This is a genomic window from Verrucomicrobiota bacterium (assembly GCA_016871495.1).
In the GTDB taxonomy this organism is placed as follows: Bacteria; Verrucomicrobiota; Verrucomicrobiia; order Limisphaerales; family VHDF01; genus VHDF01.
This window is the reverse complement of sequence record VHDF01000012.1, coordinates 1-57,671: the sequence shown is the minus strand read 5'-3', so window position 1 is coordinate 57,671 and position 57,671 is coordinate 1. Positions and strand designations below refer to the sequence as shown.

Below are 57,671 nucleotides of genomic sequence, written 5' to 3'. Positions count from 1 at the left end.
CTGGGAAGCGTCCCAACACTCTCCCGCCAATCGGGGGCCATAGTGCCCGTAATTTCGGGTGAGAAAGGCGCGCACTTTGGCACCATCATCCGCCAGGGCACGCATCACGCCGTGCGTGAAAGCGCCGACGCCCAAAACGATCACATCGAGAGGGTCAGACATCGAACGAGCGCCGGGAACGTCCCCCAACGAAAAGTTTTTGCCGCACGGGACTCAGTGGTATTCCTGCACCGTTCGCACTTCGTACCCGGACCGCTTTAATGCCGCGATGCCCAAGGCCGCCGCGCGCGCCCCGCTCAAGGTCGTCATGATCGGGGTGCCCGTATAAACCGCCGTGGTGCGAATCTTCACTTCGTCGGCCCGCGGACTCGCGCCGCTGGGCGTGTTGATCACGAGCTGGATTTCCTTGTTCTTGAGCAAATCCACCGCATTGGGACGGCCCTCTGAAAGCTTGTGAATCTGTCTCACGGCCAGCCCCGCCGCGGCCAGAATGCGGGCCGTGCCGCCGGTGGCCACGAGCTGAAATCCCAGCTCGGTGAACAGCCGCGCCACCTCCACCACACCCGCCTTGTGATGATCACTGACACTCAGAAAGACATTGCCTGACAGCGGGAGCGGCGCGTTGGCCGCCATCTGGGATTTGGCATAGGCCACGCCCAAATCGGCATCCAGACCCATGACTTCACCGGTGGAACGCATCTCCGGAGAGAGCAGGATGTCCTGTCCGTGAAACCGGTTGAAGGGAAACACCGACTCCTTGACGGCCCAATAGGTTGGCCAGATTTCCTCGGTGAAGCCCAGTTCTTCGAGCGTCTTGCCGGCCATGATCTGCGCCGCGAGCTTGGCCAGAGGAACCCCGATGGCTTTGCTCACAAAAGGCACCGTGCGAGAAGCTCTCGGGTTCACTTCCAGCACATAAACGACGTCGTCCTTGACGGCGTACTGCACGTTCATCAGCCCCACCACCTTCAGTTCACGAGCCATCGCGTGGGTGTGTTCCCGGATTTTGTCGATCACCGCGGGAGTGAGCGTGTGGGGCGGCAAAACCATCGCCGCGTCCCCGGAATGCACGCCGGCAAACTCAATGTGCTCGAGCATCCCGCCAATCACGATGCGTCCGGATCGTCCGTCCTGGCCCACATCCGCGATGCAATCCACGTCCACCTCGGTGGCATCCTCGAGAAACTTGTCCACCAGCACCGGACGCTCCGGCGAAGCCTCCACCGCGAAGCGCATGTAGTGTTGCAGCTCGGCTTCGGAATAGACGATTTGCATCGCCCGACCGCCGAGCACAAACGAGGGCCGGACCAGAATCGGATAACCGAGAGCGCGGGCCGCCTCAAGCGCCTCCTGTTCGTTGGTGGCGATGCCGTTTGGCGGCTGGGGGATATCGAGCTTGCGCAGCATGGCGGCGAAGAGCTTGCGGTCTTCCGCGATCTCGATGCTTTGCGGACTGGTGCCAAGGATACGCACGCCGTTCTTTTGCAATCCCAGGGCAAGGTTCAAGGGCGTTTGGCCGCCGAATTGGGCAATGGCCCCCCAGCATTTCTCCCGCTCGTAAATGTGCAGAACATCCTCCAGCGTGAGCGGTTCAAAAAAGAGTTTGTCGCTGGTGTCGTAATCGGTGGAAACGGTCTCCGGATTCGAATTCACCATCAGCGTCTCGAATCCGTCCGCCTTCAGTGCGAACGCGGCGTGCACGCAGCAATAGTCGAATTCGATGCCCTGGCCGATGCGGTTCGGGCCTCCGCCGAGAATCATGATCTTTCGGGCCTCGTTGCCGCGCACTTCGTCGTCGCCGCGATCGTAAGTGGAGTAATAATACGGCGTGTAAGCCTCGAATTCGGCGGCGCAGGTATCGACCAGACGGTAGCTCGGCACCAAACCCATGCCATAGCGGAGTGCTCGGATCTCCTCCTCCGTCTGGCCCGTCAGATGGGCGATTTGGCGGTCGGAGAATCCGAGCGACTTGGCGCGAACCAGCAGGTCTTGCTTCATGGGCGGTGTGTCACGATCGATGCGAAGTCGCGGAAGGTTTTATGACGAGGCACACGCGCGCCCCGCCCCCGCGGAAAAACGCGTGAAGTAAGACGGAAAGCCCCGGAGCTGTCCAGTGTGTTGTCGGCCCCTCAATCCGCGCGTAAGAAATCCGACGGGATTGCGAAAGGTGGTTCGTGCGGCTGAAAGAGGCGCGGATTCAAGGCGTGTCTTCCAAGGGGCAAGGCGACTCCAACAGACAAGGGTGCTGCCAGATCGAAGGCATTCACCCGGGGCGGGCCAGGAACGGGAGGAGATCGCCGCGTCCGATGGGCACGAGCGGAAGCGCCGTGAACGGCGCGCCCCGACCACTTGCGGATGCACCGCAGCAATTGAGCAATTCTTATTCTCAGGGAGCGCGGCGGGTCGAAGGACGACCCAGCCGCGCTCCGGGGCAAAAGGAAAACGACGGCGACCTCCCCATCCACGGATAAGCATGATGCCCGCCCGCCATGGCTGGATCCAGTTACCCGCGGAGTCGAGGGTTCCCGGTGTCCAATTGACGCCGCCCGGCATCGCGAGCAGACTCCACATGTTCAAACATGCGCCCCGGACGGAAAGAAGAAATCGCCTCCAGATTCTGGAATTACCCCGCTCTGTACATGGTGGTGAAGCTCTGGCTCTATTCCGGAGCGTTCCGCGCCATGGTGCTGATGGTGATCTCCGTCGGCATCACCATCGCGCTCGCTCTCCCGAAGATTTGGAGATCCACTCCGGAGGGCTTCACCCCCGAGATCCGCATCAGCTTCCTGGATGTTTTGCAAGCCCGAGCCCTGGAACGTTCAGGCCGTGAAGCCCTCGAACAGGGCAAGGTGGGCGAGGCCTTGATCAGCTACCAACTCGCCATCGAGAATACGCCGGCAAATCAGGACCTCTTGCGAAGAAGCCTCCGCATCGTGGCCAAACACGCGGTCACCGAGGAGTCCCGTTCCTACACCGTGGCCCGCCTGTTTTGGCTGCTGCGACTTTCCCAGACCAACGCCGCCGACTTGGAAATGGCGTCCGACATTCTCAATTCCAGCGGACGCTTTGGACTCGCGATTCACTTCCTTAAGGATTCGCCCAAGCCGCTCCCTCCAACGGTTCACTTGCAGTGGCTCAAATCCCTCGTGCTCGCAGGCGAGTTCGGCGAGTTTTCCCGCGCGCTGTCGGCCGGCCCGCCCGGCTTGCTGGACGCCGGGGACGGAAAGCTCCTCGCGTTGACACACGAAGCCCTTCGAGACCCCGCCGCCACAACCTATCCGGTCGAGATCACCCAGGCCGCTCAAGACGATTCCCGTGAACGGTCCGTCTTTGCCCATCGTCTGCTCATGCAAATCGCTCTGGCCCGCGGCGATAGCTCCGCTTATGAGAAGTCCCTCCAGCGGCTCGGAGAGCACCAACGCGCGCTCGCCGCGGATCACGCTCGCTTCTGGATGCTGCTGGCCCAGCGCGGGCAGCGCTCACGGGCGCAAGAACTCGCCGTCTCATCGTCGCTGCGGCCCGCGAGTGAAGCCGAAGTGGAGATCCTGTCCAAGGCCAGGCTCGAACTGGGACTCGACGCGCAAACCCTGGAACTCCTGGCCCAATACATCCCGACCTTCCCCGCCTCCGTGTCCTTGTGGTTGCTGAAAGGATTCATCCTGCAAAAACAAGGGGACTGGAGCGGCATGCTTCAGACCGCCATCGCGATTCGTGATACGAAGGAGCTTGGAGGTTCGCTCGATGGATTCGCCCACTATCTCGAAGGCCGGGCCTTGCTGGCCCAGGATCGCCCGGAATCCGGAGCATCCAGTTTCGCCAAGGCGGTGGCGTCTCCCTTTGTGGCCAGCGCGGCGGGGTCCATGGCTCAGGGCATGATTGACGCACGACACCCCGCGATGGCTCTTCAATTGCTGCGATCCGCGCCCACGAATTCCATTCCCGCGCCGTCGCTCCATCGACTGCCGCTCCAAATCGCCGAATCCCAAAAGGACGAATCGATGCTGCTGACGTCGGCCAGATTCCTTCACCAATCCTCGGAAAATGACCTCGCTGAGATGTCGAACCTCGCCGCAGCCCTCCTCATCAATCGCAAGGATCCAGCTCAAGCCTTGGCCCTCACGCTCAGGATCACTCAACTACGCCCTGATCTTCCCGCATTCCGGATCAATCACGCCCAGGCCCTCACCCAGAACTACCGGCCGGCCGAAGCCATCCGGCTCCTTCAATCCATGGGAACGAACCGGTTCTCCGAATCGGAACGAACCGCCTACCACTTCGCCGTGGCCGATGCCCGGCTGGCGCTGGGCGAAACCAACGCTGCCCGCCTCCATGCCGCTCTCCTGCGGCAGGAATCACTCTTCCCGTCCCAGCTCGACCGGATCAAGGAGATCCTTCCCCTCAACGCGCGGCCAGTTTCTTCTCGACCTTGAACTTCTCGAGAACCACGTATCTCGGCAGGCCGCCTTCATGAAACGGACGGGTCTCCCCCGCAACCAGCGGAGCAGCGTACTCCACAAACTTCTCGTTCGGCATGAATCCGTCTTCGGATATCCAGTCGCGCGGAATCGTTCGCTCCACGTTCGCAATGTCCCCCAGGGGCTGCAGCCCCGTGGTCCAGCGATAAGGCTGCTGGCTCGTGCGGACAATCTTGGCCATCAAACCGCTCTGGCCTTCCACCGCCGCCCTGACCGCCGCCTCGCCACAGGCGACCGCCTCCAGCATATCGGTTTCGCTGGCATAATGCGCCGCTGCCCTTTGGGCGTATCCCAATTTCACGGTGCGGGTCTTTAAATCCAGTTTTCCCTGCACGATCTCCGCCAAGTGATCCGCCGCCCCGGAAAGCACCGCGTGACCAAAAGCGTCGAGACGCGACTTGTCGACTCCCATTTCCTCGCCATTCGCGTTCTTCAATCCTTCACCCACCACCACGATGCAATAGTGATGCGCGGCCACGGTTTCCTTGATCTTCTCGAGAAACGCCGGTTCATTGAACCGAATCTCGGGTAAAAGAATGATGTGAGGCGCGTCGGAAGGCCTCCGCTTCGCCAGCACCGTGCCCGCCGCGATCCACCCAGCGGCCCGGCCCATGACTTCGATGATGCAGCAGGATCCATCGTCCGTAGCCATGCTCCCCACGTCTAAACCAATTTCCATGACCGACACCGCGTTGTACTTGATCACCGAGCCATAGCCTGGAGAATGGTCCGTGTGGGGCAGGTCATTGTCGATCGTCTTGGGAACCCCCATCACCCGCATTTCATATCCCCTCTTGAGCGCTTCCAGATGGATCTTGTGCGCGGTATCTTGAGAATCGTTGCCTCCCGCGTAACAAAAATACCTGATGTTGTGCGCCTGAAAAACTTCGAACAACCGGTTCATGTCCTTCGCCGCCTGATCCGGCTTTTTGATGAAGTCGAGCTTGTAGCGGCAGGTTCCCAAGGCGGCGGCGGGCGTGTGCTTCAAACCTTCGATCGACTGCCTCTTCTCCTCCTGCAAATCGATGAGCTCCTCATTCAGAATCCCCAAAATCCCATTCAGACCACCGTAAATCTCCTCGATCTGGTCCGGATGACGCCCGGCCTCCAGAATGACACCGACAACGCTGGCATTGATCACGGCCGTGGGCCCTCCCGATTGGGCCACCAATAGATTTCCCACAAGTTCAGGCATAATATTGATGTTCAACCGGTTGCATTAGGCATCAAGTAAGGAAAGAGCCCGACCTGGCCGGCAAAACGCCGCGAACCTTGCCCGCCGGTCCTCCAGGTGTCAAAGCGGAATATCCCATCGCGATCACACGAAGTGCAGGCCAAGCTTGGCTTTTCTCATTTGAGAAGCCAAGGCAGGCGCAGACCGATTTCTTTGCACCTCGGTTCCGGGAGGGCGGCGTTCCACCGCCGTCCCACTTTTTCAGAGGGTGATCAGGATGGGCTGCGGTGGAACGCAGCCCTCCCGGCGCGATTCATCGTCCCAAGGCGCGTCCATGTGACGATTCTTCAAGGACAGTCATCTTGAAAGATCCGTGACCTCCACTCCACCCCAAACGTCTGAAAGCGTCACTTCAAACATGCCGGCGGAATTCCACCTTATCCCCGCGCGATCTCCTGATTCTCCATGAACGCGTAGCAGAGCATATGGCAAATGCCCATCTGGGCGTCCTCGGCTCGGCCATAATGTTCGCTATCGATGACCAGAACCCGCTTGGCGAGTGCCGCCAATTTCCCGCGCTTGCCTCCCACCAAAGCCACGGTCTCCAGCCCGTGGTCGTTGGCCCACGACACCGCCTTCACCAAATTGGGCGAGCTTCCGCTCACGCTCATGACCAGAAGCACGTCACCGGCGCGTCCGTAATTCTCGAGCTGGCGCGAAAATACATCCTCATACGCGTAGTCATTGCCGATCGCCGTCATCCAACTCACGTTGTCGTTCAACGAAAGAACACGAAACCGCTTTCCCAACTTGTCCGAGGCGCCCTTGCCCAGATCCGTCGCAAAGTGCGACGCGTTCGCCGCGCTCCCGCCGTTGCCGCACACAAAGATCTGCCGGTCCTCCCGATGAACTTTGGACAGCAGTTCGACCAAACCCGCCACCTCATCCACGGCAATCGAATCCAACGCCGCCTTCTGAGCCTCGATATACCCCCGCAGCCAGGTCTTCATAAACTTATTCGTTGTCGCCATCCAACAATCCGCCCAAACCGCCGAGCACCGAACCTTCCTCGCGTCCCCGTCCGCCCACCAATTTCGACGAGGACACGATGCGATCAGCCAGGCGGCTCAGGGGCAAGGACTGCAACCAAATCCTTCCAGGACCCCGCAGTCGGGCAAAGAAAAGCCCTTCGCCGCCAAACAAGGCCGATTTGATCTTTCCGACGTATTCGATGTCGAAATCGACGGTTGGCTGATAACCCACGACGCAGCCGGTATCGACCCGCAACACTTCCCCGACGGCGAGTTCACGGGCGATGATGGTGCCGCCCGCGTGCAGAAACGCCCAGCCGTCTCCTTGCAAGCGTTGCATGATGAATCCTTCGCCCCCGAACAATCCGGCCCCGATCTTGCGCTGCAAAGCAATGCCCACCGTCACACCTTTGGCTGCGCAGAGGAACGAATCCTTTTGGGCGATCAACTCGCCCCCAATCTCGCTCAAATGCACGGGCACAATCTTGCCTGGATACGGCGCGCCAAAGGAAGCCTTCCGCTTGCGGCTCGATTGGTTCTGAAACACCGTCATGAACAGCGATTCCCCCGTCAGCAACCGCTTCCCTGCTCCCACCAACGAGCTCAAAAAACCCTTCTTCTCCTGGGAGCCATCCCCGAAAATCGTCTCCATCTGGATGCCGTCTTCCATGAACATCATGGCGCCCGCCTCGGCCACCACCGCTTCCATGGGATCCAGCTCAATTTCGACAAATTGCAAATCGTCGCCATGCACGACGTAATCCACCACATCCATTGTTGCCATAACTCGAGTCTCCAGTTGGTTGTTCTCAATTGCCGCCAGTCCGCGCCCGGCAAAGCCCTCGCTTCGCAAACGCGCGGCTACTCCTACCCGACACCAATCCCAAACCACAAGTTTCGAGAAAAGTCGCGCCGACGACCAGCGGGAGGGCCGGGCGAAAAACGAGGCCGTTCCACGCTTTGAACCCGTTTCCCGTGTATCCCGATGTTGTTGGTAGGGCGGGCCTGTCCCAGCCCGCCGCCCACGGGATGCAAAACATCATGCTCCGGCGGCGCGCCGGGACGGACGCGCCCTACCTGCATCACCGGCAACATCGGGATGCACCGACCCGTTTCGTTCGCCTCGCCACCTCGCAGGCTGGGCAGCCGGCGCGACAGCAGACAAGGCTGTCTGCGTTACAGAACGACCCGGTCATCGGCATTCCGGGAATGCTCTGCCCCGCTCTGAACCCAATCCCGCCTCAATCCACCCGGCGCAGCCGGTAAAACAACCGATCCTGCGCAGGGCGCGTATCACGAAAGAGGGATCCACCCGCCGTCAAGATCATCTGCTCCAGCCGCGTCCAGGTCACCAGATCCGACGAAACTTCGAGAACCACCGCCCGCCCCGCCGGACCCGACAGTCCAAGCTCGACGCCAAGCCCAGCCACCCGGCTGACGCTCCGAATCCGCAGCGGCTCCTCCACCGCCGCCGGTGCGCGACCCGTATGGGCTGCATCCCGATGAAACATGGCCCACGGCGTGTCCGCCAGTCCCGTCGTGCCGCGAATGGCATAAACTTTCCCATCATAGCTGCCGAGGTAAAGCACACCCCCCCGATCCAGCGCCGGGGCCGCGTAAAGGGGCCCTCCCGTCGCGAATTCCCAGCGCCGCGTCCCATTCGCATTCATCGCATACAACTTCGAATCGAACGCCGCCACGTAAACCGTCCCGTCGTTCCCCAACACCGGCGCTCCATAAATCGGACCTCCAGTCACAAACTCCCAACGACGCGTCCCTTCCGACGTCAGCGCCACCAACCGTCCGTCCTCCGTGCCGAAATACACGCCACCATCCGCCCCCACCACCGGAGACCCGCTGATCGCCGCGCTCGAAACATATTGCCAGCGGCGCGTTCCATCCGGGCGCACGGCGTACAAGCGCTTGTCCGCCGACCCCACATAAACGGTGCCATCAGATCCAATCGCCGGAGAGGAAGCCACCACGCCGCCAGTTTGAAATTGCCAGAGCACGTTCCCCTCCGCGTCCACGGCATAAAGTCGATGATCGTACGCACCAAAATACACCCGTCCGTCAGCACCCACCGCGGGAGACGAATAAATCAATCCGCCCACGGCCACCGACCAGCGCGCCGTCCCGTCACTCTTCACCGCATGCAACCGGTTGTTGTTGTCTCCCACATAAACGGTCCCGTCCCGCCCAATCGCAGGGGAGCTGTCAATCGCGGAGCCCGCCTCGAACCTCCACCGCAGCACCCCGTTGGTTTGCAATGCATACAACCCGCCATCCTGGCTGCCCACATAGAGCACACCCTCCCCAACCGCGGGAGAGGAGACGACCGCGGCGCCCGTGGCAAATTCCCACCGCTTCTGCCCAAACGGACTCAACGCATAAACTTTCCCGTCATTCGATCCCACATAGACCGTGCCGTCATTCCCCAGCGCCGCGGAAGACCTGACCTCGCCCCCGGTGGCCACGTCCCAGAGTTTCGAACCCAATTGCCCGACAATCAGCACCGCTTCTTCGCTGGCCACGCTGCCTGCCGAGTTCCGCACGCTCACGGCGTAACGTCCCGTCGCGCTGGTCGCAACCGCCGACAACGTCAGAACCGCGTTGGTCGCCTGCGGCAGATGGGTGCCGTTCAAAGTCCACTGATAACTCAAAGGCGCCGTGCCGGCCGCGCTCACATTGAAGAGGACCGTCGTCCCCACCAGCACCGTCCGGCTTTGCGGTTGGGACAATATCGAAGGGGGCGTGTTGGGTGCGCTCACTACCACGCGAAAACTCCGTTCCACCGTGGTCCCCGCGTCCGACACCCTCACGGTCACCTCCGATGGCCCGCTCCTCCCCCGGGCCGGGATCAGGGTCAACGTGCGCCGCTCCGGAGTCCCGCCCACCACGAGCCCGGATTCCGGCAGCAAACCCGCATCCGTAGCCGCCACTCGAATCCGCAAGTCCGCCCGGGGCGTGTCGAGGTCCTCCAGGTTCAAAACGATCGGGGCGCTGGTCGTGTCTTGGTTCAGAGCTTGATCGAGAATCTCCGCCAACAGGGGCGGATCGTCCACCGGTCGCACCACAAGCTTGATCTCATGGGTTGAACTCAATCGCCCGTCTCTCGCCACCAGCCGGAGCGTCGCCGTTCCATACGCATTGGAATTCGGAACGATTCTCAAGGAACGGTCCGCGCCCAAGCCGTTCAAGACAATGTTCGTCGGCGAAACGAGCTGCGGATCGGAAATCTCGAAGGCCAGTTGAACCGCGTCGTTTTCGCGGTCTGTCACGGTCACGGGCACGACCACCGGCGTGTCCTCGTCCGTCACCACCTCCGCCGGCGCCACAATCTTCGGCGCTTCATTGATGGACACCACGGTCAACAGAAACGCTTGGCTCGCGGAAAGCGATCCGTCATTCACGGAAACGGTCAGGGTCGCCGTCCCCGTTCTTCCCGGCGCCGGTGTGACCACGAGCAGGCGGCTGTCCCCCTCGCCGGTGATGACCATGCCGGGGGCGGGAACCAATGCTGGATCACTGCTCGTCACCCCGACCTTCAACTGATCCAAGGGCGTATCGATATCGCCCAGCGTCAACGCGATGGGTCCCGTCGAGCCGTTCTCGGGCGCGCTGCGAGCGGCCAGAGGCGCGAGAGTTGGCGCGTCATTGACGGGCTCGATCGTCAAATCAAAGAATTGAGTCACCGTATCGCTCCCGCCCGCGTCCACCCCTCCGTCGTCCCGCACTGTCACGGTCACCCGGGTTTTTCCGAAAGCATTCGGCAACGGCGTAAGAATCAACCGACCGTTCACCGCGGGACTGGTGTAAGTCACCGCGGGATCCGCTAGAATACCCGGCACGCTCGATGCCGCCGTGACGGTGAGACGCTGCGTTTCGTTGGCCGCTCCCGAAGTAATTCCCGACAAGACCAGCGTGAAGACCCCCGAATCCTCCTCGCGGGTGATATTGTTCAACGGATTCAACGTGGGCGCGTCGTTGACCGGTCGAATCGACACCCGGAACTCAATCGCCTCGGAACGATCGACGCCCTCGTGGTCCCGGCCCCCGTCGTCCACCAAAACCACCCGGACCAACGCTTCACCGAACGCCTGGGCCGCCCCGGCAAACCGAAGTTCCCCGTCCGCGGATATCGCGGGCAGTTCGGAAAACAACGCCGGGCTCGTCGTGGAAACCTCGAAGCGCAACCGCTGACCCGCTTCATCCGCAGGCCCCGCCGAAAGACGGCTCGCCCATCCCGGCAAGCGCGTCAATCCAGCGTCCTCCCGCACCACCACGTTGGTGCCGGAAGTGAATCCGGGCGCATCATTCACGGGGGTCACCTTGACCATGAAACCGTTGGTCACACTCGCCCTTCCGTCGTCCACAATAACCGTCAACCGCCCCTCGCCGCTGGCGTTGGTGGCCGGCTGAACCCGGAGCAAACGGTTGGTCCCGGTGCCGGACACGCCCAAATTCGCCAACGGAAACAGAATGGGATTGGAGCTTTCCACCCGCACACGCGGCTCGGACGTCTCACGATCACTGACCAAAAGGGGCACGGTCAACGGAACGTCTTCAGGCGTGGTCTGATCGCCCGGCACTCCAAGCACCGGCGCCTGATTGACCGCGCTCACGACCAGCACAAAACGGTTGGTCGTGCTCGCCTCCCCGTCGCCGGCCACCACCGAAATCGTCGTTTCGCCGGTTCGATCCCGCGACGGTAGCACTCGCAAAGTCCAGTTCGTCCCCCCTCCGCCCAGGGTCAGATTCGCGTTCGGAACGAGTTCCAAATTGGAACTGGTCACCGTCACACGGAGCCGTTCCGCGGGCGTGTCGATGTCGCTCACCATGATCGCGATGGGCGCGGTAGACGTGTTCTCCGCCGTGGATTGCGGCAACAACGCGCCCAACACCGGCGGATCATTCACCGGCAGAAAATCAACCGTGAACGAGCGTGTGGTCGAGTCTTGTCCGCCTCCCGCCGTTCCGCCGTCATCTCGCACCATCACGGTCACCGTCACTTTCCCAAATGCGTTCGTCACGGGAGCAAGCACCAGACGGCCGGTCGCCGCGGGCGATACATAATTCACCTCCGGATGAGGCATGAGAGCGGGATTACTCGAGAGGGCAGTCACCGTCAACTGCTGCGCCTCATTCGGCGCTCCCGAACTCAGTCCGGAAAGGGTCAGCGTGAACGGCCCCGAATCCTCGTCCCGGGTCAGGTTGTTGACCGTATTCAGCGTCGGAGCATCATTCACCGGATCGACGCGAATCGTAAAAGTGCGCGCCAGCGAACGCTCCGCCCCGCCATCCGCCGTCCCCCCGTCATCGACCAACACGACCGACACCGTCGCCACTCCAAAAGCATTCGCGGTCGGCGCAAAGGCCAGGGTTCCGTCGGCATTCACAGTCGGTGCTGTCTCGAACAAAGCCGGCGACGTGTTCGAAACTTCAAATCTCAAGGTCTGTCCTGCTTCATCCCCGGGCCCCTTGGACAAACCGCGAGCCCAGCCCGCCAGTCGGGCGGCGCCGGAATCCTCCGACACCGCCACGTCCGGACCGGCCACAAAAGAGGGCGCGTCGTTCACGGGCTTCACCTCGACCGCCACGTCGCGGGATACACTGGAAATGCCATCGGACACCGTCACCGTCAGCCTCGCCCGGCCGGACCGGTCGGGGGACGGCGTCAAACGCAACACCCAATTGGTTTCAGCCGCGCTCCCGGTGGCGCGCGTTACCAGCACGCCCGCCCGAGGCAAAAGGAGTTCGTCCGAGGAAACGGCGGTCACAGCCAAACCCGATGCCGGCGTGTCGGGGTCAGCAACTGAAAAACGAAATTCCGCGGCGACCTGGTCCTCGATCAACGTCAGATCACCCAGTCCTGACAGCGCAGGCACCCGGTTGACCGCAGTCACGGTCAACTTGAACGAGGTCTGGTTCGTGGAAGATCCGTCGGAAACGAACAGCGTCAACACCGCGCTCCCCGACTGCGTCGGCACAGGCGTCACGGTCAAGAATTGAAACGGAACTCTTCCGGCCACGGTGATCGCCGTGGCGGGCACGAGGACCGGATTGTCCGAAACCACCGTGACGACCAAATTCGTGATGGCCGTATCGGGATCGGACACCGCAACGGGAAGAGGACCCGCCGCCTTCCCCTGTTCGATCGTGGTGCCTGGAATGGGCTCGATGAAAGGCGCGTCGTCCACGTCCAGGACCCTCAACACAAACGTGCGCGTGACCGAGTCCTGGCCGCCATCCGCCACGCCTCCACTGTCGCGCACGGTCACCGTGACCACGCTGCTTCCCACCGCGTTGGTGCGGGGCAGCAACAAGAGCACCGAAGATCCGAACACCGAAGTTCGAATACGCGGATGAGGAAGGAGGTCCTGGTTGCCCGACTCCGCCGTCACCGTGAGGGTCTGGCCTTCATTGGGCGCGCCGATGCCGAGGTTGCTAAGTTCAATCCCGGTCTCCCCGGAGTCTTCATCGATGGTCAGACCGGGAATCGGATCCAAGGTTGGAGCGTCGTTCACCGGCTTGATCTCGATCCGGGCGACCTGCTCCACCGAGGTGTCCTGGCCCCCGTTCGCCGTGCCTCCGTCGTCCCGCAGCCGTAGGGACAGCGTCGCGACTCCAAAAGCATTCGGAGCCGGCTTGAAAGTCAGCGTGCCCTCCGCATCCAACGCCGGCGCGTCCTCGAACCATTCCGGATTCGAGTTCGAAAGCAGAAATATTCCCCGCTGGCCCGACTCCGAGGCAGGTCCCATCCTGAGATACGTCGCCCAGCGAACCAGCCGGCTCGAACCTGAATCCTCCAAAACCGACACGTCCGGACCCTTGACGAAGGATGGTGCTTGATTCACACCCAGCACCGAGATTTCCAGCAACACGGGATCGCTCGCGTTCACCCCGCCATTCGCCGTGCCCGCGTCATCGATTAATCGAATCAACACCGTCGTGCTGCCGGAACGCCCCTCCGCCACCGCAAACCGCAAGGTCCCATCGCGATCGATCGCCGGCAAGGTGGCGAAAAAAGCCGGTTCCGACGGGGCCACCGCAAAACTCAATCCCTGAACAGACTCGTTGGCCGGACCCGCTTTGATCTCCTTGGCCCACGCCGCAATCGCCTGTGGACCCGCGTCCTGCCGAATCGAAACATCCGCGCCCCGCACAAAACTTGGAGCGTCGTTCACCGGCAGTATCTCGACGGCGATCCGATGCTCCACCGTGTCCTGGCCATCCGAGATCAACACCCGAACCGTGGCGTTGCCAAACGTGTCCGGACGCGGCGCGACCTCCACGCTGCCCGTGCTCTCGCCCGCCACATACCGGACAACCGGTGGGAACAAAAGATCCGCGCGATCCACTTCGGCGGTCACGGTCAATGTTTGTCCCTCGTTCGCCGGCCCCGGCGAGAGTTCCGATAATGGCATCACGAGGGCAGTTCCATCCTCGCGGGTGGACGCCGTCGCAGCCGCCACAACACGCGGCAAGTCATTGCTCGGTGCAACCTCGAACCGAAGGGAGTTCGTCACCGCCAAAGCACCGTCCGACAACACCACGGACACCACAGTGGTTCCGAACTCGTCCGGCCGGGGTGTCAGGGTCAAAGTCCGATTGGTGCCGCTTCCACCCAACACAATGCCACCGGCCGCCAACAAACGGGTGTCGGCACTCGTTACCGTGAGCGACAACGAAGCGATGGAAGTATCCGGATCGTCCGCCAAAAATGGAATGGGTCCGGAACCTCCCGGCGCATCTTCACCCGTTCGAATGACTGCGGGCAAACCCAGGAGCGGAGGCCGGTTCAACGATTCGACCACAACGTTGAACCGTGCAACGGCTGTGGCACCCTCCGCGTCCGTCACGGTTACCTCAAGCGTGGCCGTGCCCGTGCGGTCACGCACGGGGATCAATAGCAACGACCGCGAGGCCGCGTCCCCCAGCAATTCGATCCTCGACGTGGGCAGCAGGGCTGGATTGGAACTGGACAACGTCACCCCGAGCAACTCCGGCGCTGTTTCCGCGTCACCCACGGTGAACGCGATCGGTGCGGAACTCTTGTTCACGTCAATGCGCACTTTGGCGATGGTTGAGATCGTGGGAGGACGATTCCCCGCCGCGACTCTCAAGGATACCCCCGCCGTGCCCGAACGGCTTACCCCCGAACCCGTATTCCCCTGATCCGTGAGAATCATCGAAATCGAAGCGGGTCCAGAAAAACCCGCCGGAGGAGTATAACGAATGGCGCGCATGGCGGCGTTCAAATCGGCCAGTGTTCCAATCGCCTGGAAAGACCCGCTTCCAGGCAAGCCATTCTCGAACGTCAACCCCGTCGTCCCGGCCAGATCCAACAAGCCCGGCACCGCCGCCAAGGTCCAGCGCAGCACCCCGGATCCGGCGTCCACATCCGCCCCGGTGACCGCGGGCAGCGTGAAGGTCTGGTTCTCGGTCACGGTGAGGGTTCCGCCAGGTGCGGCGATGGTCGGAGCATCATTCACCGGCCGCACGGTCAGCAAGAAACTCGTGCTGGCCGATGCTTCTCCGTCCTGAACCGTCAGGGTCACCGTCGCGGTGCCGTTGGCGTCGGCAGCGGGCCGCAACGTCACCGTGCGCTGTCCCTTCCCCGCCGAAGCCACCGTGATCCCGCCATTGGAAATGAGTCCGGGATTCGAGGAACTCGCCGTCACCGTCAAAGCCTCCGCGGCGGTTTCAAGGTCCGAAACCGTAAACCCGGCAGCGGGCGACACCGAATCTTCATCCATCACCACGGGGAGAACGGGACTGATCTGGGGAAGATCATTGAGCGGGGTCACCACCAATTGAAAAAACACGCGATTACTCGCGCCCTGAGGGTCGGTCACGGTCACCACGATCAAGTTGGTTCCGAACAAGTTCGTCGCGGGAAACAGCGACAAAGTGCGATTCGTGCCCGTGCCCTCGATGCGGATATGGCTCATCGGCACCAAAACCTCATTGGTGGCAACCGCCGTCACGGTCAAACTCGTGGCAGGCGACTCGAGGTCAGAAATCGTGATCGGCACGGGAACAATCGGCGTGTCTTCAAACGTCGTCATCTGCGGAATGGGCTGAATCGTCGGCGGCGTGTTCGCACGATTCACCGTCACTGTGAAAGTGGACAGCGCGCTTCCGATGGGGGGAATGGATGAAGTGTCCGTTGCCACCAAGCTAATGGACGCCACTCCCGTCTGCCCTGTGGCTGGCCGCAACGTGACACTGCGGGACTCCCCGGTGCCGTCGAACGTGATGTTCGAGACCGGCAATAATGCGGGGTTCGAGGAAATCGCTCGCACCGTTACCAGGGTCGACGGGGTATCCACGTCTCGCACGGAAAAGAACACTCGTCTCGACGCCTCGTTCTCGTTGAATGTGAAGCTCTCGATCGGGGAAACGACCGGAGCGTCGTTCACCGGAGCGATGCTCACCACCAAGTTGGTGGTGGCCGTTTCCCCCGAGGTATCACGAACGGTCAGTGCAATGCGCGCCAAACCACTTTGATTGGGAGCCGGAGTGAACCGAATGGATCGATCGAATCCCGATCCGCCCAGCGAAACACTTAAAGGCGGGATCAAGTCAGGGTCCAGGCTCATAAAGGTCAGCACCAGTTCGTTGAAATCGTCCTCTTCGTCCGCCACGTTCACCACCACCGGCCCCGAACCTCCCACTTGGTCCTCTAGCATCACCAACCGGTTTGATCCGGGCGGGACCGGCGAGCCAAGGAGAATCACGGGCGGCGTGGTCGGCGGGAGCACTTTTACGTTGAACGTGCGCTTGGCGTTCCGCGTCGCGGCATCCCCAATATCGCCGTCGTAAACCGTCAAACTCAACGGCACAACCACCCCCTCGGGCGGCACTGCCGCGCTCAGGACCGGCGTGATGATCAGAATCCGGTTCGTCGAAGTGCCTTGAATCTGCACGTTCTCCACCGGAATCACCGAGGATTGCGATTCCACCACGAAGAGCAGCTCCTCGGGCGGTGTCTCCGCGTCGCTGGCCGAGAACGGCACCTGCGCCTGCTTGCTCGTCTCGACGTCCGGAATCACGGAGAGCACGGGTCCATTCCGATTCTGAATCACCAGAATCGAGATCGGCGCGCTGGCGACTACGTCCTGGGTGCCGTCCAGATTCCTCACGCTTGCCCGCACCTGCAAGGTATGCCGGTTGATCTCCGAGATCGTTACGGCAGGGAAAGTCACCAAACCTCCCGGGCGCACAAAGGTTTGGCGGCCGACAAGACCCGCGCCTGAATACAACTCCAGACTCAGTACCATGCCTCCAGGAGCGGTGGTGATCGTTGTGTCCACCACCACGTTGGCCGGCGAAGTCATCACTCGGCCCGCCCTCGGACTCGTGATCGTGACTTGCGCGTTCACCCGCCCCGGACGCGCCACCGTTCTCGCCACCATCGGCCAGGAACTGACCGCCGGACCCGAACTGCCCGGAATCGCGAAAATATGATCGTCGAAGGATCCAATGTAGACTGTGCCGTCAGGCCCAATCAGCGGTGAAGCATGAAACTGCTCGCCGCTGTTGAATTCCCACCTGTAAGTCCCCTGGGAGCTCAGGGCCAACAGCCGCCCGGCGCTCCCAACGTCCGTCGGGACATAGATGGTGCCGTCCGCCGCCAGCGCCGCGCTCCCATGCACCAAACCCTCCGCCGTATAGGACCACTTCAAAGTCCCGTTCGGATTCACGGCGTAAAACTTGTTGTCCCAGGAGCCGACATACACGGTCCCGTCCAAACCCACCACCGGCGACGCAAAAATAGCGTCCCCCGTCTCGAAGGCCCACAACCTCGACCCGCCCGAACCAAAAGCGTAAAGCCGGTTATCGGCCGAACCGGTGTAGATCGTCCCGTCCGGGCCAATCGCCGGTCCGCCGCTGATTCCCAGTGTAGTTTTCCCCACCCAGCGGTTCCCCAGCGCAGACGTCAACGCGTAGAGGTTGCCATCCAGCCCGCCGATGAAAATCGAGTTGTCCACCCCAATCGCCGCCGAAGAAATGAAGTTGGCCGGAAAACTGTTGGAACGAATCAATCCCCCGCTGCGAAGGTCGAACACGAAGAGGCGCCGGTTCTCAGCTCCCGCCACAATGACCTGCCCTTCGGTCGTGATCGCCGGCGAGGAATAGACCGTTCCGGAAATGTTGATCCCGAAGCCATACGTCGTGTTCGTCCACTTCAACGACCCGTTCGGATTCAACGCGTAAAGCCAGTCTCCCGAGCCGAATAAAATCGTGCCGTCCGGCGCCACCGCCGGGGAGGAACGAATGCTGTTGTCGGTCGATAACCGGGCGGCGTAGCTCCAGTTCAAGCGCCCGCTGGCCGCGTCCAGAGCGTACAAGCTTCCATCCAAGGAACCCGCGTACAATGTCAACCCGTCCGGGGATAGCGCGGGAGCGCCGAAGATATCCCCGCCGGTCTTGAATCGCCATTTCTCGCCCCTTTGCACTCCCTGGCCCCAACCGGAAACCACGGTCAGAACGAGAACCAAGATGGCGATTACAGCACGAATCGCTCGCCGCGTCGACGGCCAGCAGTTAGAGAATTGCATGAAGATAGAATCCGGGAATCAGCGGTAATACGTCATCCGCCGAGCCATTCCACAGGGCTCTCGTCCGCCTCTCTTCCAACCCTTCCGACAAGGATCCAACCGCCGCACCTTGGGTGCGCATCGCGAAGAACCCTTGTCGTGTGGGTTAAGCAAGATCGGCAAACCTGGATGTTGGCTATGGGAATCAGATCCAACTGCGCCATTATGCGCAATTCCCCACAATTCGCAAGCCGCCCTTCCGAATGTGCCTGCAAAAGTTCAGCGGACTTGAATTGCCCCCGCCGGACCGCAGCGTTCACGCCGCTTCAAGGCCTGAGTCGTGTGTTGGTGATGATTCGCGATTCGAAAAGCACGAGTTGGATTTACACACCCGCCACCAACCCCGCCGCGTTGGCGTGCTTCAACGCCTCCAACGATTTCCCCTCCAACCCCGATTCCTTGAGCTTGAGAATCGCTGACTCGAAGTAAAGGAACGGCGCATGGGACCCAAACAACACCCGTCCAGACGGCACCTCCGCCAGCAAAGATTCAATCCCGCCCATGCCCTCCAGGCTCGAGATCTCAAGAAACACATCGCCCGCAGCCAACACTTGCAACAAAGGCTTCGCCCTCAAAACCCTGAAGGAATTGAGCAACACCAGCTTCAATCCACGCACCCCGGCCACACTCTCGGCCAACGGACCCGCTTCCAACATCGGAATCTGGACACGCGGATGGACCATCCGCTCGTCTTCCATCTGCAGGGCCAATTGCACGACGGCTCCCGAAGCGGCCGCCATCCGAAGCAATTCCCGGAATCGAGCATCGTCCAGAGCGTAGCCATGGTAACCTGGGAACAGCCTGATCCCGAGCATGCCCCGCTCGAAGCGGCACCGGCGCCATTCCTCCCGCCAATCCGGAGCCGCTGGATTCACCGTTCCAAAAGGCTGTAAAATGCCCCGCCCGAAGGTCCGGCAATCCCGCGCCAAACGGTCGTTCACGGAATGAAGGTCCTTCTGGAACATCGCCTCAAAACTACCCGCCCAGGCTTGCGTCACCCCGGCCTTCCTCAACTTCCGCACCCAAGCTGCCGTTTCCCGCCCGCTTCCTGATCCGCGAAACGGCCAGGCACCCAAACTGACATTCACGTCGATCAACCCTCCAAACTTTTTCTGCTTCGGGATCTCCACACTTCCCGCCGCGAGAGGCCACGTCATGGCCATCCCGGCGAGGGCTTGCTCCAAAAACACCCTCCGAGTCCTCTTCATGCTTTCACACCCTTTCGTTCGAGGATGGGAGTCAGAAGCTCGCGCAAATTACGGCCCAAAATCGACTCCCGCTCGCGGTCCGTCAGATCCGCACCCATCACTTTGCCGAGTTGGGAGGCGAAACTCCGTCCCGGTGCGTCACTCCCAAACAAGACGCGCCTCACTCCCAGCTCACGAACCGCCATTTCCGTAAAACCCGCCACGGGATCGCCACCACCCAGCTCGACCCAAACGTTGCTTGAGGAACGCACCGCCCGCAAACCCCATTCCCAATCCCCTCCCGCATGCCCGCAAATGAATCGCACCGAAGGATGCCGGCCCGCCAGTTGCGCGAGGTCCATCGGCGTCGATTCTCCCGGCAGATTCCCCGTCACCTTGATCCACGTGTGCTGGAAAACGGGGGCTTTCAATTCCCCGGCCCGATGGACGATGGGATCCAACTCCGGCCCCGTGCATCGTCTCGCCACCCAAAGTTTGACCCCTACCATCGGCCCCTCTGCCACGTGACGTTCCAATTCCTCCAGGCTTTCCCGGACATAACCCGGATTCAGATAAACGAATCCAAACACCCGGTCTGGATGTGCCCGCACAGCCCGCAACACGTCGGCGTTGTCTTGGCGGAACTTCTCCGGCTTCGGATCGTATTCCCAAGTCATCCCCATGAAGACGCAAACCCTGGCGATGCCCATGCGATCCGCATAACGCAGCAAACGCCCCATCCTCTCCTCGGGCGAGTTCCCCGCCATGCCACCCAAATGACAGTGTAGATCCCAGATCTGCATGCTCGGCAGCGAGCTCCCAATGTCGTTGGATCGCGCTGTGCAGAACAGCTTCCAGCCCGGAACAAGATCACGCAAGCACGAGAGAGAGGTGGCTCAAGACAGGCTTCGAATGCTTTCTCTCCGTGTCCCTGTGCCTCCGTGAGAACCGCCCACCCAGAGCGACCTCGAACATCCCACGGTGTTTGCCCGGTGCCTCCAGAGGTTGTCGGTGACCGGGTTGTCGTGGTCAGGCAGACAGCCCTGTCTGCTGTTTCGCAGGCTGCCCGGCCTGCGGGGTGACGAAGGAAACTAGGCCGCATATTTCATGCACGGGACGCCCGGTGAGGACACCGGGCCTACAAACACAGAGGCAGGCGCGATTGTAGTTTGCCGCGTGCCCTCACGCGGCAAACTGTCGCGGATTCAAGCTCAGTATGAATTATCCGGGCCAGGCGCGTGGAGAGCATGGAAGGGCCTCGTTCTTCACCCGCCGGGCCGACGGGCCGTCGGTGATACGGCAGGCTGGGCAGCCTGCGCCACACGACAGACCACTTCGGGATGCACGACCTGCACCGCTACCTTCGGATTCAAGGTTGAAACGCTCCGGGCCGTCCCTACACTCCGCCGCGCATGTTCGATCCCGCGTCGCTCAATCCGCAACAGCGCCTTGCCGTCGAAACAACGGACGGGCCTGTCCTCATCCTCGCCGGCGCGGGCACCGGCAAGACCCGCGTCATCACCTGCCGCATCGCACGGCTGATCCAAAAGCGCGTGTCCCCCTCGAACATCCTCGGGGTCACTTTCACCAACAAAGCCGCCCGCGAAATGCAGGAACGCGTCGCCGGCATGATCGGAACCCCCGCCCGAACGCGTCGCGCTCCGGGACAGGAAGCGCCCGAACGCCCCACGCTTTGCACCTTCCACTCGCTGTGTGTGCGGATCCTCCGCCAGCACATCGACAAGCTCGGCTACAAACGCAACTTTGTCATCTATGACGAGTCGGAACAGCTCGGGGTCATCCGCAAGTTGATGAGCCATCTTTCCATCAGCCAGGACAAGGCTTCACCCGAGGAAATCCTCGCCGCCCTCGGCAAAATCCGCGCCGGCGGCCCGCGAGGAATCCGCTTTTCTGACGAGTCCTCCGCCGCGCTCGCCGAACACTTCCGCGCCAAGTACGAATCCGCCCTGCGCGCCTGCAACGCCGTCGATTTCGACGACCTCATCCTGCTCACCCTGCGCCTGTTCCGCGAGCATCCCGACGCGCTCGAGGCCTGCCGCGCCCGTTATCGCTACGTGATGGTGGACGAATACCAGGACACCAACGCGGCCCAGTTCGAGCTCATTCATGCCCTCACCAAGGAGCATCGCAATTGTTGCGTGGTCGGCGACGACGACCAAAGCATCTATGGCTGGCGCGGGGCCGAAATCGCCAACCTGCTCGACCTGGAAAAACACTATCCCGAAGTCAAAATCATCAAGCTCGAGCAGAACTACCGCTCGACCAGCGTCATCCTCGAAGCCGCCAACGCCCTCATTCGGAACAATCCGCGACGGCGCGGAAAATCCCTGTGGTCCGCCAAGGGCCGGGGCGCGCTCATCGGCCTCCAATGCTTCGAAAATGAGGAGGAAGAGGCACGGGTCATCGTTGAAACCATCGAGAACGCACGCCACCTCCGCCGGGTGCCCTGGGGTCATCAAGCGATTCTTTTTCGCACGAACATCCAGTCGCGTCCGCTCGAAACCGCGCTGCGCAAAGCGGGCGTGCGCTATCATTTGATCGGCGGACAAAGCTTTTTCGACCGGCGGGAGGTGCGCGATTTCACAGCCTACCTCAAGGTGCTCCTGAATCCCCACGACGACATCAGCCTGCTGCGCATCGCCAATGTCCCCGCGCGCGGATTGAGTGACGTGACCATGGAACGGTTGCTCGCCGCCAGCCAGGAACGCCAGGCGTCCGTGTTCAACACCATGCGCCACACGGACGTGCTCGGAACCCTCCCCGCGCGGGCCGGCGAAGCGGTCCGGACCTTTTCCCAAATGATCGAGTCTCGCCGCCAGCAGCTCGAATCGACCGTCGATCTCAAGCTGGGGCCGTGGTCTCAGGAATGGCTGAAGACCATGGGCTACCTCGACGAGCTTCGCCGCGCGGAGAAGGATCCGGAAACCTCCGAGAATCGCGTGCGTCATTTGCAAGACCTTGCCGCGACACTCGACGTGGCGGGCGATCCGGCGGATCCCGCCTTGAAACGGCTGGAGGCGTTTCTCGAGGACATCACCCTCGATCGTGAACGCGAGGAGGACAAGGAAGCCGGGGACGCCGTGACCCTGATCACGATTCACAGTTGCAAGGGCCTCGAGTTTCCCCACGTCTATGTGGCCGGTTTGGAGGAAGGATTGCTGCCGCACACCCGTTCCAAGGAGGAAGGCACGACCGACGAGGAACGGAGGTTGTTTTACGTCGCCATCACGCGCGCGATGGAATCGCTCATGCTCAGCCACTGTGCCACCCGCAAGAAATACGGACAGGCGTCCCCCTGCCATCCCAGCAGCTTTCTCCGCGAAGTTCCGACGGAATTGACGGAGGATCTTGAAGCACGCGGCAAGGCGCCGGTCCGAACCAGCGAAGGCAAGGCTCGTTTCGACGCCCTGCGCGCCGCGATCGGTTGACTTTTGACGACTTTGAACGAATCGCTCCCATGGACCGCATCCTGATCGAAGATCTCGAACTGATCGCCCGTGTGGGCGTTCCGGATACTGAACGGGCGCGTCCGCAGAAACTGCGGCTCTGCGTTGAACTGGAGCTTCCTCTGGAACCCGCCGCCGCCTCGGATGACCTGGCGAGGACCATCGATTACGGCAAACTTTCCCGGCGTCTCGTGGGATTTGCCGCGGAGGGAGAATGGAAGCTGATTGAAACGCTGGCGGAACGATTGGCGCGGGTGGTTCTGGAGGAGTTCAACCCCGCGGCGGTCACGCTGACCTTGAAGAAATACATCCTGCCCAACGCACGCTGGGTTGCTGTTCAGATTCGGCGCGAGCGATGAGATGGCTGCGGGCGGCCAGGCAACGTGCAAGTGCATCACTCATTTCGGATCGAGTGATGGTCACTTTACGTTCGCTATCAACAACTTGAATATCACAGAATCAAAGTTTGTGAAAAAAATCACAAATTCGGCTTGCTGGAGCTTTAGGGGGTCGGCATCTTCTCCGGTCATCTGAAAACGGTGCGCGGTTTTCGGTCGGTTTCCGGCCCTGTTTCCGTTCTTGAAGTGTCTGGCCGAGCCTCTTTGAGGTATCGATCCCGCCCCGGCCACGATCAACCATGCAGACGACGACCGAAATCGGTTATAATTCCAAGGTGGAGGGTGACGTCGTCGTCACCCGAGTGGACGCGGCCCTCAACTGGTTCCTCAAGAACTCCCTCTGGCCCATGCCCATGGGCTTGGCTTGCTGCGCCATCGAACTCATGGCCTCTGGCGCGAGCCGCTTCGATATCTCCCGATTCGGCTCCGAAGTCATGCGCTTCAGCCCGCGGCAGTCGGATGTCATGATCGTTTCCGGCACTGTCACCTATAAGATGGCCCTGGCTGTGCGCCGCATTTACGAGCAAATGGCCGAGCCCAAATGGGTCATCGCCATGGGCGCCTGCGCCTCCACGGGTGGCATGTATCGCAGTTACGCCGTCCTGCAAGGGGTGGACAACATTGTGCCCGTCGATGTGTATGTGGCCGGTTGCCCGCCGCGTCCGGAGGCTCTCTTCGACGCGCTGTTGCGTCTGCAAAAGAAGGTCTCCACTCAGCCCCTCCTATCCCGCCTCAAAGAACCCGGACCGGAGCTCGTCGGGAGCCTGGGCAAGATTGCCTGAGACTCCGCCTCTGACTCCGAGGGCCATGCCTACCACTCCAGAAACGCTCGCTGCCGCGCTTCGCGAAAAATTCGGAATCCTCATCGGGGATCCGGTGCTCTTCCGCGGCGAGGCTTCGGTTCAAGTGACGGACCCGAACCGCATTGTCGAAGTGGCCGATTACGCCAAGAACCAACTCGCGCTCAATTATCTCGTCGATATCAGCTCGCTCGATCACTACGGGGAAGACCCGCGCTGGACGGTGGTCTATGAACTGCGGGGATTGGAGCACAAAGCCTCGATTCGTCTGCGCACGTCGGTTTCCGAGGAGAAGTCCGAGCTGCCCTCGGTCACCGGAATCTGGCGCACCGCCAACTGGCACGAGCGCGAAATCTACGACATGATGGGCATCCGCTTCAGCGGGCATCCGGATTTGCGACGCATTTTGATGTGGGATGGATATCCTTACTTCCCTCTGCGCAAGGATTTTCCGCTCGCGGGCAAGCCCAGTGAGTTGCCGGATATCGCCTTCACTCGTCCCGCGCCCCTGGAAGGAGGTCCGTTCGTCACGGTGGCTGGAGGCCGCGACACGGTCGCCCGCGAACCTCGCGCCCGAAACCCCGAGTAACCCCTTCGACCCTCGCACCATGGCCAGCACACAAACCCTGGAAATTCGCGACGCCGCCGCTCGCGCTTCCAAGCCCTCCCCGTCGGGTGAGGAGGAACTCATCGACGTGCAAGGCGAGAAGATGGTGCTGAACATGGGTCCATCCCATCCCTCCACGCACGGGGTGCTCCGATTGGTCCTCGAGTTGGATGGCGAGATCGTCACCCAAGCCATGCCCGACATCGGCTACCTCCATCGGGGGGACGAAAAAATCGCGGAGAACATGACCTACACCCAGTTCATCCCTTACACGGATCGACTGGACTACCTTGCCCCTCTGGCGAACAACGTCGCCTACGCTCTGGCCGTCGAGAAACTCATGGGCATCGACAAGCAACTGACTCCGCGCTGCCAGCATATCCGGGTGATTTGCTGCGAACTGGCCCGGGTCTCGGCGCACTTGCTGGGCATCGGTTGTTTCGCGATGGACGTGGGCGCGCTGACGGTGTTCATGCACACGTTCACCGAGCGCGAGAAGATCTATAATTTAGCCGAAGCGATCTCCGGCGCGCGGCTCACCAACAGTTACACCCGCATCGGCGGGCTCATGCGAGATCTTCCACCGGGCTGGACCGATCAATGCCGCCAGTTCTTGAAAGAAGTCGTGGTCTGTATCGACGAGGTGGAGCGGCTCCTGACCCGGAACCGCATCTGGGTGGATCGGACCCGTGACATCGGCGTGATTTCGAAAGAGATGGCCATCGACTTCGGCTTGAGCGGTCCAAACTTGCGCGGGAGCGGAGTCGATTACGACGTGCGCAAAGCGCATCCTTATCTGCTCTACGACCAGCTCGATTTCGAAGTGCCGGTGGGCTCGGTGGGAGATTGCTACGACCGTTACCTGGTTCGCATGGAGGAAATGAGGCAAAGCGTCCGGATCCTTCACCAATGCCTGGACCGCCTTCCCGGCGGACCTGACAACGCCGGAAAGGAACCCATCAATATTCCCGACGGCAAGACCGTCCTGCCCGATAAGGCCAAAGTCCTGACGCGGATGGAGGAGTTGATCCATCAGTTCATCCTGGTCACCCAGGGCCTGAACGCGCCGCCCGGTGAGATCTATTTCGGCGCCGAGAATCCGAAAGGTGAATTGGGTTTTTACATTCATAGCAAGGGTGGAGGCACTCCCTACCGTTTGAAGATCCGTTCCCCTTCGTTTGTCAATTTGAGCATCCTGCCCGCGCTTCTGCCCGGGCACATGGTGAGCGACACGGTGAGCATCCTGGGTTCGATCGACTTCGTGATGGGGGAATGCGACCGATGAACGTGACTGCACCCTCAGCCGCAACCGGCCACGCGGACTTCCAAATGCCCGCCCCGATGGAAGCGGAGCTGGACGCCGTGATCGCGCGTTACCCCCAGAAGCGCAGCGCCTCGCTCATGTTGTTGCACGCGGTGCAGGAGCGTTTCGGCTTCATCTCGCGCGGCGCCGTCGAGTGGATCGCCCGCAAACTCGATCTTCAGCCCATCAACATCTATGAGCTCGTCACGTTTTACCCGATGTTCCGGCAGGAGCCTCTCGGCAAAACCCACATCAAAGTTTGCCGAACCTTGAGTTGTGCCCTGGCCGGCAGCGAGGCTCTGCGGGGCCATTTCTGCAAGCAATTAGGGCTCGATCCCGAGAAGCATCACCCGCAAACCACCCCCGACGGCAAGTTCACGGTTGAGTTTGTCGAATGCCTCGCGGATTGCGGCAATGCCCCAGTGGTGTTGTTGAACGAGGAGTTGTTGCCCAAAGTAACCACGGCCATGGGAGAGGCCATTCTCGCCAAGCAACGTTAGCACAAGCGCCCCTCCAAGATGTTGATGTTGACGCCCAGCATGGAAGCAAAATCGCCGAGAAGTTGGCTGCCCGACATGGATTTGAACCATGACAAACAGATCCAGAGTCTGCTGTGCTACCGTTACACCATCGGGCAAGCCGGCGCGGAAGAAACCGTAGTGGATCTCTTCTGAGAGTCAAGACACCCTATGCCGAGCGAATTTCGCCTCATCCTCAAGCATGTCGATCAGCCGGGCTACACTCCGGACCTCGAATGCTACCTTCGCCACGGCGGCTACGAATCGCTTCGGAAAGCTCTTTCGCTCCCCGTTAAAGAACTCTCTGACGGCAAGAAAATGTCCCCGCAAGAACAAGTGCGGGATGAAGTCCTCAAGTCCGGCTTGCGCGGACGCGGCGGCGCCGGCTTCAGCGCGGGTTTGAAATGGAGCTTTGTCGATCGCAAGAGCGGCAAGCCCATTTACCTCATTTGCAACGCCGACGAATCCGAGCCCGGCACGTTCAAAGACCGCCAGATCATTCACAAAGATCCCCACCAACTCCTGGAGGGCATGATTCTTTCCTGCTGGGCGAATGACGTCAAACTCGCCTACCTCTACATTCGCGGAGAAATGCCCCAAGGCGCCCGTTTGCTCGACGCCGCGCTGAACGAGGCTCGCGCCCGGAATTTTCTCGGGAAAAACATCCTCGGAACAGGCTACGACCTCGAAATCCACGTCCATCGTGGCGCGGGTGCCTATATCTGCGGCGAAGAAACAGGCCTCATCGAATCGCTCGAGGGCAAGCGCGCTTACCCTCGCATCAAGCCACCCTATTTCCCCGCCGTCCTCGGACTTTATCAATGTCCGACCATCGTGAACAACGTGGAGACACTCTGCCACGTGAAACACATCGTGGCGATGGGCGGAGCCCAATACGCCAAACTCGGCACGCCCAACAACACCGGCACCCGCATCGTCAGCCTGAGCGGCGACGTTCAGCGACCCGGTTACTATGAGGTCGAAGTCGGCAAAGCCACCCTCGGCGAATTGATCCTCGACCCCTCCTTCGGCGGCGGCCTCCGGGGAGGCCACCGTCTCAAGGCGATCATCCCGGGCGGCTCCTCCTCCAAAGTCCTCAAGGCGGGCGAGAAATTCAAACTCAAGCGCAAGGACGCCGACGGGCAGATGAACACGGTCGAAGTGGACCTGCTCGATCTGCCCTATGATTTCGACTCGCTGCAGCAGGCGGGCACCATGTCGGGCTCCAGCGCGATCATCGTCATCGACGACACTCGCGACATCGTGGAATGCCTCGCCAATCTGGCCGAATTCTACGCTCATGAAAGCTGCGGACAATGCACCCCCTGCCGCGAAGGCTCCCTCTGGATGAGCAAGGCCCTCCATCGCCTCACCCACGGGCACGGGCGCAAGGCCGACGCCGATTACCTGCTCGGCATCGCGCAGAACATTCAAGGCCGGACGATCTGCGCTTTCGGCGAAGCTTGCGCCTGGCCAGTCCTGAGTTTCGTCAAGAAATTCAAAGACGAATTTGAAACCAAAGGCGCCGCAGACGAAGCCAGACCCTGAAGCCGCCGACCCGATCTCAACCATGTCCGCCGCCCCCGCCGAAACCAAACCCGCGACCGCCGCTCCCCCGCCGCCGGACAAGATCCGCATCAAGGTGGATGGCCGCGAGCTGGACGTGCCGAAGACAATGCCCGACTGGCAGGGCAAGCCCCAGCCGACCACCATGCTCCAAGCCTGCCAGCTTGCGGGAGTCGAGGTGCCGCACTACTGCTATCATCCCAAGCTCCCCGTCGCGGGCAATTGCCGCATGTGCCTCGTCGAGTTTGGCACCCCGATGATGGGACCGGATCGCAAGCCGGTGCTCAACGAGGACGGCTCGCCAAGGATCGCGAAATCCGTTCTGCCGTACGAACCGCAGACGCCCCGTGGCGCCATCGCCTGCGCCACCCCCATCTCCCCGGGCATGGAGATTTACCCCGGCTCCGCCGCGACCCGGCAAATGCGCGAAGGGGTGCTCGAATCACTCCTGATCAATCATCCGCTGGACTGCCCCATCTGCGACCAGGCGGGAGAGTGCAAACTCCAGGAGTATTCCGTTCAACACGGCCAGGCCGCCAGCCGCTTCGTCGAAACCAAGGTTCACAAACCCAAAGCCGTCGATCTCGGCCCCCGCATCATCCTCGACGACGAGCGCTGCGTGCTCTGCACCCGTTGCATCCGGTTCACGAAGGACATCGCCGGACACGACGTTCTCGGCATCGTCAACCGCGGCAGCTACAATTCCATCGCCGCCTACCCGGGCACGTCCTTCGATCACAATTACACGCTCAACACGGTGGATCTCTGTCCCGTGGGCGCTCTGACCTCGAAGGATTTTCGATTTCAAATGCGCGTGTGGTTTCTCAAGGAAACCAAGAGCGTGTGCGCCACGTGCGGAACCGGATGCAACATCACCATCGGCTCGCGCGAGGGGAAAATCCACCGGCTCGAACCGCGGGAGAATGACGCCGTGAACGCCTGCTGGATGTGCGACCAGGGCCGGCTGAATTACCACTGGATCGGGCGGGCCGACCGCCTGGGCGAGGTGTTGATCCGAGGACGCCGCTCGACTTGGAACGTGGCGCTGCGCGAGATCGCGGACGCCCTGCGCCGGTCCCCTCACGGGAGCACCGCTGTCATCGCCAGCGCCCGGTTATCCACCGAGGAACTCTTCCTCCTCAAACAATTGGCGCGCCATTACGGCGCCGTCACGGATTCCGTTCCGCGGACCGGGGAGGGCGACCGCCTCCTGGTGAGCCCGGACCGCAATCCCAACTCGAACGGGGCGCGGATCACCGGCATCAGTTTCACCGAAGCCGGCATCGAGATCCCGAACATGATCGCCGGGATCGAGCAGGGCCGGGTTCAAAACCTGATCGTAATTGGAGAGAACCCGCTCCAGCTGGGCTTCACTCCGGAACATCTCGCGCGCCTCAAACTTTTCGTCATTTCCGACGTCCTGCCGCAAAGCGGCCTGCCCCACGCGCAGTATGTCCTGCCCGGATGCGCGCCCGCGGAAAAACGCGGCACGTTCATCAACACCAAAGGACGGCTGCAACGATTTTGGAAGGCCGTCGAGCCGAGGGGGAACGCCCGGCCGGAATGGGAGTTCTTGTCCGAATGGCTGTCGCTGGCCACCGGCCAAAAGGCGGCCGCCAACATGGAGGAACTCTTCCATGGAATGGCCCGGGAACTGAAACCGTTGCAGGGCGTGACCTGGGGCCGGCTGGGCGATGCCGGTGTGCCAGTCGAAATTTGAACACCGTTCGATGACCTGGATGCAACAACTGACCGAGACTCAGCAGTGGCTGCTGTTCAGCGCCGTGAAAATCGCGGTCGTGTTCGGCGTGGTCATGTTCTTCGTGGCCTATGCCGTGCTGGTGGAACGCAAGGTCTCGGCCTTCATCCAAGACCGCGTGGGACCCAATCGCACCGTCCCTCCTTTCATTGACGCCATTCCTGTGCTCGGGAGATTCCTCAAGAGGCTGGGCATTTTCCAGCCCATGGCGGACGGCCTCAAATTCCTGCTCAAGGAGGATTTCACGCCGGATTACGTGCGGAAGGTCTATTTTTGGCTGGCGCCGGCCATCACGGCCATCCCCGCGTTTCTAACGCTGGCCGTGATTCCCTTCGGTTCCCAATTGGGCCGCCAGCCCATGGTGATCGCCGATCTCAACGTGGGCATTCTCTACACGTTCGGCATCGTTTCGCTCGGAGTTTATGGCATCGTGCTCGCCGGTTGGGCCAGCAACTCGAAATATCCGTTCCTGGGCGGCATCCGCTCCAGCGCCCAACTCATCTCCTACGAGATCGCCATGGGCATGTCTGTCGTTCCCGTCTTCATGTTGGTGGGAGATCTCAACCTGAGCAAAGTCATCGCTTATCAATCCGGCAGCGCCTTCGATTGGATGCTTTTCAAGCAGCCGATTGCTTTTGCCATTTTCATGGTCGCCGCGTTTGCGGAAACCAACCGGTTGCCCTTCGACTTGCCTGAATCGGAAACTGAACTCGTCGGGGGCTATCACACCGAGTACAGCTCGATGAAATTCGCCCTGTTTTTCCTCGGCGAATACGCCAACATGATCGCCTCCTCGGCCATGATGGTCACCCTGTTCCTCGGCGGCTGGACTCCGCTCTGGGGCGGCACGCCGGCCTCCACGATTTGGGGAGGCCTGGTCCACATCGGCTGGTTTCTCGCGAAAATGATCGCGCTGATGGTGGTGTTCATCTGGGTGCGCTGGATGCTCCCTCGCTTCCGTTACGATCAACTGATGGACCTCGGCTGGCGCGTCTTTATTCCCATGGCTTTGGTCAACATCCTCATCACGGCGGTTGTCCTTTTCATCAGGCATTGATTTCCATCAGGATCCCATGATCGTCCCTCGTCAAAAGCTCACCTTCTGGGAACGCCTGTATCTCCCCGCGCTCTGGGGCGGTTTGCGGATCACGGCGAATCATTTCTTTCGCACGGCCGTGCAGGGGAAAGCCGTGACCATGGAGTACCCCGAGCAGCGCTGGGTGGTTCCCCCCGGCTACCGGGGCGCGCCTTATCTTGTCAAGGACCAGGACGGCCATACCAAGTGCGTCTCCTGCCAGCTTTGCGAGTTCGTCTGCCCGCCCAAGGCGATTCGCATCGTCCCGCCCGGTCCGGAAGGCCAGGCGGCCGACCGCCCGAACGCCGAAAAAATGCCGCGCGAGTTCGAGATCAACATGTTGCGCTGCATCTTCTGCGGTTTTTGCCAGGAAGTGTGCCCGGAGGAAGCCATCTTCTTGATGAAGGATTATTCGTTCACCGCCGAATCGCGCGAGGAACTGCTCTACAACAAGGAAAAACTGCTGGCGCTCGGCGGTGTTCACCAGGACACCATCCAGAAATGGAAGCAAAAGCAGGTCGAAGCGGACGCCCAGGAAACATTCCCCGTGGCCCGGTCCTGAAATGAGCCCCGCCGATTTCGCATTCTATCTGCTCGCCGGCCTGACCCTGCTCTGCGGGTTTCTGGTCGTGGCCAATCCCTTCAGCCGAAGCCCGGTGACCAGCGCGATGTTTCTCGTGCTGACCATCATCTGCCTGGCCGGACTTTTCGTGCTCTTGCACGCGTTCTTCCTCGCCGCCGTCCAGATCCTCGTTTACGCGGGTGCCGTCATGGTGCTCTTCCTCTTCGTCATTATGCTGCTCGACTTGAAGGAAGAGGACCGGCGGAAATTCAACCGGTTTGGAGTCGGCGCGGGCCTGGCCTCCGTGGCCGGATTGGCCGGGGTCCTGGTGCTGTCCGTTTTGAAAGGACGCGCCGCCCCGGGCGGGATCAACCCCTCGCTTGAAGGGAGCACGTCGGCGCTGGGCCGCGTCTTGTTCACGGAGTTTGTGCTGCCCTTCGAGGTCGTGTCCCTGGTGTTGCTGGTGGCCATGGTCGGCGTGATTCTCCTAAGCAAAAAGGATCTCCAATAAGTCCATGATGAAGGTCGGTCTCGAACATTATCTGGTCGTCAGCGGGCTGCTCTTTTGCCTGGGCGTTCTGGGCGTCATTCTGCGCCGCAATCTCCTGGTGCTCTACATGTCCCTCGAACTGATGCTCAATGCCGCCAATCTGGCTCTGGTGGCGTTCTCGCGGTTCAACGATCATTTGAACGGCCAAGTCATGGTTTTCTTCATCATCACGGTGGCCGCCGCTGAAGTCGCCGTCGGCCTCGCCCTGATCGTGGCCCTCTACCGCAAACGCCAGTCGGCGCACGTGGAGGACTTGGCATCCCTGAAACTCTGACCGCATGACCGCCCCCGCTTACGCCTGGCTCATCCTGTTCCTGCCGCTCTTTTCAGCGGTGGCGATCACGCTGGGCGCCCGGCGCTCCCCCCAACTCAGCGCGCTCATTTCCATCGGGGCCGTCGCAGGCTCATTTCTCCTCACCGTCGCGCTCGCCCTGAGCGCTCCCCCGGGCTCCCAAGGGGTGGAGCTCAGTGTGCGTTGGATGGAAGTGGCGGGATTCCAGGCCGACTTTGGTTTCCGCGTCGACACCTTAAGCCTGCTCATGCTCCTCGTCGTCACCGGAGTGGGCACGGCCATTCATGCTTATTCCTTCGGCTACATGAGCGGCGATCCCGGATTTGCCCGTTTCTTCGGCAGCCTGAGCCTGTTCATGTTTTCAATGCTGGGCATCGTGGTCTCGACCAATTTTCTGCAGATGTTCATTTTCTGGGAGTTGGTCGGGGTCTCCAGCTATTTGCTCATCGGGTTCTGGCACGAGAAACCCGCGGCGGCGGATGCCTGCAAAAAGGCCTTCCTCACCAATCGCCTGGGTGATTTCGGCTTTATTCTCGGCATTCTGATCGTGTGGTCCGCCACCGGCACCCTCCATTTCACCGAACTCGCAAAGCACCTCGAGACCCATCCCGCCGCCTTGGGATCGCTCGCCAGTCTCGCCGCTCTCCTGGTGTTCTGCGGAGCCATGGGAAAGTCCGCCCAGTTCCCTCTCCACGTCTGGCTGCCCGACGCGATGGAAGGACCCACTCCGGTCAGCGCGCTCATCCACGCCGCCACCATGGTGGCTGCGGGCGTGTTCATGCTCTGCCGCATGTTTTTCCTCTTCCAACTCCCGGCCTCCTGGCCCGAGGCACTCGCGTTCCTCCACGGCTGGTCGGCGGCAGACATCGTCGCGTGGATCGGCGGGTTCACCGCCCTGCTCGCCGCCCTCATGGCCATGCAGCAGGACGACATCAAGCGCATCCTCGCCTATTCCACGCTTTCACAACTCGGCTACATGGTCATGGGGGTGGGAGTCGGAGGTCCCGCCGCCGCCATGTTCCATCTCAGCACCCACGCTTTCTTCAAAGCGCTTCTGTTTCTGGGGGCGGGCTCCGTGATCCACGCACTCCATCACGAGCAGGATATTTGGAAGATGGGCGGACTTCGCCGTTCCATGCCGGTCACGTTTTGGACCTTTCTCATCGGCACCGCCGCGCTTTGCGGGGTGCCTCCACTCAGCGGTTTCTACAGTAAGGACGCCGTCCTCGCCGCCGCCTCGCACGGGAATCCCGTGCTGTTCGCTTTGGCGGTGACCGTTGCGGGCATGACCGCGTTTTACATGAGCCGGCTTTTCCTGGTCGCTTTCCTGGGATCACCGCGGTCCGATCATGCCTCCCACGCGCACGAGTCGCCGCCGGTCATGTCTTATCCCCTTCTCTTGCTCGCGGTCCCTTCGGTGATCGCGGGGTTTTTCGGGCTTGAAGAGCGATTCACGCTCCAATTCCTTCCTCCGTCAGCCGTTCCCCACGGCCCGGGACACGGCTTCGACCCGTTCGCTCCGTTCGGGCATGCTCCCGCCGCGGCCATGTTCGGACTCGGCGCGACGCTGTTCGGCGTCAGTTTCGCCGCCGCCTTGTATGGCGGCGCCTCACGGGATCCCCTGCCCGCCAAACTGGGCGCACTCGCGCGAGCGATGCGCGCGCGTTTTTACTTCGACGAATTGTACGAGAAAATCGGGGTGCGGCTCCATGATGCCTTGGCTGCGCTCGCCGGATGGATCGACCGTTGGATCATCGCCGGCCTGGGGGTCAAGGGTGCCCATGGCACCGTGGACCTGGCAGGGCGCGCCCTCCGGCTCTTCCAGACCGGCAGTCTGCAAACCTATGCCTTTTTCGTCGTCGCGGGGCTCGTCCTCATGCTGCTGATGACGCTCGTGAGCTGACCATGTCGCTGTTAACTCTTATCATCCTGCTGCCGCTCGCCACCGCCGGCCTCATCCTGGCCGTGCCGAGAAACTTTCGATTCGGCATCCGGATGCTGGCCCTGGCCAGCTCCGCCCTGACGATGCTGTTGTCCCTGCTCCTCGCCGCGCGCTTCGATCAAGCCCCGGAGGTGGACGGGTTTCGTTTTGTCCAGGAGTGGGCTTGGCTGCCATCGCTGGGCATTCAATTCAAACTGGGCGTGGACGGGCTCAATCTCGGCCTCATCGTCATGGGGGCCATTGTCGCCTTTGCCGCGGTATGTGCCGCTTGGGAAATCCGGTCGGAACGGGACAAGGAATTCTACGTTCTGTTGCAGGTCATGGCGGCTGGGGTGCTGGGGGCCTTCGCCTCCATCGACTTGTTCTTTTTCTACTTCTTCCACGAACTCGCCCTGGTGCCGACGTTTATCATGATCGGCGTCTGGGGGTCGGGCCCTGACAAGAACTACGCCGCGTTCAAAATCACGCTCTACCTGACGGCGGGTGCATTGATCGCCCTGGTCGGACTCATTCTGCTTTACGTCCAATCCGGCGCCAAAACATTCGACTGGGTTGCTCTGGCAAAAGCTGTCCAGGCCAAGCCCATTCCTTCAGGGGAACAGAGCACGATTTTCGGGCTCTTGCTGTTCGGGTTCGGAATCCTGGTTTCTCTCTGGCCGTTTCACACTTGGGCGCCGCTGGGATACGGCGCCGCACCCACCCCTGCTGCCATGCTCCACGCCGGGGTGCTCAAGAAGTTCGGTCTTTACGGATTGATCCGCGTCGGACTGCCCCTTCTGCCGGAGGGCGCTCGCGAATGGATGCCTGTCCTGGCCATCTTGTGTTTGGGGAACATCCTCCACTGCGGATGGGTGGCTATGCGGCAAAAAGACCTGGGCCAGTTGATCGGCCATTCGAGCGTTGCTCATGTGGGGTTCATTTTCCTCGGCATTGCGAGTCTGAGCATTGCCGGGGTGGCCGGTGCCGTCATGGTGATGGTCGCCCACGGCTTGCTCGCGGCCCTCAGTTTTTCATTGCACGGTTATTTTCGACACCATGTGGGCAGCACGGATATGACCCAATTGGGCGGACTCCTCGCCCGCATGCCCCTCATTGGGACCCTTTTGATCATGGCCATGATGGCGGGATGCGGAGTTCCCGGTTTTGCCAATTTCGCGGGGGAAGCGCTGGTGTTGTTTGGCGCTTGGAAAACCATGCCGTGGTTCGTGGTCGCGGCGGCCTGGGGCGCGCTCATCATCGGGGCGGTTTACATGCTGCGGGGGATTCGAAGCATATTGCACGGCCCTGTCCCGGCTGGATTCACCTCCGCTTCCGATGCTTCGCTCTGGCGCGGTTTCCCTATGATCCTCCTCGTTGCCTGCCTGCTGTTGCTGGGCTGCTGGCCTCGCCTTCTGCTCGACCGGGTGCGTCCGGGCGTGGAGCGCGCCGTCCGGATCGCGGGATTCCAGCCGCAGCCTGGTGAGTCCCGTGGCAGACCCGGAATTGGAGTTCGTTTGCCCAGCCTACCCGGAACGGAACCACGGCTGGCCGCCCAATGATTCGGTCCTCATGAACTTTTCCTGGTCGTCACTTTACCTCGAGTTCGCCACGGTTGGCCTGGGCCTCGCCATTTTGGTGGCGGATCTGTGGACGCCGGTGGAACATAAGCGGAAGCTGGGGTTCGCGGCCGCGGGAGGTCTGCTCCTGTTGTTGCTGGCCTCTTTCGTGCCCGCTTGGGAGCCGGCCCCGGGGGCTTCCTTCGGAGGGATGATCACGATGGATCCGCTGGCCCTGTTCTTCAAACGCCTGTTTCTGGCCGCGGGATTCGTGGTGGCCTTGATGACAATCGAGTTTGCTCCTCAAATCAAAGCCGGCATCGCCGAATATCACACCCTGCAATTGATGGCGCTCGCCGGCATGCTGTTCGCAGCGTCCGCCACGGACTTGAGCATGATGTTCGTCTGCCTGGAGCTGATCACGGTCAGCTTTTATGTGCTGACCAGTTTTCAGCGCGGCAAAACCGCGAGTCTCGAGGCCGGCGTGAAGTATCTCATCATCGGTGCTCTCTCCTCGGGATTTCTGGTTTTCGGGATTGCGCTCGTCTTCGGAACTTCCAACAGCACCCGCTTCCAGGACATCGCCCTCAAAGCGCCGGCGCTCATTGCAAACAAACTGTTTCTCGCGGGCTTGATCCTGGTCCTGGGCGGATTCCTGTTCAAAATTGCCGCCGTCCCCCTGCACATGTGGGCTCCGGATGTTTATCAAGGCGCCCCGGCTCCCACGACGGCGCTTTTATCCGTGGGCTCGAAGGCGGCGGGCTTTGTGCTGTTGGTCCGTTGGACCTTTTCGGTCGTTCCGGATGTGGCGTTGAAGTGGGAAAAACTCCTGCTGGCCATCGCGGGCTGCACGATCCTTTATGGCAGTCTCTGCGCGCTGCCTCAGCGCGATCTGAAACGCCTGCTGGGCTATTCCAGCATAGCCAACGCGGGGTTCCTGTTGCTGGGTGTCGCCGCCATGACCCCGGCGGGATCCACCGCCATTCTTTTTTATCTCGGAACTTATGCCTTCGCGGTGCTGGGGATCTTCACCGTGATAACTCTTCTGAGCGGACAGCAGACTTCGGTGGATTTCAACTCGCTCGCCGGACTTTCCAAACGCTCACCCTACATGGCGGCGTGCCTGACTCTTTGCGTGGTATCCTTGGCCGGCATCCCCCCCTTGGTGGGATTCACGGGCAAGTTTCTGCTGATCAAATCCGCGCTGGAACAGGGTGTTTCTTTCACTTCGTATTACGCCCTCGTCGGCGTGGCACTCTTCGGCGTCGTCGCCTCGTTTTATTACTACTTCGGCCTGATCCGCGCCGCCTACTGGGCGCCGCACAACCCATCCATGCCAGCCCTGCCCGTGTCCACCTTGGCCGGATTCGGCCTGGGAGCGTGTGCGGCTGCGGTGGTGGTGTTGGGAATCGTTCCCAAACCGCTCCTGGCTGCGGCCGAAGCCGCCGTCAAGGCTCTGCGCAACTGATCAATAGCCGTTTCGATCCGGCAGGGGCGGCAGTTGCAAAACCGGAGCCAAACCGGTGGCGGGGCGGGTCAACTTCTCGCCGTATTGCGCATAGCCCTCCACGAAACCCCCGTGATGCAAAAAGAATTGGCCCTTCTCGACCCCCATGAAACGGTCGAGCCGATCCGCCTTGCCCGTAACATCATGGCTGAAACTGGCTGTCGTGATCTCATGCCAAAGCCCGGCATCCGTGCGAATCCATTGGTTGCCGTAAAGCGCCTTGCGGGGCAAGTGCCCGCGGCTGCCGCCAAAATCCTCGCTGAAAGAGTAGAGCCCGCGCAGCCACCCCCCGTCCTTCGGAGCCTTCCATGAGGAGATCAGCATCCATTCCCTATTCCCGGGATGAAACCAATAGCCGGAGAAAATGGTGAAGGTGTTGTTCGTCGGCTGAGCCGTCACGACGAACTTCTGCGGCTCGCCGGTTTTCCACATGAATTTCAAGTGGCTGTGCCCCCCAGTGCCTTCGTTGCCGAAGTCGCCCGAATAGACGCCCGCCCCCTTGGCCACGAGCGTGACACGGTTGCTCTCGTTGACCTTCGCTCGGCTGACCGCTTCGTCGCCGCTGTCCCAGACGCTGAAAATAATGCGGCGCTCCGTGGCGCTGTTGATCTGCATGCCGAAGTATCCGCGGTGCCAGCCGCACGCCATGTAGTAAGTCGGGATGGTGTCCGCGACGCCGGTCATTTCGCAATAGAACGCGGCAACATGGGTGCCTTTCGGCGTGAGGTAACTGAGATGAACCGAGGCCGCGTTCCGCCGAGGCTTGGTGTTGAAATGAGTGTTGTGGGTGCTGACCCCTGCAAGCACGAGCGCGCTGAGATCTCCGAAGGGCTGTCCCACGGAATTGAGCGACGCGAGCGTGAACCGCTGGTATCCCGGCTGCTTGATTTCGAACGTGCCGAATCTCGCCGTAACGACGCTGGCCCCTGCGCCCCGCACTTCCGCGTCGCGAGACTGGCCTGCGACGGTCAGGCGCAGTTTGGAAACCACGTTTTCGGGCAAGCGCAACTCGATTGCGGCGTCGATCGTGACGCGCTCTCTCATATCACCGAACCAGCTCACCGTTACGGCCGGATCCCGCCATGCGGTCACACCAGAGTTCTCTGAAAACCGTGCTCCGTCGGCATCGGGGTCGGCATAACCGGTAAAAGCCGGCACCCGCACCTCGGCGGCCACGCTGAGCACCACCGCCATCCCGGCAAGGGCTAAACCGAAAATGGAGTTCATCAACGGGCCGGCCTCTGGTTCCTCATCCCATCGATGACGAGGATCTTTCGTTCGTGTGCGCTCCCCCAGAATTCACTTGCGTGCATGATCACAAAGGCTCCCTCGCACCCCATGAATGTTCAACCCCGTTTTCCAATCGGTCTTTCGCCAAAGCGATGACCAGCTTCAGACACGCTACCCCCAAGCGGGAGATGCGGGACAGATGCAGAAGGGATGTGAGACCAGAGTGACGTGACGCGGCTCCGTCGCCAGCCGGAGGCTTGCCAGCGATGAGCCGGTGGTGGAGGAGCGCAGCGACGATACCACCGGTCCACCGGGTCGCCCAAGCCTGTGCATCCCGGAGGGATGCCAGCCTCGCAATCCAATACCCGGGGTGTGTGGGTTTCAGGTCTCCAGGGCCGATTCTTCATGGGCCAGGGGCGGACCGCTCATCCCTGGGCTTCATGCCTCCTGACTTCGAGCAGCGAATATCTCCGGAGACCGGAACATTCTTGAGACCACCGCAGCCGATCCCCCATAGGCAGGTCGTTGATCATTCGGGGCTGATACTCCTGTGGTGGCTCAAGACACAGCTCGAACGCATTGCATCTCAGGTCATGAGGGCTGGAGATTGGACCTGCCAGGCGCACTTCGGAATCGCGCAACCATGAATTCCGATTTTCCCGCGCCGGCTTAAACCTCCCGACGAACTTGATGCTGAAGTTGCTCTCCATTCCGCACCCCGACCCGGCGGAGTTCTTTGGCTTGAAAGGGCATTTGCCGTTTCAAGTTTGAATCGATACGGCCGAGGAAAGACCTCCAGCGGAAAACGATTATTCCGATTCGGGAATCTTCAATAATTCATCGGCCGTCCAGGGAGCTCGGTCGCCTGTGGCCTTTCGAATGGCGGCCACGTCCTCAACCTTGACGCTCGATGCACTATTACCCCAGTCCTTCTGAGTGCGAATGTAGGCCATAATCGCCGCAATCTCTTCGTCGGTGAACGCGCTACCGAAAGGCGGCATGGCGGCCTCCCATTTGACACCTTTCACTTCGATCGGTCCGCTCACTCCGTGCAAAATGATTCGAGTCAGTCTTGCAATGCCTGGCGTGGTGACCCATTCCGAACCCGCCAAAGGGGGAAACTGGCCAACCACTCCCAAACCCGTAGCCTGGTGGCACAACTGGCAAGTTTGCTCATACTTTGCCTTGCCTAGGGCGATCAAACGGCCACCCTCATCTTTCGGCTGCAAATCCCGCACCACTTTGATCGAACGGTGAGGCTCAAAAACTTCGGCGTGAAATCCACCCCCCGTTTGTTCGAGGTACATCGACCCCAAATAAAACAGCACGCCTACCGCCATCACAAGCCAGAGCGGGATCGCGGAACGTCCCACCTGCGGCTCGGCAGGCTCAGGTCCGATCAACGGCGCGGGGGGCTTGGAAGATTTTGACTTCATGAGCTGGCTAGGGAGCAACCGCACCCGTCGGAGCATTCGTGGCTCCCGCTTCTTCCTTCTTCAAAGACGAGGGCATCGGCGCCTCGAAAAGCGCCACACTCTTCTTCCGATCCAAAAGATACGCGACCAACACCTCCGCCTCATGCTTGGGAACCACTTCAAAGCCCTCCGGAGGCGCGTAAGGACTTTCCAATCGCAATGCCTTCGGTGAAGGCGCTTCTCCAATCTTCCGCACCTCAAACAAAAACGGATACGGGGGCATGAGCGATTTCACAACCTTGGAGCGCGGTTGATAAAGATGCGCCAAATGCCAGGCCGCGTCCGGCTGCCGGGCACCCGCATTGGACAAATCCGGACCGATCCGCAATGTCCCCGGCAGCGGCGGCTCATCATAAAGATAATCGCGCGACACGGTCCGGCGCGGTCCCCATCGGCTCAGATCCGCCACGTTTCCCCGCACATTCTGGCTGTGGCAGTGAGCGCAACCCAGAGAGCGATAAACCTCGGCCCCCTGCTGCGAGCGCCCCTCCAACCTCGTGGGGTATAACGCGGACGAGATGCCGACCGAAGGAGCGGGCTGCAGCGCGCCAAGCTGCAAATGCGGCGCAAAGATCAATCCGCACCAAGCCGTCCCCATCGCCAGCAGGATTCCCGCAAAAATCAAAGGACCCCGATTCACGCTGCCACCTCCGCTTTCTTGGCTTTCCCCGCCGGCAACATTTCACGGAAGAGGGGCGGGATGCAGCACACGGAACAGACTTTCCATCCCAGGGCGGTGATTTGCATCCAAACCACCACGGCCGCTCCCACCCCGGCAAGCCAGCCCAGCGTGCTCAATCGGAAGGGCCCCATGCCCCGTTTCAACGCGGTTTCGAACGGCACACTCACATCCGCAGCCGCAAAGCCTTGTAAAATCCCGGCGCCCAGCAGGGAAACGCCCACCACGACGACCGCTCCGGTGGCGAGCTTGCCCACCATGCTAATCATTGATTCCGCGCCCCACGGCACACCGGTCAACCGGGGCAAGGCAAACAGAACCGCTCCCAGGACCGTGAGTCCGACAAATCCGCCCGTGAAGACCGTGTGCAAACCCATCTCAAAAAAGGTGTAGCCCAGAACATCCGCCACCCCGCGAAAAGAGGCCCCCGCTTGGAGCAAACTCGCCACCAGCAGACACGGGATGGAGACCAGAAAACAGATTCCACCCGGCTGAGAACGAATCGCCTCGGCTTGGTCCCCGCACGTCGCTCGCAAGTTGGTGACCGCCGCCAGCATCGGCGCGACCGAAACCATCGCCGCCAAACCACTCACGCCTTGCAGCCAAGCGGGCACCGGCGAACCCGGGGGGACTGCGATCCAGCTCGAGAAAAAGACCGTCAGCCAAAAGGTAAAAGCCGCCGTCGGTCCGCTCTCCAGAGGGCGGCGTGCGAGCTTAGGAACCATGTAAAACAGCACGGCGTAGGCGATCAAGGCCAGCCAGACTCTCGAGAGGTTCGAATACTGCCATTCCCCAACCAGCACCAGCATCATGCCCCGGGCCGGAAACACGTGGATGAACAAAATCGCGGTCGAAAACGCCCACGGAAACCAGAACAACGCGGCGAGAAGAAAACACTCGCTGACATACCAAGGCTTGTCCCGCCGTGTCATCAGGGTCAACAAACCGGGCAACGCCATGGCGCAGTATCCCGCCAGCATCATCACGGCCGGCCCTCTTGGAATCTCAAATCCGGAAATGCCCGTGGCGTTTCCGGTCAATATGGCGCCCGCGCCGGAAAGCACCCCCAAGTTCCAGGACAACCCGCCCGGCAAAACCATCCAGGCCGAGGCGAGCGGGCGCCCCGACAGTCGAGCGATCAGCCACAACATCACACCGATCGCCGCTTGCGCGAGCGCTCCGTAAAAAAGAAGAAAGTTCGACGCGGGATAGACGCGTCCGTAAGTCAGCACCGCTCCGGATCCCATCCCGGGTCCGTGAAACTTTAACGAACTCAACAGGCCCAGCAGAGCACCAGCCACCGCCCAAGTCGCGGCCATCCAGAAAAGCAACAACCCCGCGTCGCGGCAGCTTGCATCGGACGACTTCATCGCCTCGGAGACCGACGCGGTGGATTCCGGCGTTGGACGGGTTTCGCTCATGCGGCTCGAGAGACTATTCGAACTGGCTCGGCTTCTCGGGTTCCTTGGGCGGGGGCGGCGGATAAGCTTTGACAAGGCGAGCCATCATATCGGACCGAAAAGCGGTGGGGTTCTTGTAGCCGGCTTCGACCGCCTTCATCGCGTCCGTGACAGGGATGCGGACCAAGCCCTTGGCCGGATCCAACACGGCGTAATGGCCCAGGGCCTCGACACCCGCGGCTTGGATTTCCTTCAAGTTCTTTTCTCGCAACGCGGTCTTCTCGACGCCCACGGGCGCCGGAGTCGAATAATGCCGGACCACACCAACCATGGCGGCGAGGACGAGAAAGGCGGCCAACCCGCCGAAGATGCGAGCGGCGGCCGGTCCGCACGAACAACATCCGGTTTCCTGGGATTGGGGAGTTTCGGGGTTCACAGTCGAGGATCGATGGCTGAGTTGGAGATCGCTGGCCGTTGCAAGCCGGGTTCGAGATTATTTGGCGCCCTGCCCCGCCAGTTTCTTGGCGCTGACAGGTTCGACATAAATGCCCAACCCTTCAGCCATGCGCGGATCGCGCTGCGGGAAGGGCGGGTGTTGCCGGTAGGATTTGATCCAGAAGTGCGCGAGGGCTCCGGCGAAGAACGCCCAGCACGCGACGTCCTGCCAGTGAAGAACAAAACCGTCCTGGTGGAGCACCGGCATGATATTGAACGACATGTCGCAGAAGTGCATGACCCAAGCCCAGGCGGCGAGCGGCAGCATCACCGCCAAGTTCAACTTCGCGTCGATCCGCAGCAGGGCGAGAAACGGCAGGAAGAACTTGCCGAAGATGATCACGAGCGAGAGCTGAAACCAGGTGCCCTTCTCGCGCAGCTTGTACCAGAACGTCTCCTCCGGCATGTTCGCGTTCCAGATGATGAAATACTGCGAGAACGTGACGTAGGCGTAAAACACCGTGAAGGCGAAGAACAGGGAACCGAGGAAATAAAACTGCTTCTCCTGCATGACATCCTTCAAATCACCCCGGCGCTTCAAAATCACGGTGATCACATAAACGGTCGCCAGCGTGAGCCATGTGCTGCCCGCGAAATAGTAAACGCCGTACATCGTGGAGAACCACTCGTGCGCCAGGGCTTTCATCCAAAGAATGACCGCCAGGGTCAAAGAAAAGCCGAAAATGAAAATGCCCGCGCAGGCGGTCACCCGCATCTTCTCAGTGCATCGCGCGTCACCCGTCCGGTCCTGCTCCAGCGAAAGGCCCCGCAGCCTGAAAGCAACGAACGTCCAAAGCACGAAGCACGCGATGGAGACACCGTAAAAAGCGGGCATCGTGAAGAGCGGATACTTCGCATGCAACGCGTGATCGGTCGCGTGGTCGCTCGTCATCCACCGGTAGAGCTTGGGCGCGAGCAGCCCGATGGGAATCCACAAGGCAGCCATGACCGGCGCCAGGCAGGCCAGATGTTCGTTGATCCGCCGGATGGGCACCGACCAACTGGCGTCAAAAAGATGATGCACCAGAACCAGAAACAGCCCGCCCATGCACAGGCTGAGGAAAAACATGTAGGCGAGCAGCCAGGAATAACCGAACTGGACGTGGTTGGTGAAAGCGCCCAACAGCGCGCCCGCGCCGCCCACTCCCATGAGCAAGGCCGGAACTTTGGCCCACTTGGACAAATCCAAGGGAGAACCCGCCGGAGTTGGATGATGTGAGGCCATAGACAGGGAAAGTTATTTCTTGAGAACGGCCCTTGCGGCGGGAGGCACTTCGTCGATCAACGCCAGCCGGCTGCGTTGCAAGGCCCGTGTGTAGGCAATGATCGCCCAGCGATCCGGGATCGGCACCGTCGCGGCGTAGGAGCCCATGTTGTTCTTGCCATGGGTGATGATGCTGAACAGTTCGCCATCCGACATTTCCGCGATCCGCTTGTCGTGAAGATTCGCAATGATCGCCATGCCATATTTGGTGGTGATTCCCTTTCCATCACCCGCCACCCCATGGCACGGCGCGCAGTAGATGTCGTATCGTTCGCGTCCACGCGCCATCATTCCCGCGTTCACTTCCACCGGGATGGAGGCGACGAAGTTCGTCGTGCCCGTGACCATTCCGGTGTTGACGGGCAGGTCTTCATAGGGCGCGCCTCGGGCCACCGTGCCCGAAACGTGAAGACGCGAACTCAATCCGTCTCCGAAAAACGAGGCATCCGTCTGGGGCCGTAACTTCGGCTGGCGGTCCATGTCCGGAAAAACTTCGATGGGCGGGCGGCGGGACAGGCCGCCGCGGAATCCGGCGACGCCGACGACGGCGGCCGCCAACAAGATCAATCCAGCGAGGAAGTAGCGCATCTATTCCTCCACCATTTCCACCCGCTTGCACCCGCTGCATTCGAGCAGCTGGCGGATGTCGGATTCCGAGTATTTGGGATCCGCGGTTTCAATCACGAGGAAGTATTTGTCGTGGGTCGCCAGGGCGAAACGGCGATGCTTGAGCAACGGGTGATACAGCCGGGGCAATTTGTTCAGGAAAAGCATGCCAAACAAGGCGCCGAACGCCCCGAGCAGAATCGTCAACTCGTAGGACGGCGGGAAGGCGGCGTGCGGACTGAACATCGGCTTGCCGCCTACGATCAACGGATAGTCGATGGCATTGGTGAACCAAATCATGAGCATGCCGAGGGTGTATCCCGTCGCGCCCCCCACGAAAGAAAACCAGCCGACCCGGGAATTCTTGATCCCCATCGCCTGATCCATGCCGTGAATCGGAAACGGGGTGAACACATCCCAGCGCCGGAAACCCGCGTCGCGCACCTTCTCGGCCGCGTGCATGATGTCCGCAGGCGTGTCATACTCGGCCAGGATGCCGTAAGCTCTCGCGCTCGAGGTCATCAGTGATGCCCTCCTTCCTTGGCGCCTCCCAGCGGATGGTGGGGATCCGCCTGTGGAGTCACCCCTTTCACTTCAGAGATCGCGATCATGGGCAGAAATCTCAGGAACAGAAGGAACATGGTGAAAAACAGGCCGAATGTGCCCAGGAACGTGCAGATATCCACCCAGGTCGGTTTGAAGTAGGACCAGTTGGACGGCAGAAATTCCCGATGCAACGAAATCACGATGATGACGAAGCGCTCGAACCACATGCCGATGTTCACCAGGATCGAAAGGATGAACACGATCCAGACGTTGCGCCGAATCGCCTTCCACCAGAAGAGCTGCGGCACAAGCACGTTGCAGCCAATCATGATCCAGTAGCCCCAGGCGTAGGGCCCGATGGCGCGGTTGATGAAGGCGAAGCGCTCGTACGGACTGCCGCTATACCAGGCGATGAAGAACTCCATCCCGTAGGCGTAACCCACGATCGAGCCCGTCGCCAGCGTCACTTTGCACATCACATCGATGTGCCTCATCGTGATCACGTCCTCGAGCTTGCAGATCTTCCGCAACGGCACCAGCAGGGTGAGCACCATGCCGAATCCGGAGAAAATGGCGCCGGCCACGAAATACGGCGGGAAAATCGTCGTGTGCCAGCCCGGAAGCTGGGAGACCGCGAAGTCCAGCGAAACGATCGAGTGCACGGACAACACCAGCGGCGTGGAAAGTCCCGCCAGAATCAAATAAGCCTTTTCGTAGTTGCTCCAGTGCCGGTTCGAACCCGTCCATCCGAGGGCGAACAAGCCATACAGGAACTTGCGGATCGTGGTCTTCGCCCGGTCCCGCATCACCGCCAAGTCAGGGATGAGCCCGACGTACCAGAAGAGCGCGGATACCGTGAAGTAAGTCGAGACCGCGAACACGTCCCACATCAACGGCGAGCGAAACTGCGGCCAGACGGGGCCGTTCGAGTTCGGGATGGGGAACAACCACCAATCGAACCAGACGCGGCCAACGTGCAGCGCGGGATAAATTCCAGCGCACATGACGGCGAAAATCGTCATGGCTTCGGCGGCGCGATTGACGGCGGTGCGCCATTTTTGCCGGAGGAGGAATAAGATCGCTGAGATCAGGGTGCCGGCGTGTCCGATACCGATCCACCAGACGAAATTGATGATGTCCCAACCCCACATGACCGGGTGGTTGTTGCCCCAGACTCCAACGCCCACGCTGATCTGGTAAATCAGCATGGCCCCGAGGAGGCTCATGAAGCCGAAGCTCGGTACGAACGCCATCCACCACCAAGTCGGGGTTTTCCCCTCCATGATGGCGGCGACCTGGTCCGAGAGCCACCCGATACCGCGTTGGTTTCTGACCAGCGGCTCGCGTTCGAGCTCCGCCGGAGGGGGCGCGATCTTGATCGATGAGGGTAACGCCGCCTCGGACATTAGTGCGCTCCTTTCTTATCAGCCGCGTAACCACCGGGGGTGCCGTGGGCTGCGCCATGGTGGCCCAGCTTGTTCCCCATGCCTTCCCATTCCTTGAAACTGCCCGGCGATTTCGCGTAATCGGGCATGGCGGGATTCGGATTGCGAATCTTCGCCAGATAAGTGATGCGCGGCTTCGTGGCCAGAAATTCCAGCACGGTGTAATCGCGCTGCTGCGCCTTGAGCTTCGAAACCCGGCTGTTGGGATCCTTCATGTTGCCAAACACGATGGCGCCGGACGGACACGCTTGTTCGCACGCGGTCTTGATCGTCCCGTCGGGCACCTCGATGTTGCCTTGCGGGCCGGCCTTGACCTTCTGCGCGATCTTGGCCTGCTCGATTCTCTGCACGCAGAAAGTGCATTTCTCCATGACGCCGCGCATGCGCACGGTGACATCCGGATTCTTGACGAGCTTGAGCAGCTCCCATTCGTCGTCCGGGCGAATGCCTCGATCCGGATTCTTCCACCATCGGATCAAGTCCCATTCGCCGTCCGTCGAGTGCAGAAGCGGCGTGGTATAGAACGGGCCGGCCAGCAAGTGCAAGGGGCGGCGGTTGTAGTCGACGTAATTGAACCGGCGAACCTTGTAGGGGCAGTTGTTCGAGCAGTAACGCGTGCCCACGCACCGGTTGTAGGCCATGACGTTCAGGCCTTCCTCGTCATGCACGGTGGCGTTCACCGGGCACACGTTCTCGCACGGGGCGCTCTCGCAATGCTGGCAAAGCATCGGCTGCAAGATCATCTGCGGATCGGCCACTTCGCCGGCGTAATAGCGGTCCAGCCGGATCCAGTGCATCTCGCGGTTGCGGGACACTTGATTCTTTCCGACGATGGGGATGTTGTTTTCACCCTGGCAGGCAATCATGCAGGCCGAGCAGCCCACGCACGTGTTGAGATCGATCGACATCCCCCAGGCATGCGTGGCGCGGTCCCGCGGCGATTTGCCGTCCGGACCCGGAATATCGAGTGGATTCTGATAGAGGGGTTCGAGCTGACCGTCCTTGCCGCGAAGGCCGGGAGGCTCGTGCATGTTCATGCCCTTCGCGAAATCGGGGCGTTCCTTGAACTGCTCCAGATTGGCCTCGCGAACGATCGGGCGGCCTTCCATCGCCCAGTGATTCTGGGTGGTGGACAACGGGTGGAGGTTCTCCAGGAACTGAACCTGAGCTCCCGCGGCGCGATGCAGTGACCCGGCGGGGCGAATTTTATAGGCGTTGTAGCCCGTGTTTTGCCCAACCCGGCCCGCCTTGCCACGTCCGTAGCCCAGGGCCAGCCCCACGGTGTGATCCGCCATGCCGGGCTGAATCCACGCGGGGCCTTCCACGTTGCGCCCGGCGAGGATCACTCTCACCCACGGCACGCGCAAATTGTTGTCCTCTCGATCGACGATTTGAAGTTTGAGATCGTCGGCGGTCTTCTGGCTGAGCAGCACGACATTTTCCCAAACCATCTTCGTGACGGGATCCGGAAGCTCCTGCAACCAGCCGTTGTTGTTCTGGCGTCCGTCATCGACTCTGCTGTCCCGGAAGAAAACGACTTCCAACTTCTCCGCGGAAGCGGGAGCGGGGGGTGTCAAACTAGCCAGAGAGGAAACCAGCGCGGAAACCTTGAAGGATGCAGCGACCGGTTTCGGGGCGCTGCCTTCGAGGTAACCGTCGTGCAGAAACTTCTTCCAAGCTTGCTCGGGGTCGCCCGCAAGGCTTTGGGCCTTGAAGGTGGTCCGGACAATTTCGTATGCGCTCGTCACCGGCAAACCGGCGAGGCGGGCCAGAAACTCCAACTCCATCACGCCGTCGAACAGAGGAGCGATCAGCGGCTGCACCGGCACGAGTGTGCCATCGGCGGTGCGCCCGTCGCTCCAGCTTTCCAGATAATGGGTGGCCGGAAAATGCCAGTCAGCAGCGAGGCCGGTCTCGTCCTGGTAAAAACCGAGCCGAACCACGGTCTTGGCCTTCCGCTGGGTGGAGGCCCAATCGAGATCGGCAGGAGCAGAATAAACCGGATTGTCGTTGAGGATGACCAGGGTGTCGACTTGGCCTCGATTCAGCAAGGCGGCCAGTTCGGGGAGAGATCCCGACGCGGGAGCCATCAAGGGTCGCAATTCGAGGGTTGTGCCAACCGCACCGAGCGCGGCGTTGATGGCGTGGGCCATCAAATGCACGGCCAGCGGCTGCCGGTAACCCGCGACAACCAAAGAAGAACCTTTATGCGCCGCCAGATCCTTGGCGCATTCCACGATCCACTTTTCGTGGGCCGAAGCCGGCCCCGCGACGCCTGAAAGCGGGCTCACGGCCTCGCCGAGCGCGCCCGTAACGCGCAGAACTTCCTGGGCGAGACGCGCCGCAATGGCGGGCACCAAGCTGGGAACCACGCGCAAACGGTGATCCGCGTTGCCACCCGTCAAGGTCATCAGCGATTCCACGGCATAAAGCCGGCTCAACGGATCCGTCGGCTTCTCCAGCCTGCGGCCATGGGCATAGCCCTGGATGAGGCGGGCCGACTCCTCTTCGGAGCCGAGAATATCCGCATCGAGCGTCACGATGCGGCTGGCCTTCTCCAGGCGATACACTGGGGAAACGACGGGTCGCATTCCCGTGGCGCCGCTGGGATCAGGCCCGAATGCGGCCCTGGCCGCCTCCCGATGAACTTCGAAATCGACCGCCTCATGTTCGAACCAGCGGGCGGCAGGCCACTTGGCCAGAATTTCGGATTGCAGCCGATGGCGGGATGGGGAACTGCTGCGGTCGCTCAAGAAAGCGATCCCTGCCCCCAAAGAACTCTGTCCTTTGCGTGCCAGTTCAGCGAGAAAATCGATTCCCGCCTCGCGTTTCCGGGTGTTCCCGGCCTGCGTCACCTTCAACGAACGATCCGGATCATAGAGGTCCAGAATCGAAGCTTGAGTGTAAACATCCGTTCCGCCGGCCTGCCCGGGGAACTGGGCATTGCCCTCAACTTTGGTGGGGCGACCATCGTTGGAACGAGCCACGAGCGGGAAGGCCGTTCCACGCGACGGCCTTGAAGTGGCGAAATATTGGGGAACTCCGTGGATGTAATTCTCAGGAGCTTTGCCGAACGGAAGAATCTTTTCCTCGGGACGCCGACACCCGCTTCCCATGCCGCCCGCTCCAGCAAGGAGAAAGGAAGCGGCCATGATCCGCATGAAATGGCGGCGCGAATGCGGATCGGACATCTCGCCCGCGCCATGGGGAAACTCCCGTTCAACCCATTGGCGGAACTGGGGCGAATCGGATAATTGCTCCAAACTGCGCCAATATTGAGGGCCGGACTCCGGCTCGGGACAAGGCGGGGGAATGGTTTTCATCGATGACAGGCGGAGCAGCTCTGGAGGGATTCGACTTTCCAGTCATGCACAAACTGGGCGCCGTGTTGCTTCTGAAGTTCGGCGTTCTTCACCGGATCCTCGCTCCATTTCCAATTTAAATCCGTGATTTTGTCCGGGGGACGAATTTTCGCCGCCGGATCACGATGGCAATCGAGACAGAAAGCCATGCTCAAGGGCTTGGCGTGCGAAACCTCGTCCATTTTATCGATAGAACCATGGCATTCCACGCAACTGATGCCCCGGGTCACATGGACGGAGTGATTGAAATAGACGTAATCGGGAACTTTATGGACCTGCACCCAGGGAATGGGCTTGCCGGTGGAGGCGCTTTCCCGCACCAAGGCCAGACGCGGATCGTCTTTGAGCACTTGATTATGGCAGTTCATGCAGGTCGAGCTGCTGGGAATGTTTGAGTACCAGGACTTTTCAACCGCCGAATGGCAATACCGGCAATCAATGCCCAACTGGCCGGCATGGGTGGCGTGGGAAAATGAAACGGGCTGAATCGGTTGATAACCCACGCGGGTATACTTCGGGGTGGCGTAGTACCAAACTCCGCCGATGACCGCACTCCCCACGAGCAGCGCCCCGACCAAAATCTGGCCAGGTAGCCTGTTCGTCCATTTGGGAAAGATATCTGACATGGAAGGAGGAAAAGGTTGCTCGGTAAGCAGGTCAAAAAAATGACCGGCTCTCCAAGTCTCTCAACCGGGAGTGGCTAAGTGTTCAAATGCTGGTTTTCCGCAAAATTTGGGTGTTCCGGGCGAAAGAACCGCCGACAACTGGTGGCGTTGTATCCGGACCAAAGCCGAGCTGCAAGCACCGTGAAGTCGATCGGCGGACATTTGGGTTTTCTTAATAGTCGGGATAAGACCCCAACCCCCGCCATCCCCTCCCCCCTATGCGAAGAGTTCGATCCTCCAAGAAAATCATTCAGACCGCTCGCCTGAATCCTCATAGTTCTGCAACTCAGTGCCTCGAGCCCGCCCAGGGCGGACTCGAGATTACTGCCGCCCGGAATAAGGTGGATTCATCTCGATAACCTTTCCGGAAACCCGACCACACGGTAAGCCATACGCGCTCTCTATGACATCCCCCACCGCCAGACCTCCATGGTTCAATCGGGCCTCCTTGATCCGAGCCGTCCTGATTGGAACCGTCCTTTGGGCATGGATCCAACCTCAAGCAGCTTCCTCCAGGGAACTCCATGCCAAGCGACTCAAAATCTATCAAAACCACGCGATTCGCGCCGACGAAGACGGTTTGGCGGTGAAACTCGAGGCGGTGGCGAGGCCTCCCCTTTTGAGTCAAACGGAATTCCACCACCAAGTCGAATCCATGCTTGGACGCGCCGAGGCTTGGGCGCGAGCTCAAGCGCTCGGCGTCTCGCACCCGATCTCCGTCCCGATCCTCATTCATGTCCACGGCGGACTGAACACCTGGAAATCCACGTTCAAGCGGATGGACCTCGTGGAAAGCATCACCAACGCGCCCAACCGGGCGGACCGGCATTATCCCATCTTCATCTCCTGGCCTTCGGGTCCTCTCGACAACTACTGGGAGCGTGTATGGGATTTGCGCGTCGGGGTCAAAGACAGGGAACGTGGACGCAAGTTCATGACCCGGGCCACGGCACCGGTGGTGATGGCCACCGATTTTGCCAAGGCCGCGGTTGGAGCTCCCCAATCTTGGGGACACCAAATCGTCAACGCCAAGGATCAATTCGCCTACCCCGGACAGGTTCTGAACCCGGGCCAAAACGGCAAGAGCCAGTGGCTCAGCCAGTTGTTTCTGCTGTCCGCATCGAATGCCGTGCGTGCGCAAAGCGAAGGCTTCAGCATTCAACGAGGACAGGCGGACAGCCAGTTGCTCGAGAGCGCTGACCGAGTCGTTCGCAACTCTCTCAAATCACCGGTCTATTTAACTTTGGGCACGGTCGCGCAAGGCGAACCGAGCATCGCCGCCTGGAGCGTCATGAAGCGTCGCACTCTGAATCTCTACAAACCCGCGCAGGAGCTCGAGTGGCTTCGGAATGCCCCGGGAGGTGAATCCATCAAAGACTTCTCGGCCCTGGGCGAGTTCTTCAAGATACTCCTCAAACGCGTGAGTCAAGTTTCGCCGGACGAGTTGCGATACGAAATCACCCTGGTGGGCCATAGCCTGGGAACAATCGTTTTGAACAATTTGCTCACCCGCCACGCGGAGGAATGGCGTGAAACCGGGGCCTTGCGGGAAATCATTTACATGGCCGCGGCCTGTTCCGTCCGCGAAGCCGCCGCCGCCATCAAACCACTGCTCACGAGTTGCCAGGGTTCGGGCACGTGCCACCAACATTTGAGGTTCTCCAATCTCACCTTGCACCTCTTTGCCGATCTGAGTGAAGCCATGGGCTGGGGATTCCTTCCGGCCGGAAGCTTGCTCTACCAAATCGACACGCACCTCGAAAACCCCAAAACGGCTTTGGATCGAACCCTGGGCTGGGAGGACATCAACGCGCTCTCCGCCATCGACGAATTCGCCTCCGTCAAGGATTATTGCCATTTCAAGAGTTTCGATTACGACCCGGGAACCCTCCCCATGAAACACGCGGATTTCAACGATTGCCACTTTTGGACCCGCGACTTCGTCCGGTCCAAACAAGATCCGGTGGATTCTCCCGATTATCGAGTCCAACTCCACCAAGCACAACCAGCGGGTCAAAGACAAGGATTCGGACTCAACTACAAGAAAGACTGGCGTCGGCGCAGCCGGTAAAATGGCAGCCATTCATTTCCGGAAGCACGGCGGTGTCGGAGACCCGCCGCAGCGGGCCGACAGGTCAGAAAACTCCAGATTTTTCAACGTATTCAACTGCGGTTTTAAGCAAAATAGTCGAGAGTTTCATCCCGTCCCAACCGACGAAACGCAACTCAAACTCGTCCCGCTAGGAATCCCAACGGGATTCCGGCCCGAAGCCCAAGGTTGCGAGGAACGAGCTACCTTGGGTCACGGTTCGCCCATGGAAACCAACCCCAACGGGGTTGTGACGAAATCCTATTTCCGTCTGCAGGGGTAAAGCCACAACCGCGTTGCGGTTGAATTCATATCCAAACGGCAACCCAAGGTAGCTCGTTCCTCGCAACCTTGGGCTGGATGACAAAATCCCTTTGGGATTGAAGGCGGGATTCCGTCGCCGTGGGCATCGCCCATTCCGTGGCCCATTGAGAAAAACAAGACGAAGAACGAGGCGTATCCTTGATGGATCTGGTGAGTGATTCGGAAAGGCTTTTTCGCCTGGAACTTGCGAAGTTTCATGAAGGGCAACTGCCGTTTTTAGCAAAAGAACTCCGCCGGGCCAGGGTGCGGAATGGTGAGTAACTTCACCATCAAGTTGGTCGGGAGGTTCAAAGGTTGAAAAGATGAATTCGCATTGAAGCCCGCGAAGCGGTTCGGATACTCGGACCCATGACGCCACGCTCCCCTCGTTTGCGAATGAGTTCAACCGATGGTTCGCGGAAAAAAACGAGCGCACCCGTGTCGGGTCCGCAGACCCCCCCTCTGCTCCTGGGATTCGAAGGAGGCGCCACCCACACCGTCGCCATCGCCGGTTCACCCGGTACCCCGAACCGTTTCCGCCGGCTGGAATTCGGCCCCGGAAACTTTCGCTTGTTGGGCGAACGAGGATTGACCCGGCTCTTGCGATCCCTGGCGCGGGTCTGTCCGAAGCCAACCGCCGTCGCGGGTGGATTAGCCGGTGTGAGGGATGCGAATGACCGCGCCGCCTTGTCGAAAGCCATGAAGCGCGTTTGGCCCAAGGCCAGGATTTGGGCCGGCAATGATCTGGAAACGGCACTCGCAACCTCCCCGGCAAACGGCGATCGACACACCGTTCGGGCGAAGCCATCGATCGAGACCGTGAGGATTCTGGTGCTGTCCGGAACAGGCTCCTGCTGCTTCGGGGTGGGGAACCATGGAGAGAGGGCCAAGTCGGGAGGATGGGGACACCTTCTTGGGGATCGCGGCAGTGGTTATGCGCTCGCTCTGGACGCGCTGCGCCGGGTCCTCAAAGATTGGGATCATCGTTCCGTTTGGCCCGCCTTGGGCGCGGCTTTTCTGCACGCGCTTGGCCTCAATTCGCCGGAGCAACTCCCCGCCTGGATTCAATCCGCGGAGAAGTCCGCGGTGGCAAGTCTGGCCCCGGTCATCTTTGCCTGCGCCCGCCGGGGCCATGGCGACGCCCGCAAAGCGTTGCAGAGAGCCAGCGATGATTTGGCGGAGGACGCCATCGCTTGCGCTCGGAAACTGTGCGGCGGACCCTCGAAGTCGCGGGTGGAGTTTGTCTTCGCGGGATCGATTCTCGTTCGGCAACCCGCGTTTTGCAGGCGGGTTCAGAGGCAGATCTCCTTGGCCTTCCCGAACGCCGAGTTTCAGACCCTGCGTCGCGAAAGCGTCTGGGGAGCGATCGCTCTGGCCGCTCAACTTGTTGACAAAACCCATCCGCTCGATCCAACCCCAACAGAATCGGTCACTCGATCCACCGACGGCGTCCACAACGCTTCGAAACACCTCCTTTCACCCACCGAGGAACGAAATCCGCGCTCCATCAACCTCGACCGCCTCGATCTTGAGGCGGCGGTGGAGCTGATGATTCGCGAGGAATCGCGAGTGCCGCGCGCGCTGCTGAAGCAGACCAAGGCGCTGGCTCGCTTGATTCGTTGGGTGTCGGAGGCGCTCGGGAGGGGAGGACGACTCTGTTATGTGGGCGCGGGCACCAGTGGACGGCTTGGCTTCCTGGATGCCTCAGAATGTCCTCCGACTTTCGGCACCGAACCATGGCAGGTGCAGGGGATCATCGCGGGAGGGCGCCGCGCCATTGGAGAGGCGGTGGAGGGCAGCGAGGATGATGAGGCGGAAGGCACCGCCGCCATGCTCGGGAGGGGCGTCTCCAGGAAAGATGTTGTGATCGGGATTGCGGCGAGTGGAAGGACTCCGTTTGTGTTGGCGGCGCTGCGGGAAGCAAAGCGATTGGGCGCCAGGACGGCCCTGCTGACGTTCAACCCGAGGGTGCGGCTCTCCAAAATGGATCGGCCGCATCTCCTTCTGGCGGTCCATACCGGACCCGAGGTTTTGACGGGATCGACAAGACTTAAGGCGGGCACGGCCACCAAGATCGCGCTCAATACGATCTCCACACTGGCCATGGCACGGCTCGGGAAGATCAGCGGCAACCTCATGATCGACCTGCGCGCCACCAACGCCAAACTACGGGCACGGGCGATGCGCATTTTCCAGGAGCTCAGCGGAGTCTCGTGGGCAGAAGCCGAAGAAATGCTTCATCGACATCAATGGCGCCTGAAGCCCGCCCTGGCGCAAATGGGCCGGGATCAACGGCGCTCCGCGGCGGCGGGTTGAGCCGGTCAAGGCAGAATGCGGCCGGAGAGCACCGCCTGAGCCAGAAAATGAGTCAGGCCGGTCAGCATCGTCCCCAAAAGAGAGGCGACCAAAAACATTCCGAATCCCTTGGTCTGATCGGGCTGCAGGACGATGCCCACTCCGTGATAAAGGGCGCGCACGGAGAAGACGGCACCGAGGATCCAACAACCCCAACTCGCGATAGCGGGGTGCGCGTCAAGAATGCGGACGAAAAGAAAAGGACTCCAACCATAAACGGCCAGGGTGAAGGATTGCTGGAAGGAAGGGAAAAAGTGAAAGCTATGGGCGATGACCCGGATCATGAAGCCGCCGCCGATGAACGTCATGATCAACAGGACAGCCTGGGCCGCTTGATATTTTTGAATCCGGGACGTTTCGACGGTAAGGATGCGGCTCAATTCGCCCTGGTGAGTCCCCCATCGGGCAATGCCGTAACCTTCCACCCAGACCGCGCCCGCCAGAAGCGGCAGAAGTGTCAGCAAAAAGACCGCCAGAGGATGGGCGCGCGATTTTGCAATGCGATTCCAAGCCCCAACCGGGCTGAGCAGGAGCATGATCGCGTTCAACATGGCGGCGCGAGTGTAGGGTGGTTCAACCTGATGACAACGAAATAGGAACGAAAAAGGGCCGGGATTTCTCCCGGCCCTTGGCTTTTGCATGGTCAGGCGAACGCCCAACCACACCTCCCACTCACCGAATTAGGGTTTGGCCGCGCGCACGAACTTGGCGCTCGCGCCCGAAGGCACGGTGCACGGCGTGCCCGCGCCCGCTTGCGTGGTCCAGGGACCCCCGATCGCGTCCGAGGTTTGAATCACCCAGCCAGACGGAAGCGCGGCGGGATCTGAGGTCACAACCACATTGGCGCCGCTCACCGACACTTTGAGGGTGACGTTGGACGGAGCCACGATGGGATCGTTAAAGTCCCAGTGCGCCACCAGCCCGCTCACCGAGTTGGCGGCACCCTTGCCCGCGAGTTTCTTGATATCGGCTTCGCTCAAGGCTCCGTTGTAAACCGCGAAGTCGTCCATCACTCCACGGGTCAAGTTGTCGCCCGTGCCCGGTCCACCCCCAATAATCAGGTTGGAGAAGTCGGTCGGCAGCACACCGGTGTTGTTGCCCTCGTGGAAGAGCACGCCATCGATCCAAATCTGCTTCACTTCGCCATTTTTCAGGAAGGCATAGTGCCGCCATTGAGACCACCACGAATTGTCACCCGAGAACGTCGACAGCGTGCTGATGTTGGCGCTGATGCGCTGGCTGTCACCGGCGCAGCATCCGGCCGTGTCGAAGTAGATCGTGTTGTCACCCCAGGGAGTATGGGCTTGGAAACCACGCGTGCTGCCGCTGCTGGAAGGCGAATTGGCCCAGAACGACGATCCGTTGGAAACATCGTAGCGATTCTGCCAGAACGACACGGTCATCTTGTCGTCGGCCGCAGCCGTGTTGAAGAACGCGCCCGTGTTGACGAGCAGTGACGAACCCGTGCGCCCCAAGTCAATGCCATAGTCGCCCGCGGCACCGGTGAAACCACCCTTGTCCGCCGTCCACTTGGAGATGCCCGTCAGGAAAGCGGGAATGCCGCCAACCTTGTCCTTCGTGAGAGGAGGCACGCGGAAGGTCCATTCCTCGGTGCGAGCGTTGTAGCTGACCGTGGCCTTGTGATCCGATGCGGGCGGGAAGGTGGTTGAAGGCTGGAACTTGGCCGTAATCACACTGCCGTTCTTGGTCACGGTCGCCGCCACCGGATTACCATCCAGCGTCAGTTTCACGCTGGCCAGATCCACCGGAGTGGCTCCTTTAGTGATTTGAACTTCAAGAGCCGCGGCAGGATCAACGACCCCGGCGCCGGGCGCGGGAAACACTGACGTGATGGCGGTGGGGAATCCAGAGGTCGAAGCGCGATAGGCTTTGAAACCGCCGTTGGCCGTATCATTGACGAGTACGCGCGTGCCGTCCGCCTTGACGGTCTTCCACTCGATGTTCGCCCCACCACCGCCTTCTTGCCAGGTGGTTCGGAAGGGATAGACACCGGCGTCTTGAACCACCAAGCGATACAACGTGTCGGAAGCGCCACGGCCCCCGTTGAATTCGCCGGCGTTTTGACGGCGGAACACGTCCTTGACGTTGCCCGCGTAGGTCAGGAATCCATCATCGCTGTTCACGATGAAGGTGTGGGTTCCGGCCGGAAGATCGATGAAGGTGAAGATTTCCGCCGCAATTCCGTCCGTGCTGTCCGACGTTCCCGGGATGCCCGGCATCTGATCGTCGGGCGTAAACTCGCCGTTGCTGCCCCCCGCCTGATCGAAATTGATCACGGTTTCCACTTCGAATTCGATCGGGAAACGGGTGTTCGGATCCTTCTTGCCCGGGCCCCGGGCCGAACCCACGTTATCGGGATTGGCAAGATTCTCGCCCAAGCGC

40 protein-coding genes and 1 tRNA gene (1 of these 41 running past the window's edge) are annotated in these 57,671 nt (G+C 60.9%); 18 read left to right on the top strand and 23 right to left on the bottom strand.

All coding sequences use genetic code 11. The features are described from left to right. A protein-coding gene (locus FJ404_04435) for a phosphoribosylamine--glycine ligase (GenBank protein MBM3822134.1) crosses the window boundary here: on the bottom strand, positions 1–162 show its start. Its footprint begins 1,098 nt before the window's first position; the window shows 162 of its 1,260 coding nt (coding positions 1–162); the start codon lies at positions 160–162; its stop codon lies beyond the left edge, outside the window. Between the two features lie 51 nt (positions 163–213). Beyond that, on the bottom strand, positions 214–1,998 hold the full coding sequence (gene carB / locus FJ404_04430) for a carbamoyl-phosphate synthase large subunit (protein MBM3822133.1): 1,785 nt from the start codon (positions 1,996–1,998) through the stop codon (positions 214–216). 581 nt (positions 1,999–2,579) lie between these two features. Between carB and FJ404_04425 the strand changes: the two genes are divergently transcribed. Then, a complete protein-coding gene (locus tag FJ404_04425; protein MBM3822132.1) occupies positions 2,580–4,430 on the top strand; it encodes a hypothetical protein in 1,851 nt (616 codons plus the stop codon). Here FJ404_04425 and FJ404_04420 read toward each other — a convergent pair. The 7 genes from FJ404_04420 to FJ404_04390 form a co-directional block, all read right to left on the bottom strand. Beyond that, positions 4,399–5,670 (bottom strand): 6-phosphofructokinase, encoded by a 1,272-nt coding sequence (locus FJ404_04420; GenBank protein MBM3822131.1) that lies wholly within the window; start codon positions 5,668–5,670, stop codon positions 4,399–4,401. The two genes, FJ404_04425 and FJ404_04420, sit on opposite strands and share 32 nt — an antisense overlap. A gap of 416 nt (positions 5,671–6,086) precedes the next feature. Further along, positions 6,087–6,659, bottom strand: coding sequence for an SIS domain-containing protein (locus tag FJ404_04415; protein ID MBM3822130.1), 573 nt, complete (start codon positions 6,657–6,659; stop codon positions 6,087–6,089). Between the two features lie 4 nt (positions 6,660–6,663). Further along, the gene (locus tag FJ404_04410; GenBank protein ID MBM3822129.1) at positions 6,664–7,464 is read right to left on the bottom strand and encodes a TIGR00266 family protein; all 801 of its coding nucleotides are present in this window, start codon (positions 7,462–7,464) and stop codon (positions 6,664–6,666) included. An 83-nt stretch (positions 7,465–7,547) separates the two neighbouring features. Then, positions 7,548–7,775 carry a hypothetical protein gene (locus FJ404_04405; protein ID MBM3822128.1) on the bottom strand — a complete coding sequence of 76 codons (228 nt, stop codon included), beginning with the start codon at positions 7,773–7,775 and terminating at the stop codon, positions 7,548–7,550. A gap of 146 nt (positions 7,776–7,921) precedes the next feature. Then, the gene (locus FJ404_04400) at positions 7,922–18,247 is read right to left on the bottom strand and encodes a tandem-95 repeat protein (protein ID MBM3822127.1); all 10,326 of its coding nucleotides are present in this window, start codon (positions 18,245–18,247) and stop codon (positions 7,922–7,924) included. 362 nt (positions 18,248–18,609) lie between these two features. Further along, entirely contained in the window at positions 18,610–19,443 is an 834-nt protein-coding gene (locus tag FJ404_04395; GenBank protein MBM3822126.1) for a metal-dependent hydrolase, read from the bottom strand. A 47-nt stretch (positions 19,444–19,490) separates the two neighbouring features. Then, positions 19,491–20,276, bottom strand: coding sequence for an amidohydrolase (locus FJ404_04390; GenBank protein MBM3822125.1), 786 nt, complete (start codon positions 20,274–20,276; stop codon positions 19,491–19,493). Positions 20,277–20,885: 609 nt separating this feature from the next. Between FJ404_04390 and FJ404_04385 the strand changes: the two genes are divergently transcribed. The 6 genes from FJ404_04385 to FJ404_04360 all read left to right on the top strand — a co-directional run bounded on the left by FJ404_04385 (position 20,886) and on the right by FJ404_04360 (position 26,548). Continuing rightward, complete coding sequence (locus FJ404_04385; protein ID MBM3822124.1) at positions 20,886–22,922, top strand: DNA helicase UvrD; 2,037 nt, start codon at positions 20,886–20,888, stop codon at positions 22,920–22,922. A 29-nt stretch (positions 22,923–22,951) separates the two neighbouring features. Next, positions 22,952–23,299, top strand: coding sequence for a dihydroneopterin aldolase (locus FJ404_04380; protein MBM3822123.1), 348 nt, complete (start codon positions 22,952–22,954; stop codon positions 23,297–23,299). Positions 23,300–23,577: 278 nt separating this feature from the next. Continuing rightward, complete coding sequence (locus tag FJ404_04375) at positions 23,578–24,120, top strand: NADH-quinone oxidoreductase subunit B (protein ID MBM3822122.1); 543 nt, start codon at positions 23,578–23,580, stop codon at positions 24,118–24,120. Between the two features lie 25 nt (positions 24,121–24,145). Then, complete coding sequence (locus FJ404_04370) at positions 24,146–24,727, top strand: NADH-quinone oxidoreductase subunit C (GenBank protein MBM3822121.1); 582 nt, start codon at positions 24,146–24,148, stop codon at positions 24,725–24,727. Between the two features lie 19 nt (positions 24,728–24,746). After that, positions 24,747–26,030 (top strand): NADH dehydrogenase (quinone) subunit D, encoded by a 1,284-nt coding sequence (nuoD, locus tag FJ404_04365; GenBank protein ID MBM3822120.1) that lies wholly within the window; start codon positions 24,747–24,749, stop codon positions 26,028–26,030. Continuing rightward, the gene (locus FJ404_04360; protein MBM3822119.1) at positions 26,018–26,548 is read left to right on the top strand and encodes an NAD(P)H-dependent oxidoreductase subunit E; all 531 of its coding nucleotides are present in this window, start codon (positions 26,018–26,020) and stop codon (positions 26,546–26,548) included. Before nuoD ends, FJ404_04360 begins: the two co-directional genes overlap by 13 nt. 63 nt (positions 26,549–26,611) lie before the next feature. On the opposite strand, the gene FJ404_04355 is transcribed toward FJ404_04360, so the two are convergent. Then, a tRNA-Gln gene (locus FJ404_04355) sits at positions 26,612–26,685 on the bottom strand. Positions 26,686–26,737: 52 nt separating this feature from the next. On the opposite strand from FJ404_04355, the gene nuoF reads away from it, so the two are divergent. Genes nuoF through FJ404_04310 form a run of 9 tightly spaced genes read left to right on the top strand, consistent with a single transcriptional unit; the run spans position 26,738 to position 37,315 of the window. After that, entirely contained in the window at positions 26,738–28,114 is a 1,377-nt protein-coding gene (gene nuoF, locus FJ404_04350) for an NADH-quinone oxidoreductase subunit NuoF (protein ID MBM3822118.1), read from the top strand. A gap of 22 nt (positions 28,115–28,136) precedes the next feature. After that, on the top strand, positions 28,137–29,852 hold the full coding sequence (locus FJ404_04345; GenBank protein ID MBM3822117.1) for a 2Fe-2S iron-sulfur cluster binding domain-containing protein: 1,716 nt from the start codon (positions 28,137–28,139) through the stop codon (positions 29,850–29,852). 19 nt (positions 29,853–29,871) lie between these two features. After that, entirely contained in the window at positions 29,872–30,948 is a 1,077-nt protein-coding gene (nuoH, locus tag FJ404_04340) for an NADH-quinone oxidoreductase subunit NuoH (protein ID MBM3822116.1), read from the top strand. 16 nt (positions 30,949–30,964) lie between these two features. Further along, positions 30,965–31,528: an NADH-quinone oxidoreductase subunit I gene (locus tag FJ404_04335; GenBank protein ID MBM3822115.1), complete on the top strand. Its 564-nt coding sequence runs from the start codon at positions 30,965–30,967 to the stop codon at positions 31,526–31,528. A gap of 1 nt (position 31,529) precedes the next feature. After that, positions 31,530–32,039 (top strand): NADH-quinone oxidoreductase subunit J, encoded by a 510-nt coding sequence (locus FJ404_04330; GenBank protein MBM3822114.1) that lies wholly within the window; start codon positions 31,530–31,532, stop codon positions 32,037–32,039. Between the two features lie 7 nt (positions 32,040–32,046). After that, positions 32,047–32,352, top strand: coding sequence for an NADH-quinone oxidoreductase subunit NuoK (gene nuoK / locus FJ404_04325; GenBank protein ID MBM3822113.1), 306 nt, complete (start codon positions 32,047–32,049; stop codon positions 32,350–32,352). Between the two features lie 4 nt (positions 32,353–32,356). After that, positions 32,357–34,273 carry an NADH-quinone oxidoreductase subunit L gene (gene nuoL, locus FJ404_04320; GenBank protein ID MBM3822112.1) on the top strand — a complete coding sequence of 639 codons (1,917 nt, stop codon included), beginning with the start codon at positions 32,357–32,359 and terminating at the stop codon, positions 34,271–34,273. Between the two features lie 2 nt (positions 34,274–34,275). Then, the gene (locus tag FJ404_04315) at positions 34,276–35,850 is read left to right on the top strand and encodes an NADH-quinone oxidoreductase subunit M (protein ID MBM3822111.1); all 1,575 of its coding nucleotides are present in this window, start codon (positions 34,276–34,278) and stop codon (positions 35,848–35,850) included. A gap of 10 nt (positions 35,851–35,860) precedes the next feature. Continuing rightward, positions 35,861–37,315, top strand: coding sequence for an NADH-quinone oxidoreductase subunit N (locus FJ404_04310; GenBank protein MBM3822110.1), 1,455 nt, complete (start codon positions 35,861–35,863; stop codon positions 37,313–37,315). On the opposite strand, the gene FJ404_04305 is transcribed toward FJ404_04310, so the two are convergent. The 11 genes from FJ404_04305 to FJ404_04255 all read right to left on the bottom strand — a co-directional run bounded on the left by FJ404_04305 (position 37,316) and on the right by FJ404_04255 (position 50,482). Next, positions 37,316–38,581 carry a DUF3472 domain-containing protein gene (locus FJ404_04305; GenBank protein MBM3822109.1) on the bottom strand — a complete coding sequence of 422 codons (1,266 nt, stop codon included), beginning with the start codon at positions 38,579–38,581 and terminating at the stop codon, positions 37,316–37,318. It abuts the gene before it with no gap. An 812-nt stretch (positions 38,582–39,393) separates the two neighbouring features. Beyond that, complete coding sequence (locus tag FJ404_04300) at positions 39,394–40,056, bottom strand: cytochrome c (protein ID MBM3822108.1); 663 nt, start codon at positions 40,054–40,056, stop codon at positions 39,394–39,396. Beyond that, positions 40,028–40,699, bottom strand: a complete 672-nt coding sequence (locus tag FJ404_04295) for a c-type cytochrome (protein MBM3822107.1) — start codon at positions 40,697–40,699, stop codon at positions 40,028–40,030. Before FJ404_04295 ends, FJ404_04300 begins: the two co-directional genes overlap by 29 nt. Beyond that, on the bottom strand, positions 40,696–42,159 hold the full coding sequence (locus FJ404_04290; protein ID MBM3822106.1) for a hypothetical protein: 1,464 nt from the start codon (positions 42,157–42,159) through the stop codon (positions 40,696–40,698). The genes FJ404_04295 and FJ404_04290 overlap by 4 nt, the downstream gene beginning before the upstream one ends. A 13-nt stretch (positions 42,160–42,172) precedes the next feature. Beyond that, positions 42,173–42,574: a hypothetical protein gene (locus FJ404_04285; GenBank protein MBM3822105.1), complete on the bottom strand. Its 402-nt coding sequence runs from the start codon at positions 42,572–42,574 to the stop codon at positions 42,173–42,175. Positions 42,575–42,631: 57 nt separating this feature from the next. Then, positions 42,632–43,858 (bottom strand): hypothetical protein, encoded by a 1,227-nt coding sequence (locus FJ404_04280; GenBank protein ID MBM3822104.1) that lies wholly within the window; start codon positions 43,856–43,858, stop codon positions 42,632–42,634. Positions 43,859–43,870: 12 nt separating this feature from the next. Next, on the bottom strand, positions 43,871–44,485 hold the full coding sequence (locus FJ404_04275) for a cytochrome c (GenBank protein MBM3822103.1): 615 nt from the start codon (positions 44,483–44,485) through the stop codon (positions 43,871–43,873). Further along, a complete protein-coding gene (locus FJ404_04270; GenBank protein MBM3822102.1) occupies positions 44,486–45,025 on the bottom strand; it encodes a DUF3341 domain-containing protein in 540 nt (179 codons plus the stop codon). Continuing rightward, positions 45,025–46,455, bottom strand: a complete 1,431-nt coding sequence (locus FJ404_04265; GenBank protein MBM3822101.1) for a hydrogenase — start codon at positions 46,453–46,455, stop codon at positions 45,025–45,027. Before FJ404_04265 ends, FJ404_04270 begins: the two co-directional genes overlap by 1 nt. Continuing rightward, complete coding sequence (locus tag FJ404_04260; protein MBM3822100.1) at positions 46,455–49,817, bottom strand: 4Fe-4S dicluster domain-containing protein; 3,363 nt, start codon at positions 49,815–49,817, stop codon at positions 46,455–46,457. Before FJ404_04260 ends, FJ404_04265 begins: the two co-directional genes overlap by 1 nt. Next, positions 49,814–50,482, bottom strand: coding sequence for a cytochrome c3 family protein (locus FJ404_04255; protein MBM3822099.1), 669 nt, complete (start codon positions 50,480–50,482; stop codon positions 49,814–49,816). The genes FJ404_04260 and FJ404_04255 overlap by 4 nt, the downstream gene beginning before the upstream one ends. A gap of 442 nt (positions 50,483–50,924) precedes the next feature. On the opposite strand from FJ404_04255, the gene FJ404_04250 reads away from it, so the two are divergent. Both FJ404_04250 and FJ404_04245 read left to right on the top strand, forming a co-directional pair. Beyond that, positions 50,925–52,592: a hypothetical protein gene (locus FJ404_04250; protein MBM3822098.1), complete on the top strand. Its 1,668-nt coding sequence runs from the start codon at positions 50,925–50,927 to the stop codon at positions 52,590–52,592. A 690-nt stretch (positions 52,593–53,282) separates the two neighbouring features. Continuing rightward, positions 53,283–55,229 (top strand): N-acetylmuramic acid 6-phosphate etherase, encoded by a 1,947-nt coding sequence (locus FJ404_04245; protein MBM3822097.1) that lies wholly within the window; start codon positions 53,283–53,285, stop codon positions 55,227–55,229. A gap of 5 nt (positions 55,230–55,234) precedes the next feature. On the opposite strand, the gene FJ404_04240 is transcribed toward FJ404_04245, so the two are convergent. Then, positions 55,235–55,819, bottom strand: a complete 585-nt coding sequence (locus tag FJ404_04240; GenBank protein MBM3822096.1) for a DUF1282 domain-containing protein — start codon at positions 55,817–55,819, stop codon at positions 55,235–55,237. Positions 55,820–55,948: 129 nt separating this feature from the next. Beyond that, positions 55,949–57,671: hypothetical protein (locus FJ404_04235; protein MBM3822095.1), on the bottom strand; the 1,723-nt coding region annotated here is incomplete at its 5' end.

What these genes read in the sequence shown, in the direction of transcription:
- carB (MBM3822133.1), bottom strand. Translation starts at nt 1,998, where the DNA reads ATGAAGCAAGACCTGCTGGTTCGCGCCAAGTCGCTCGGATTCTCCGAC.
- FJ404_04425 (MBM3822132.1), top strand. Translation starts at nt 2,580, where the DNA reads ATGCGCCCCGGACGGAAAGAAGAAATCGCCTCCAGATTCTGGAATTAC.
- FJ404_04420 (MBM3822131.1), bottom strand. Translation starts at nt 5,670, where the DNA reads ATGCCTGAACTTGTGGGAAATCTATTGGTGGCCCAATCGGGAGGGCCC.
- FJ404_04415 (MBM3822130.1), bottom strand. Translation starts at nt 6,659, where the DNA reads ATGAAGACCTGGCTGCGGGGGTATATCGAGGCTCAGAAGGCGGCGTTG.
- FJ404_04410 (MBM3822129.1), bottom strand. Translation starts at nt 7,464, where the DNA reads ATGGCAACAATGGATGTGGTGGATTACGTCGTGCATGGCGACGATTTG.
- FJ404_04405 (MBM3822128.1), bottom strand. Translation starts at nt 7,775, where the DNA reads ATGTTGCCGGTGATGCAGGTAGGGCGCGTCCGTCCCGGCGCGCCGCCG.
- FJ404_04400 (MBM3822127.1), bottom strand. Translation starts at nt 18,247, where the DNA reads ATGCAATTCTCTAACTGCTGGCCGTCGACGCGGCGAGCGATTCGTGCT.
- FJ404_04395 (MBM3822126.1), bottom strand. Translation starts at nt 19,443, where the DNA reads ATGACGTGGCCTCTCGCGGCGGGAAGTGTGGAGATCCCGAAGCAGAAA.
- FJ404_04390 (MBM3822125.1), bottom strand. Translation starts at nt 20,276, where the DNA reads ATGCAGATCTGGGATCTACACTGTCATTTGGGTGGCATGGCGGGGAAC.
- FJ404_04385 (MBM3822124.1), top strand. Translation starts at nt 20,886, where the DNA reads ATGTTCGATCCCGCGTCGCTCAATCCGCAACAGCGCCTTGCCGTCGAA.
- FJ404_04380 (MBM3822123.1), top strand. Translation starts at nt 22,952, where the DNA reads ATGGACCGCATCCTGATCGAAGATCTCGAACTGATCGCCCGTGTGGGC.
- FJ404_04375 (MBM3822122.1), top strand. Translation starts at nt 23,578, where the DNA reads ATGCAGACGACGACCGAAATCGGTTATAATTCCAAGGTGGAGGGTGAC.
- FJ404_04370 (MBM3822121.1), top strand. Translation starts at nt 24,146, where the DNA reads ATGCCTACCACTCCAGAAACGCTCGCTGCCGCGCTTCGCGAAAAATTC.
- nuoD (MBM3822120.1), top strand. Translation starts at nt 24,747, where the DNA reads ATGGCCAGCACACAAACCCTGGAAATTCGCGACGCCGCCGCTCGCGCT.
- FJ404_04360 (MBM3822119.1), top strand. Translation starts at nt 26,018, where the DNA reads ATGCGACCGATGAACGTGACTGCACCCTCAGCCGCAACCGGCCACGCG.
- nuoF (MBM3822118.1), top strand. Translation starts at nt 26,738, where the DNA reads ATGCCGAGCGAATTTCGCCTCATCCTCAAGCATGTCGATCAGCCGGGC.
- FJ404_04345 (MBM3822117.1), top strand. Translation starts at nt 28,137, where the DNA reads ATGTCCGCCGCCCCCGCCGAAACCAAACCCGCGACCGCCGCTCCCCCG.
- nuoH (MBM3822116.1), top strand. Translation starts at nt 29,872, where the DNA reads ATGCAACAACTGACCGAGACTCAGCAGTGGCTGCTGTTCAGCGCCGTG.
- FJ404_04335 (MBM3822115.1), top strand. Translation starts at nt 30,965, where the DNA reads ATGATCGTCCCTCGTCAAAAGCTCACCTTCTGGGAACGCCTGTATCTC.
- FJ404_04330 (MBM3822114.1), top strand. Translation starts at nt 31,530, where the DNA reads ATGAGCCCCGCCGATTTCGCATTCTATCTGCTCGCCGGCCTGACCCTG.
- nuoK (MBM3822113.1), top strand. Translation starts at nt 32,047, where the DNA reads ATGAAGGTCGGTCTCGAACATTATCTGGTCGTCAGCGGGCTGCTCTTT.
- nuoL (MBM3822112.1), top strand. Translation starts at nt 32,357, where the DNA reads ATGACCGCCCCCGCTTACGCCTGGCTCATCCTGTTCCTGCCGCTCTTT.
- FJ404_04315 (MBM3822111.1), top strand. Translation starts at nt 34,276, where the DNA reads ATGTCGCTGTTAACTCTTATCATCCTGCTGCCGCTCGCCACCGCCGGC.
- FJ404_04310 (MBM3822110.1), top strand. Translation starts at nt 35,861, where the DNA reads ATGAACTTTTCCTGGTCGTCACTTTACCTCGAGTTCGCCACGGTTGGC.
- FJ404_04305 (MBM3822109.1), bottom strand. Translation starts at nt 38,581, where the DNA reads ATGAACTCCATTTTCGGTTTAGCCCTTGCCGGGATGGCGGTGGTGCTC.
- FJ404_04300 (MBM3822108.1), bottom strand. Translation starts at nt 40,056, where the DNA reads ATGCTCCGACGGGTGCGGTTGCTCCCTAGCCAGCTCATGAAGTCAAAA.
- FJ404_04290 (MBM3822106.1), bottom strand. Translation starts at nt 42,159, where the DNA reads ATGAGCGAAACCCGTCCAACGCCGGAATCCACCGCGTCGGTCTCCGAG.
- FJ404_04280 (MBM3822104.1), bottom strand. Translation starts at nt 43,858, where the DNA reads ATGGCCTCACATCATCCAACTCCGGCGGGTTCTCCCTTGGATTTGTCC.
- FJ404_04275 (MBM3822103.1), bottom strand. Translation starts at nt 44,485, where the DNA reads ATGCGCTACTTCCTCGCTGGATTGATCTTGTTGGCGGCCGCCGTCGTC.
- FJ404_04270 (MBM3822102.1), bottom strand. Translation starts at nt 45,025, where the DNA reads ATGACCTCGAGCGCGAGAGCTTACGGCATCCTGGCCGAGTATGACACG.
- FJ404_04265 (MBM3822101.1), bottom strand. Translation starts at nt 46,455, where the DNA reads ATGTCCGAGGCGGCGTTACCCTCATCGATCAAGATCGCGCCCCCTCCG.
- FJ404_04260 (MBM3822100.1), bottom strand. Translation starts at nt 49,817, where the DNA reads ATGAAAACCATTCCCCCGCCTTGTCCCGAGCCGGAGTCCGGCCCTCAA.
- FJ404_04255 (MBM3822099.1), bottom strand. Translation starts at nt 50,482, where the DNA reads ATGTCAGATATCTTTCCCAAATGGACGAACAGGCTACCTGGCCAGATT.
- FJ404_04250 (MBM3822098.1), top strand. Translation starts at nt 50,925, where the DNA reads ATGACATCCCCCACCGCCAGACCTCCATGGTTCAATCGGGCCTCCTTG.
- FJ404_04245 (MBM3822097.1), top strand. Translation starts at nt 53,283, where the DNA reads ATGACGCCACGCTCCCCTCGTTTGCGAATGAGTTCAACCGATGGTTCG.
- FJ404_04240 (MBM3822096.1), bottom strand. Translation starts at nt 55,819, where the DNA reads ATGTTGAACGCGATCATGCTCCTGCTCAGCCCGGTTGGGGCTTGGAAT.